This window comes from Microbacterium sp. NPDC078428, assembly GCF_044542535.1.
In the GTDB taxonomy this organism is placed as follows: Bacteria; Actinomycetota; Actinomycetes; order Actinomycetales; family Microbacteriaceae; genus Microbacterium; species Microbacterium limosum.
On sequence record NZ_JBITUP010000001.1, the window covers coordinates 345,183 to 401,511 of the forward strand.

The 56,329-nt window shown below is 69.9% G+C and carries 52 protein-coding genes and 1 tRNA gene (2 of these 53 only partly in view); 31 read left to right on the forward strand and 22 right to left on the reverse strand.

The annotated features are described in order from the left end of the window. Positions 1-848: the 3' portion of an acyl-CoA dehydrogenase family protein gene (locus tag ACIGCK_RS01630; RefSeq protein ID WP_396663282.1), read on the forward strand. It extends 361 nt beyond the left edge of the window; 848 of the gene's 1,209 nt are visible here — the last part of the coding sequence; its start codon lies beyond the left edge, outside the window; it ends in the stop codon at positions 846-848. Continuing rightward, the gene (locus ACIGCK_RS01635; protein ID WP_396663975.1) at positions 848-1,378 is read left to right on the forward strand and encodes a flavin reductase family protein; all 531 of its coding nucleotides are present in this window, start codon (positions 848-850) and stop codon (positions 1,376-1,378) included. The genes ACIGCK_RS01630 and ACIGCK_RS01635 overlap by 1 nt, the downstream gene beginning before the upstream one ends. A gap of 36 nt (positions 1,379-1,414) precedes the next feature. Here the strand turns inward: ACIGCK_RS01635 and ACIGCK_RS01640 are convergent, their stop codons facing one another. After that, entirely contained in the window at positions 1,415-2,413 is a 999-nt protein-coding gene (locus ACIGCK_RS01640; RefSeq protein WP_396663284.1) for a LacI family DNA-binding transcriptional regulator, read from the reverse strand. A 197-nt stretch (positions 2,414-2,610) separates the two neighbouring features. Here ACIGCK_RS01640 and ACIGCK_RS01645 point away from each other — a divergent pair, with 197 nt between their 5' ends. The 4 genes from ACIGCK_RS01645 (at position 2,611) to ACIGCK_RS01660 (ending at position 8,121) form a co-directional block, all read left to right on the forward strand. Then, a complete protein-coding gene (locus ACIGCK_RS01645; protein WP_396663286.1) occupies positions 2,611-3,894 on the forward strand; it encodes an ABC transporter substrate-binding protein in 1,284 nt (427 codons plus the stop codon). An 11-nt stretch (positions 3,895-3,905) separates the two neighbouring features. Beyond that, positions 3,906-4,925, forward strand: a complete 1,020-nt coding sequence (locus tag ACIGCK_RS01650) for a carbohydrate ABC transporter permease (RefSeq protein WP_396663287.1) — start codon at positions 3,906-3,908, stop codon at positions 4,923-4,925. Beyond that, a complete protein-coding gene (locus tag ACIGCK_RS01655) occupies positions 4,922-5,815 on the forward strand; it encodes a carbohydrate ABC transporter permease (RefSeq protein WP_396663289.1) in 894 nt (297 codons plus the stop codon). Before ACIGCK_RS01650 ends, ACIGCK_RS01655 begins: the two co-directional genes overlap by 4 nt. Positions 5,816-5,880: 65 nt before the next feature. Beyond that, complete coding sequence (locus tag ACIGCK_RS01660) at positions 5,881-8,121, forward strand: glycoside hydrolase family 3 N-terminal domain-containing protein (RefSeq protein ID WP_396663977.1); 2,241 nt, start codon at positions 5,881-5,883, stop codon at positions 8,119-8,121. On the opposite strand, the gene ACIGCK_RS01665 is transcribed toward ACIGCK_RS01660, so the two are convergent. Further along, positions 8,073-9,194, reverse strand: a complete 1,122-nt coding sequence (locus tag ACIGCK_RS01665; RefSeq protein WP_396663291.1) for a Gfo/Idh/MocA family protein — start codon at positions 9,192-9,194, stop codon at positions 8,073-8,075. The two genes, ACIGCK_RS01660 and ACIGCK_RS01665, sit on opposite strands and share 49 nt — an antisense overlap. Then, positions 9,167-9,922, reverse strand: a complete 756-nt coding sequence (locus ACIGCK_RS01670; protein ID WP_396663293.1) for a ThuA domain-containing protein — start codon at positions 9,920-9,922, stop codon at positions 9,167-9,169. The genes ACIGCK_RS01665 and ACIGCK_RS01670 overlap by 28 nt, the downstream gene beginning before the upstream one ends. A 71-nt stretch (positions 9,923-9,993) precedes the next feature. On the opposite strand from ACIGCK_RS01670, the gene ACIGCK_RS01675 reads away from it, so the two are divergent. The 4 genes from ACIGCK_RS01675 to ACIGCK_RS01690 all read left to right on the forward strand — a co-directional run bounded on the left by ACIGCK_RS01675 (position 9,994) and on the right by ACIGCK_RS01690 (position 14,104). Continuing rightward, the gene (locus tag ACIGCK_RS01675) at positions 9,994-11,004 is read left to right on the forward strand and encodes a LacI family DNA-binding transcriptional regulator (RefSeq protein ID WP_396663294.1); all 1,011 of its coding nucleotides are present in this window, start codon (positions 9,994-9,996) and stop codon (positions 11,002-11,004) included. A 37-nt stretch (positions 11,005-11,041) separates the two neighbouring features. Further along, positions 11,042-11,539, forward strand: coding sequence for a MarR family winged helix-turn-helix transcriptional regulator (locus ACIGCK_RS01680; RefSeq protein ID WP_396663296.1), 498 nt, complete (start codon positions 11,042-11,044; stop codon positions 11,537-11,539). Positions 11,540-11,666: 127 nt separating this feature from the next. Then, positions 11,667-11,891, forward strand: a complete 225-nt coding sequence (locus tag ACIGCK_RS01685; RefSeq protein WP_396663298.1) for a heavy-metal-associated domain-containing protein — start codon at positions 11,667-11,669, stop codon at positions 11,889-11,891. Next, positions 11,888-14,104: a heavy metal translocating P-type ATPase gene (locus ACIGCK_RS01690; protein WP_396663299.1), complete on the forward strand. Its 2,217-nt coding sequence runs from the start codon at positions 11,888-11,890 to the stop codon at positions 14,102-14,104. Before ACIGCK_RS01685 ends, ACIGCK_RS01690 begins: the two co-directional genes overlap by 4 nt. 14 nt (positions 14,105-14,118) lie before the next feature. On the opposite strand, the gene ACIGCK_RS01695 is transcribed toward ACIGCK_RS01690, so the two are convergent. Then, on the reverse strand, positions 14,119-14,880 hold the full coding sequence (locus tag ACIGCK_RS01695; RefSeq protein WP_396663301.1) for an IclR family transcriptional regulator: 762 nt from the start codon (positions 14,878-14,880) through the stop codon (positions 14,119-14,121). Between the two features lie 63 nt (positions 14,881-14,943). Between ACIGCK_RS01695 and ACIGCK_RS01700 the strand changes: the two genes are divergently transcribed. Then, positions 14,944-17,112: a malate synthase G gene (locus tag ACIGCK_RS01700; RefSeq protein WP_396663303.1), complete on the forward strand. Its 2,169-nt coding sequence runs from the start codon at positions 14,944-14,946 to the stop codon at positions 17,110-17,112. Positions 17,113-17,133: 21 nt separating this feature from the next. Here ACIGCK_RS01700 and ACIGCK_RS01705 read toward each other — a convergent pair whose 3' ends face one another. Then, a complete protein-coding gene (locus ACIGCK_RS01705; protein ID WP_396663304.1) occupies positions 17,134-17,385 on the reverse strand; it encodes a hypothetical protein in 252 nt (83 codons plus the stop codon). A gap of 97 nt (positions 17,386-17,482) precedes the next feature. Here ACIGCK_RS01705 and ACIGCK_RS01710 point away from each other — a divergent pair, with 97 nt between their 5' ends. Beyond that, positions 17,483-17,824 (forward strand): hypothetical protein, encoded by a 342-nt coding sequence (locus ACIGCK_RS01710; RefSeq protein WP_330171074.1) that lies wholly within the window; start codon positions 17,483-17,485, stop codon positions 17,822-17,824. Positions 17,825-17,850: 26 nt separating this feature from the next. Here ACIGCK_RS01710 and ACIGCK_RS01715 read toward each other — a convergent pair whose 3' ends face one another. Beyond that, a complete protein-coding gene (locus ACIGCK_RS01715; protein ID WP_396663307.1) occupies positions 17,851-18,372 on the reverse strand; it encodes a MarR family winged helix-turn-helix transcriptional regulator in 522 nt (173 codons plus the stop codon). A 53-nt stretch (positions 18,373-18,425) separates the two neighbouring features. On the opposite strand from ACIGCK_RS01715, the gene ACIGCK_RS01720 reads away from it, so the two are divergent. After that, positions 18,426-18,881: a MarR family winged helix-turn-helix transcriptional regulator gene (locus ACIGCK_RS01720; protein ID WP_396663309.1), complete on the forward strand. Its 456-nt coding sequence runs from the start codon at positions 18,426-18,428 to the stop codon at positions 18,879-18,881. Between the two features lie 227 nt (positions 18,882-19,108). Here ACIGCK_RS01720 and ACIGCK_RS01725 read toward each other — a convergent pair whose 3' ends face one another. Continuing rightward, positions 19,109-20,557, reverse strand: coding sequence for a DEAD/DEAH box helicase (locus tag ACIGCK_RS01725; protein WP_396663311.1), 1,449 nt, complete (start codon positions 20,555-20,557; stop codon positions 19,109-19,111). A gap of 367 nt (positions 20,558-20,924) precedes the next feature. On the opposite strand from ACIGCK_RS01725, the gene ACIGCK_RS01730 reads away from it, so the two are divergent. The 5 genes from ACIGCK_RS01730 (at position 20,925) to ACIGCK_RS01750 (ending at position 24,671) form a co-directional block, all read left to right on the forward strand. After that, entirely contained in the window at positions 20,925-22,004 is a 1,080-nt protein-coding gene (locus tag ACIGCK_RS01730; protein WP_396663312.1) for a fatty acid desaturase family protein, read from the forward strand. An 82-nt stretch (positions 22,005-22,086) separates the two neighbouring features. Then, positions 22,087-22,842 (forward strand): asparagine synthase, encoded by a 756-nt coding sequence (locus tag ACIGCK_RS01735; RefSeq protein ID WP_396663314.1) that lies wholly within the window; start codon positions 22,087-22,089, stop codon positions 22,840-22,842. A gap of 98 nt (positions 22,843-22,940) precedes the next feature. Beyond that, positions 22,941-23,013: transfer RNA gene (locus tag ACIGCK_RS01740), tRNA-Arg, on the forward strand. A gap of 133 nt (positions 23,014-23,146) precedes the next feature. Next, complete coding sequence (locus ACIGCK_RS01745; RefSeq protein WP_396663318.1) at positions 23,147-24,226, forward strand: DNA glycosylase AlkZ-like family protein; 1,080 nt, start codon at positions 23,147-23,149, stop codon at positions 24,224-24,226. 37 nt (positions 24,227-24,263) lie between these two features. Further along, positions 24,264-24,671 carry a DUF3054 domain-containing protein gene (locus ACIGCK_RS01750; RefSeq protein ID WP_330171081.1) on the forward strand — a complete coding sequence of 136 codons (408 nt, stop codon included), beginning with the start codon at positions 24,264-24,266 and terminating at the stop codon, positions 24,669-24,671. A 13-nt stretch (positions 24,672-24,684) separates the two neighbouring features. Here ACIGCK_RS01750 and ACIGCK_RS01755 read toward each other — a convergent pair whose 3' ends face one another. Continuing rightward, positions 24,685-25,995 (reverse strand): UDP-glucose dehydrogenase family protein, encoded by a 1,311-nt coding sequence (locus ACIGCK_RS01755; RefSeq protein ID WP_396663321.1) that lies wholly within the window; start codon positions 25,993-25,995, stop codon positions 24,685-24,687. Between the two features lie 180 nt (positions 25,996-26,175). Between ACIGCK_RS01755 and ACIGCK_RS01760 the strand changes: the two genes are divergently transcribed. Next, positions 26,176-27,114: a diacylglycerol/lipid kinase family protein gene (locus ACIGCK_RS01760; RefSeq protein WP_396663323.1), complete on the forward strand. Its 939-nt coding sequence runs from the start codon at positions 26,176-26,178 to the stop codon at positions 27,112-27,114. Between the two features lie 9 nt (positions 27,115-27,123). Here ACIGCK_RS01760 and ACIGCK_RS01765 read toward each other — a convergent pair whose 3' ends face one another. Both ACIGCK_RS01765 and ACIGCK_RS01770 read right to left on the reverse strand, forming a co-directional pair. Further along, entirely contained in the window at positions 27,124-28,857 is a 1,734-nt protein-coding gene (locus ACIGCK_RS01765) for a hypothetical protein (protein WP_396663325.1), read from the reverse strand. Positions 28,858-29,067: 210 nt separating this feature from the next. Then, positions 29,068-30,387 carry a DUF222 domain-containing protein gene (locus ACIGCK_RS01770; RefSeq protein ID WP_396663327.1) on the reverse strand — a complete coding sequence of 440 codons (1,320 nt, stop codon included), beginning with the start codon at positions 30,385-30,387 and terminating at the stop codon, positions 29,068-29,070. A gap of 268 nt (positions 30,388-30,655) precedes the next feature. On the opposite strand from ACIGCK_RS01770, the gene ACIGCK_RS01775 reads away from it, so the two are divergent. After that, a complete protein-coding gene (locus ACIGCK_RS01775; RefSeq protein WP_330171091.1) occupies positions 30,656-30,808 on the forward strand; it encodes a hypothetical protein in 153 nt (50 codons plus the stop codon). Positions 30,809-30,937: 129 nt separating this feature from the next. Beyond that, positions 30,938-31,990 (forward strand): hypothetical protein, encoded by a 1,053-nt coding sequence (locus tag ACIGCK_RS01780; protein WP_396663329.1) that lies wholly within the window; start codon positions 30,938-30,940, stop codon positions 31,988-31,990. On the opposite strand, the gene ACIGCK_RS01785 is transcribed toward ACIGCK_RS01780, so the two are convergent. After that, positions 31,894-32,904 carry an AraC family transcriptional regulator gene (locus ACIGCK_RS01785; protein ID WP_396663331.1) on the reverse strand — a complete coding sequence of 337 codons (1,011 nt, stop codon included), beginning with the start codon at positions 32,902-32,904 and terminating at the stop codon, positions 31,894-31,896. The two genes, ACIGCK_RS01780 and ACIGCK_RS01785, sit on opposite strands and share 97 nt — an antisense overlap. Before the next feature lie 164 nt (positions 32,905-33,068). Here ACIGCK_RS01785 and ACIGCK_RS01790 point away from each other — a divergent pair, with 164 nt between their 5' ends. Both ACIGCK_RS01790 and ACIGCK_RS01795 read left to right on the forward strand, forming a co-directional pair. Beyond that, the gene (locus ACIGCK_RS01790; protein WP_396663332.1) at positions 33,069-34,556 is read left to right on the forward strand and encodes an aldehyde dehydrogenase family protein; all 1,488 of its coding nucleotides are present in this window, start codon (positions 33,069-33,071) and stop codon (positions 34,554-34,556) included. Between the two features lie 132 nt (positions 34,557-34,688). Then, positions 34,689-35,423, forward strand: a complete 735-nt coding sequence (locus ACIGCK_RS01795) for a hypothetical protein (protein WP_396663334.1) — start codon at positions 34,689-34,691, stop codon at positions 35,421-35,423. Positions 35,424-35,457: 34 nt separating this feature from the next. Here the strand turns inward: ACIGCK_RS01795 and ACIGCK_RS01800 are convergent, their stop codons facing one another. Beyond that, positions 35,458-37,239, reverse strand: a complete 1,782-nt coding sequence (locus tag ACIGCK_RS01800) for a DUF4012 domain-containing protein (RefSeq protein WP_396663336.1) — start codon at positions 37,237-37,239, stop codon at positions 35,458-35,460. A 49-nt stretch (positions 37,240-37,288) separates the two neighbouring features. Between ACIGCK_RS01800 and ACIGCK_RS01805 the strand changes: the two genes are divergently transcribed. Then, positions 37,289-37,798, forward strand: coding sequence for a DUF4916 domain-containing protein (locus tag ACIGCK_RS01805; protein WP_396663338.1), 510 nt, complete (start codon positions 37,289-37,291; stop codon positions 37,796-37,798). Positions 37,799-37,807: 9 nt separating this feature from the next. Then, positions 37,808-38,188, forward strand: coding sequence for a PH domain-containing protein (locus ACIGCK_RS01810; protein ID WP_396663339.1), 381 nt, complete (start codon positions 37,808-37,810; stop codon positions 38,186-38,188). 68 nt (positions 38,189-38,256) lie between these two features. Here the strand turns inward: ACIGCK_RS01810 and ACIGCK_RS01815 are convergent, their stop codons facing one another. From ACIGCK_RS01815 to ACIGCK_RS01860, 10 genes are all read right to left on the reverse strand, one after another. Then, a complete protein-coding gene (locus ACIGCK_RS01815) occupies positions 38,257-39,570 on the reverse strand; it encodes a DUF222 domain-containing protein (RefSeq protein ID WP_396663341.1) in 1,314 nt (437 codons plus the stop codon). Between the two features lie 10 nt (positions 39,571-39,580). After that, positions 39,581-40,279 carry a TetR/AcrR family transcriptional regulator gene (locus ACIGCK_RS01820; protein WP_396663343.1) on the reverse strand — a complete coding sequence of 233 codons (699 nt, stop codon included), beginning with the start codon at positions 40,277-40,279 and terminating at the stop codon, positions 39,581-39,583. After that, the gene (locus ACIGCK_RS01825; protein WP_396663344.1) at positions 40,263-41,108 is read right to left on the reverse strand and encodes a nuclear transport factor 2 family protein; all 846 of its coding nucleotides are present in this window, start codon (positions 41,106-41,108) and stop codon (positions 40,263-40,265) included. Before ACIGCK_RS01825 ends, ACIGCK_RS01820 begins: the two co-directional genes overlap by 17 nt. Next, on the reverse strand, positions 41,105-43,720 hold the full coding sequence (locus ACIGCK_RS01830) for a dipeptide ABC transporter ATP-binding protein (RefSeq protein ID WP_396663346.1): 2,616 nt from the start codon (positions 43,718-43,720) through the stop codon (positions 41,105-41,107). Before ACIGCK_RS01830 ends, ACIGCK_RS01825 begins: the two co-directional genes overlap by 4 nt. After that, entirely contained in the window at positions 43,717-44,658 is a 942-nt protein-coding gene (locus tag ACIGCK_RS01835; RefSeq protein WP_396663347.1) for an ABC transporter permease, read from the reverse strand. Before ACIGCK_RS01835 ends, ACIGCK_RS01830 begins: the two co-directional genes overlap by 4 nt. Positions 44,659-44,686: 28 nt before the next feature. Further along, complete coding sequence (locus tag ACIGCK_RS01840; RefSeq protein WP_396663348.1) at positions 44,687-46,225, reverse strand: ABC transporter substrate-binding protein; 1,539 nt, start codon at positions 46,223-46,225, stop codon at positions 44,687-44,689. 55 nt (positions 46,226-46,280) lie between these two features. Next, complete coding sequence (locus tag ACIGCK_RS01845) at positions 46,281-47,708, reverse strand: GH1 family beta-glucosidase (protein ID WP_396663349.1); 1,428 nt, start codon at positions 47,706-47,708, stop codon at positions 46,281-46,283. Positions 47,709-47,907: 199 nt separating this feature from the next. Further along, a complete protein-coding gene (locus tag ACIGCK_RS01850; protein WP_396663979.1) occupies positions 47,908-48,888 on the reverse strand; it encodes a GDP-L-fucose synthase family protein in 981 nt (326 codons plus the stop codon). Beyond that, complete coding sequence (gmd, locus tag ACIGCK_RS01855; RefSeq protein ID WP_396663350.1) at positions 48,888-49,919, reverse strand: GDP-mannose 4,6-dehydratase; 1,032 nt, start codon at positions 49,917-49,919, stop codon at positions 48,888-48,890. Before gmd ends, ACIGCK_RS01850 begins: the two co-directional genes overlap by 1 nt. Beyond that, positions 49,916-51,217 (reverse strand): glycosyltransferase, encoded by a 1,302-nt coding sequence (locus tag ACIGCK_RS01860; RefSeq protein WP_396663352.1) that lies wholly within the window; start codon positions 51,215-51,217, stop codon positions 49,916-49,918. Before ACIGCK_RS01860 ends, gmd begins: the two co-directional genes overlap by 4 nt. A gap of 55 nt (positions 51,218-51,272) precedes the next feature. On the opposite strand from ACIGCK_RS01860, the gene ACIGCK_RS01865 reads away from it, so the two are divergent. From ACIGCK_RS01865 to ACIGCK_RS01890, 6 genes are all read left to right on the forward strand, one after another. Continuing rightward, positions 51,273-51,842 (forward strand): acetyltransferase, encoded by a 570-nt coding sequence (locus ACIGCK_RS01865; RefSeq protein ID WP_396663354.1) that lies wholly within the window; start codon positions 51,273-51,275, stop codon positions 51,840-51,842. Then, positions 51,839-52,681, forward strand: a complete 843-nt coding sequence (locus ACIGCK_RS01870) for a glycosyltransferase family 2 protein (protein ID WP_396663356.1) — start codon at positions 51,839-51,841, stop codon at positions 52,679-52,681. The genes ACIGCK_RS01865 and ACIGCK_RS01870 overlap by 4 nt, the downstream gene beginning before the upstream one ends. After that, positions 52,672-53,811 carry a glycosyltransferase gene (locus tag ACIGCK_RS01875; RefSeq protein ID WP_396663358.1) on the forward strand — a complete coding sequence of 380 codons (1,140 nt, stop codon included), beginning with the start codon at positions 52,672-52,674 and terminating at the stop codon, positions 53,809-53,811. The genes ACIGCK_RS01870 and ACIGCK_RS01875 overlap by 10 nt, the downstream gene beginning before the upstream one ends. Then, entirely contained in the window at positions 53,808-54,902 is a 1,095-nt protein-coding gene (locus tag ACIGCK_RS01880) for a glycosyltransferase (protein WP_396663360.1), read from the forward strand. The genes ACIGCK_RS01875 and ACIGCK_RS01880 overlap by 4 nt, the downstream gene beginning before the upstream one ends. Further along, positions 54,835-55,824 carry a beta-1,6-N-acetylglucosaminyltransferase gene (locus tag ACIGCK_RS01885; protein WP_396663981.1) on the forward strand — a complete coding sequence of 330 codons (990 nt, stop codon included), beginning with the start codon at positions 54,835-54,837 and terminating at the stop codon, positions 55,822-55,824. Before ACIGCK_RS01880 ends, ACIGCK_RS01885 begins: the two co-directional genes overlap by 68 nt. 476 nt (positions 55,825-56,300) lie before the next feature. Continuing rightward, positions 56,301-56,329 carry the start of a hypothetical protein gene (locus ACIGCK_RS01890; protein WP_396663362.1) on the forward strand. 751 nt of this gene lie beyond the right edge of the window, so the window shows 29 of its 780 coding nt (coding positions 1-29); it begins with the start codon at positions 56,301-56,303; its stop codon lies off the right edge, out of view.

The window sequence follows — 56,329 nt, forward strand, 5'->3', positions numbered from 1 at the left end:
TCTGGGGCGATGATCCCTACGCCACGCTTGCGGGCAACACCAACCTGAACCCGAAGGCCACCGCGCGGAAGGTCGAGGGCGGGTACCGCCTGACCGGCCAGTGGGGGTTCTGCAGCGGTTCCGACTTCTCCGAGTGGCTGATCTTCAACGCCCCCGCCGGCGAGGACGGTGAGGGTCACATGTTCCTCGTCCCTCACGGCGAGGCCGAGACCATCGACGACTGGCACCCGACGGGGATGCGCGGCACGGGGAGTCGGTCCATGGCGGTTCGAGACGTCTTCGTGCCGGAGCGTCGGGTGCAGGCGACGAAGGACACGGTCCGAAAGCTCGCAGAGCGTCGTTCGCTGCATCCGACATTCGACACGATGTGGGCGACCTGGCCCTCGAACGGTCGCTTTCCGTTCGCCTCGTGCGCCGTCGGAGCGGCATGGGGCGCGGCCGAGCACTTCGCCGACACGGTGGGATCGAGCACACGGGTCGCCAACGCACTGGGCGGCGCGGTGCGCCTCGCCGACCAGGACTACGTCGCGAGCGAATTCGCGGCGGCTCAGGGGGACATCCAGATGGCTCGTCTGCTGATCGAGAAGCGCAGCTTCGAGGCTTCCCAGCGCGCCCGCGACCGCAAGGAATCGACGGAGGCCGACATCGCGCGCGAGATGCGCGACAACTCCCTCGTCACCCGGACGGCGCTGCGATCCGTCCAGCAGATCTTCTCGCTCGTGGGAGCGCGCGCCGGCAGCGCCGAGCATCCCGTCTCTCGGGCCAAGCGCGATGTCGAGATGATCTCCCACCACGTGACCCTCAACTGGCGGCAGGCGGCGGTGCGCTATCTGGGGTCGGTGGCGTGATGATCCCCGCCGACGACTTCAAGGCGGCCTTCCGCCTGCACCCCGCGGGGGTCGCGCTCATCACGGCCGACGCCCACGGCGTGCCGATCGCGCTCACAGCCTCTTCGGTGTCCGCCGTGAGCGCGGACCCGCCGCTGCTCATGTTCTCCGTCTCGGTCCACAGCTCGAGTTCGACCGTGCTCCGACTGGCCGACACCGTCGTCGTGCACCTTCTCTCGGCGCGGAACCTCGACCTCGCGGTCCTCGGCGCCACCAGCGGGGTCGACCGGTTCGCCGACACGGCGCGGTGGCGCCGACTTCCCACGGGCGAGCCGGTCTTCGATGATGCCCATACCTGGTTGCGGACCCGCATCCTGCACCGCATCGACGCGGGTGGCTCGACGGTCTTCGTGGGAACCGCCGTCGAGTCGCGCTGCACCGCGGATGCCGCGGCCGACGAGGGGCTGGTGTATCGCAATCGCACGTGGCACCGGGTGGGCGAGGACTCGCTCACCGAGCCCGCCCGTCTCGTCGGCGCCGCGCGCCGCTAGCCACCGCTTCCCGGACGGGCGGTCCGCGGCACTCGCCTACGCCGGGGGAGCCGTCGTCCCGCGCACGACGAGCCTCGTCGGCAGCTGCACGTGCAGCGGGTCGGGGCGGTGGCCTGCCAGCTGAGCCGTGACGAACTCGGCGGCGAGGGCGCCGAGGCGACGCATCGGCTGGCGCACGGTCGTGAGCGCCGGCACGACGCGGGATGCCTCGGGGACGTCGTCGAACCCGATCACGGAGAGGTCTTCGGGCACGCGGAGCCCGAGCGCGGCGCCGGCCTCCATGACGGCGATCGCCGACAGGTCGTTGGCCGCGAAGACGGCCGTGGGTCGATCCGGCTGGGCGAGGAGGAGATGCGCCTGCTCCCGCGCCGTCTCGGGAATATAGAGGCCGACGCGCACGAGAGCGGGATCGGCCTCCAGTCCGGCATCGCGCAGGGCCTTGCGGTATCCGGCGTCGCGCGCGGCGGACGAGCGGAGGTCGGGCCGGCCCGCGAGGAAGCCGATGCGGCGATGCCCCAGCGAGAGGAGGTACTGCATCGCCTGGAGCGCGCCTCCGAAGCTGTCCGACTCGACGGTGGGCAGCTCCGCGTGCCCCGTGTGGGGGTCGATCGCCACGATCGGCACCTCGACGGGGGCGCTGACGACCGTGGGTGTGACCATGATGGCGCCGTCGATGAGGGTTCCGCTCAGGCGGCTCAGCGAGCGCCTCTCCCATCCCGTGCTGTCGGCCTGGCGCGATCCGCTGTAGGCGAGGAGGTCGTAGCGGGTCTCCCTGAGGGCGAGCGCCACGCCCTTGAGGATCTCGGTGCTGAACGGCTCGAAGTCGGCCACCAGAACGCCGATGACGCCCGTGCGGGATGAGCGCATGGAGCTGGCGACCAGGCTCGATTCGTAGCCGAGCCGTTCGACGGCGTCGAGCACGCGCTGCACGGTGCCGGGGGCGATGCCGTACCGGCCGTTGACCGCCTTCGACACCGTCGACACCGACACGCCCGCCGCCGCCGCGACGTCATGGATGGTCGCTCGTCTTCCCATGACAGGCCATCGTACGCGTGGAAAAGGATTTCGAAAACGTTTGACATCCCCACAAATGCCGGGTGACACTAACCGGACCAAGAGCGACGGCGACGCAGATGTCCCGGAGGACCCCGATGTCCGCGGGACGACGCCGTCGCATCCGGCATGGCTGTCGATGCACGACGGGCCACTCAACGAGGAGAAAGTTGGATCACATGAAAGCGAAGAAGGTCCTCGTCGCGTCTGCGACGGTGGCGGTCAGCGCTCTGGCGCTCGCGGGCTGCGCCGGCGGGTCGTCGGATGCCGACGGCGACGTCAGCATGACGCTCTGGCACAACTCGACGACGGGCCCCGGCCAGGAGTTCTGGGAGACCACGGTCGCCGATTTCGAAGAGGCGAACCCGGGCGTCACGATCGAGATCCAGGCCCTGCAGAACGAGGAGCTCGACGGCAAGCTGCAGACGGCGCTGAACTCGGGCGACGCTCCCGACCTGTTCCTGCAGCGCGGCGGCGGCAAGATGGCCGCGATGGTCGAGGCCGGCCAGCTGAAGGATCTCACGGACGTGCTGTCGGAGACGGCGACGACGGAGATCCCCGAGGCGTCGTTCGGCGCCAACACGCTCGATGGCAGCGTCTACGCGATGCCCGTCGCGGTCCTCCCCGGCGGCATCTTCTACAGCGAGGACCTCTTCGCCGACGCCGGCATCGCCGCGCCCCCGACGACGATCGACGAGCTGATCTCGGCATCCGACGCCCTGAAGGATTCCGGTGTCGAGGCGATCGCGCTCGGCGGCAAGGACGCGTGGCCCGCCGCGCACTGGTACTACTTCTTCGCCCTGCGTGCGTGCAGCCCCGACACGCTGGCGGATGCCGCGGCGGAGATGGACTTCACCGACCCGTGCTGGCTCGACGCCGCGCAGAACCTGCAGGACTTCGCCGAGACGGAGCCGTACAACAGCGGCTTCCTCACCACGTCGGCCCAGCAGGGCGCCGGATCCTCCGCCGGCCTGCTCGCCAACCACCAGGCCGGCATGGAGCTGATGGGCGCGTGGAACCCCGGCGTCATCGCCTCCCTCACGCCCGACCAGCAGCCGCTGCCCGACCTCGGCTGGTTCCCCTTCCCGGAGGTCCCGGGCGGCGAGGGCGAGCCCGGCTCGATCCTCGGTGGCGTGGACGGTTACTCCTGCTACGTGGATGCCCCGGACGCGTGCGTCGACTTCCTGAACTACCTCGCCCAGGCAGAGGTGCAGGAGGCGTACTACGCCGCGTTCAACGCCCCGCCGGTGAACACGGTGGCGCAGGAGGCCGTCACGGAGCCCTACCTGCAGCAGATCATCGAGGCCTACAACGCGGCGCCCTATGTCTCGCAGTGGCTCGACACGGTCTACGGCCTGAACGTCGGCAACGCGCTCAACGTCGCGGTCGTCGACCTGCTCGCCGGCAACAGCGGCCCCGAGCAGCTCGTCGAGGCCGTCAACACGGCCGCCGCGAAGGGATAGGGAACAAGAGGATGCATGTCCGCGAGAACTCGCTGACGGAGACCTCCTCTCCTTCCGAGCTCGCGCGGCACGGCGGGGGCGATGCCCAGGCGTCGCCCCCGCCCGTGCGGCGGCGCGCGAAGGGACTCGGATGGGCGGGCCGGCTGGAGGTCGCCATCCTGGTCGGACCGGCCCTGCTGGTCTTCCTCGGCTTCGTCATCTTCCCGGTCGCCGCCGCCGCCTACTACGGCTTCTTCAACTGGAAGGGCTTCGGCGCCCCGACCGACTTCGTCGGGTTCGACAACTACCTGCTGATCCTGCAGGACCCGTCGTTCCACGCGGCACTCAGCCACAACGCCTTCATCGTGGTGATGTCTCTCGTGCTGCAGGGGCCGGCGGCGCTCCTGCTGGCGCTGCTGCTGAACCGCCGGATGCGCGGGCAGTCGATCATCCGCGTGCTGATCTTCATCCCGTACGTCATCGCCGAGGTCGTGGTGGGCGTCGGCTGGAGTCTCATGCTCCAGCAGAACGGCGCCGCCAACGGCTTCCTCGAGAACATCGGGCTGGCGGGCCTTCAGCAGGACTGGCTGGCCAATCCGGACATCGCCATCTGGACCCTCATGGTCATCATCACCTGGAAGTACTTCGGCTTCGCGGTGATCCTGTTCCTCGCGGGTCTTCAGGGGATCCCGGAGGAGCTGTCGGAAGCCGCGGCCATCGACGGGGCGTCCTTCTGGCAGATCCAGCGCACCATCACCCTTCCCCTGCTGGGGCCGACCCTGCGCATCTGGGCGTTCCTCTCGATCATCGGCTCGCTGCAGCTGTTCGACCTCGTCTACATCATCTGGGGCCAGTACGTGGCCACCACGGCGGGCACGTCGACGATGGCGACCTACATGGTGTCCGAGGGACGCAACGCCGGCAACTACGGCTACGGGAACGCCGTCGCCGTGGTCATCTTCGTCATCTCGCTCGTCGTGGCCCTGCTCTACCAGCGGTTCGTGCTGCGGCGTGACACCGATGGCGCACTGACGGGAGACGCACGCAAATGAGCACCGCAACGGAACTGATCACGACCCGGGCGCCCCGGGGTCGGCGCGTCGGCGCGCGGCCGCATCGGGAGAGGCTGCCCTGGGGCAACCCGCTCGTCTACTTCATCGCGCTCGTGGTGATCGCGCTCATCCTGGTGCCGGTCGCCTACATCGTCCTCGGCGGATTCCGCACGAACGCGCAGATCACGACCGACCCCGCGGGCTTCCCCGCGCCGTGGAACGTCGAGAACTACCTCGTCGTCCTCGCGGGGCCCATGTTCTGGCAGCAGGTCCTCAACTCCACCATCGCCGCCCTCGCCACGACGGCGGGCGCCGTCGGCCTCGGGCTCATGGCCAGCTACGTGCTGGCGCGCTACCGGTTCAGAGGGCGCGGCGTGCTCTACGCCCTCTTCGCCGCGGGCCTGATGTTCCCCATCACCGTCGCGATCACGCCGCTCTACATCGTCGTGCGCAACCTCGGCCTGATGAACTCGCTGCCCGGTGTGATCCTGCCGCAGATCGCCTTCGCGCTCCCGGTGACGATCATCATCCTGGTGCCGTTCCTCCGGGCGATCCCCGACGAGATCGAGGAGGCCGCCTTCATCGATGGCGCCAGCCGCCTCGGCTTCTTCTGGCGCATGGTCATCCCGCTCGCGATGCCGGGAGTCATCACGACCGGCATCCTGGCCTTCATCGGCAGCTGGAACAGCTACCTGCTGCCGCTGTTCATCCTCAACAACGAGGCGAGCTTCACCCTGCCGCTGGGCGTGCAGGCGTTCTCGTCGCAATACTCCGTCGACACGGCCCGGGTGCTCGCCTTCACCTCGCTGTCGATGATCCCCGCCCTCGTCTTCTTCAGCCTGTTCGAGCGCCGCATCGTCGGCGGTCTGACGGGCGCCGTCAAGGGCTGACCCTCGCTAGGAGCACACACGTGACCATTGTTGATTCCGCACGCGTCGAGTCGCTGCTCGCGCAGATGACGCTCGAGGAGAAGCTCGCGCAGCTGGTCGGCTTCTGGGTCGACCAGGGAGACGAGGTCGTGGCCCCCATGCAGGGCGAGATGGCGACGTCGGGCCGGTACGACGAAGCGACCGCGCACGGGCTGGGGCACCTCACGCGGGTCTACGGCACCCGCCCGGTGGATCCCGTCGAGCGCGCCGCGTGGCTGTGGGCCGAGCAGCGCCGGCTCAAGAACGAGACCCGCCTGGGGATCCCCGCGATCGTGCACGAGGAGAGCCTCACGGGTCTCGCCGCGTGGAAGGCGGCGACGTTCCCGACCCCGCTCGCGTGGGGCGCGACGTTCGATCCCGACCTCGTCGAGCGGATGGGGCGTCTGATCGGCGACTCGATGCGGGCGCTCGGCATCCATCAGACGCTCGCGCCCGTCCTCGACGTCGTGCGCGATGCCCGATGGGGCCGCGTGGACGAGTGCATCGCGGAGGACCCCTACGTGGTGGGCACGATCGGCACCGCCTATGTGCGCGGCATCCAGGATGCCGGGGTGCACGCGACGCTCAAGCACTTCGTCGGCTACTCGGCGTCGCGCGCGGGCCGCAACCACGCCCCCGTGCACGCCGGTAACCGCGAGGTGCGCGACGTGCTGCTCCCCCCGTTCGAGATGGCCGTGCGCGACGGCGGCGTGCGCTCGGTCATGAACTCCTACGCGGAGATCGACGGGGTCCCGGTGGCGGCGGATCCGGCGCTGCTGACCGGTGTGCTCCGCGACGAGTGGGGTTTCGACGGCGTCGTCGTGTCGGACTACTTCTCGGTGGCGTTCCTCCACAGCATGCACGCCGTTGCGGCCGACCGCGGCGAGGCCGCCGCGCTCGCGCTGACCGCGGGCATCGACGTCGAGCTGCCCACCGGCGACGCGTACCTCGAACCGCTCGCCGAGCGCGTGAGGGACGGCCTCGTCGACGAGGCCGTCATCGACCGGGCCGTGCGCCGCGTGCTGAGCCAGAAGGAGGAGCTCGGTCTTCTCGACGAGCAGTTCGCGGCACCGCCGACGGAGATCGACCTCGACACCCCGGCACACCGGGAGGTTGCGCGTCTCATCGCGCAGGAGTCCGTCGTGCTGCTCGCCAACGACGGCACGCTGCCGCTCGACGCACCGCGGCGCCTCGCGGTGATCGGTCCGAACGCCGACTCCGTCGAGGCCCTCTTCGGGTGCTACTCCTTCGTCAACCACGTCCTCGTGCACCACCCGGGCACGCCATCGGGATTCGCGTCGCCGACGCTGCGGGAGGCGATCGCCGGAGCGTTCGGCGACGCCGAGATCGCCTACGCCCGCGGGTGCGAGATCGAGGGCGACGACACGTCCGCGATCCCTGCCGCTGTGGATGCCGCGACCGGCGCCGACGCGGCGATCGTCGTCGTGGGCGACTGGGCAGGCCTCTTCGGCCGGGGCACCGTCGGCGAGGGCAACGACGTCGAGGACCTCGAGCTGCCCGGCGTGCAGCGCCGGCTGGTCGAGGCCGTGGCGGCGACGGGGACACCCGTCGTGCTCGTGGTGCTCTCGGGGCGCCCGTACGCCATCGACTGGGCGCTCCACGGCAGTGTGTCGGCCGTCGTGCAGGCCTTCTTCCCCGGGGAGGAGGGTGCTCCCGCGATCGCCGAGATCCTCTCCGGGGCGGCGGCGCCCTCCGGCCGGCTTCCCGTGTCCCTGCCGCGATCGGCGGGAGCGCAGCCCTACTCCTACCTCCATCCGGTCCTCGGCGGACCCAGCGAGGTCACGAGCGCCGACAGCGCGCCCGCGCTGCCGTTCGGCCACGGCCTGACGTACACGAGCTTCGAGCACTCCGGGCTGTCGACGGCCGCCGAGGCCGCGACGTCCGGCGAGTTCGAGGTCGAGGTGCGCGTGCGCAACGCGGGTGCGCGCGGGGGAGTGGATGTCGTGCAGCTCTACGCGCGCGACGAGTTCGCGAGCGTGACGCGGCCGGTCGCGCAGCTGCTCGGCTACCACCGCGTGCAGCTCGCGCCCGGCGAGGAGCGCACCGTGCGCTTCCGCGTGCCGACCGCCCGTCTGGCCTTCACCGGCCGCGAGGGCGCGCGGATCGTCGAGCCCGGCCGCATCGAGCTGTGGGTCGGTCCCGACTGCGCCACGAAGGAGACCACCGCCGCGGTGACGCTGACGGGCCCGGTGCATGCGGTGACGGTGGCGGACGGCCGCTACGTGCGCGTCGAGGAGGAGAGCGCGCCCGTCGGCGAGGCCGTGTGACGCCAGCCGGCCGTCAGCGGCACGAGCGGCGGCCGTTCGGCCGTTGTGGGGACCGTGACGCGGCGGCCGTCGCGCGCGGAGACGAACAGGCTCGACATCGTGTCGAGCACGTGCAGGGCGAGCGAGCCGCCGGCGCGCCGGTGCCCGGCGAGGAAGTCCAGCACTCCGACGCCGCGGGAGCCCTCGACGTAGCCCGCGGAGGGCGGAACGAGCTCCCACTCCTGCTCGCCGCGGCGCAGGAGCCGCACGTCGCCGTCGAAGTGGTTGGGGTCGGGCACGCCGATGCTGCCGTGCTCCCCGTGCACCTCGATCGGGTTCGCGCGGGTGCCGGCGGCGTCGAAGCTCATCATGATCGTGCTGAGGGCCCCGCCCGCGTGCTCGAGGATGCCGGTGACGTGCGTGTCGATCTCGACGCCGATCATCTCTCCTGCCCGCGGCCCCGCCTCGAGGCGGCGGTGGTCCCGCGTGCGGCTCGTCGCGCCCTGCACGGCGACGACCGGCCCCAGCAGGTGCACGAGCGTCGTGAGGTAGTACGGCCCCATGTCCAGGAGCGGCCCGCCGCCGGGGCGGTAGTAGAAGTCCGGGTTCGGGTGCCACAGCTCGTGGCCGGGGGCGACCCATGTGGCGCTCGCCGAGACGGGACGACCGATCGCCCCGTCGTCGATCGCCGCTCGCGCCGTCTGCACCCCCGTGCCGAGCACCGTGTCGGGCGCGCAGCCGACGAGCCCGCCGCCCGCCTCGGCGGAGACGATGGCCGCGGCATCCGGCATCGTCGCGGCCAGCGGCTTCTCGCCGTAGACCTTCTTGCCCTGCGCGAGCGCCGCCATCGCGATCTCGGCGTGGGACTCGGGGGTCGTGAGGTTGAGCACGAGCTCGATCTCGGGGTCGGCCAGCAGGTCGGCGGTCGTGCAGGCGCGAGCGCCGGGGATGCTCGCCGCGACGTCTGCGGCACGCTCGGGCGTGCGGTCCGCGAGGGCGGCGATCCGCACGTCGGGGTGGCTCGCGAGCGTGTCGAGGTACGCGCCGGAGATCACTCCCAGGCCGATCACTCCGATGGTGTGCGGGCTGCCCATAGAAGGCCTCTCTCGATGATGGTGCGGACGGGGGCTTGCTCGAGGACCTCGGGGGTGTGCCCGGGCGTCGCCACGAAGATGCGGCCCTCGCCCCAGTGGCGCGTCCACACCGCCGGCGAGACGATCGGCCGGTGCCACGGGTGGTAGGGCTGCACGGGATGCGTCGTCGTGGCGAGCACGTCGATGAGGTCGTCGTGGAGCACCCAGTACTGCTCGGTCGTGAGCTCGAAGTCGCCCACCCCGGCGGTGATGGGGTGCTCGCGCCCGGCCTCGGAGATCTCCACGCGGTAGGGGAGGAAGTTGTCGCGCTCGTCGCCGGGGCGATCCTCCGGGGCACGCGAGGGGTGCGTGGCGAACTGGCCCCCGACGAGCTGGAGGTAGTCGGAGCTGCCGCGGTACGAGTCGGCGATCCCGCCGTGCCATCCCGCCAGGCCCGTGCCCGCCGCGACGGCGTCGCGCAGGCCGAAGACCGCCTCGCGGGAGATCTCCGACATCGTCATGCACTGCACCACGAGGTCGACGTCTCGCATGACGCCGGCGTCGGCGTAGACGTCGGGCGATTCCTCGATCCGGATCTCGAACCCGCTCTCGCGCAGCACCGGCAGGAACAGCTCGGTCGCCGCGACGGGGTGGTGGCCTTCCCACCCGCCGCGCACGATCAGGGCGAGGCGCGTCGGCGGGGACGAGGCGACGGGGGCCTGGTCGTCGGGGGCGTCGTTGCGGGGCATGGCTTCCTCTCCTCCCCCGAGAGTGTCATCCGCGGTGGCCGAGCCGGATGAATTTGCGCAAAAATATCGGGATGTCCCCGACGCGCGCGACCCTCACCGACGTCGCGCGCGCGGCGGGAGTCAGCGTCGCCACCGCGTCGCGGGCCCTGTCGGGCACGGGCCAGGTGAGCGCGGCGACCCGCATGAGGGTGCAGCGCGCCGCCCGCGATGCCGGCTACACCCGTGCGGGGGACGGACGCGGGCGCCCCCGAGCGGGGTCGGGCGGCCTGATCGATCTGGTGCTGTCGGGATTCGACGCGTCGTGGGCGGAGGAGGCGATCTCGGGCGCCGTGGCCGAGGCGGTGTCCCGCGGATACGACCTCGTGCTCACGACCGAGCGCGACGAGCCCGACGAGGACTGGCCGATGCGCATCCGCGCCCGGGGGTCGGCGGGCGTCGTGCTGGGGCTCATCGCCCCGACCCGCACCCAGGTGGCCGCGCTGCGCGATGCGGGCATCCCGATCGTGCTGCTGGACCCGAGGGGGGAATCGAGGCTGCCCGCGGCGAGCGTTCGCACGACCGATAGACAGGGGGGCGGGGATGCCGCGGCCCACCTCGTCGAGCGGGGCGCCGAGCGGTTCGTCGTCATCGGCGGGGTGCCGGCCTATCGGTTCGGCCGTGCGCGCGTGGGGGGCTTCCTCGACCGGCTCCGGCACCTGCGCCCGGATGCCCCGGTGGAGCAGGTCTCGTCGGGGTGGTCCATGGCGGCGGCGGGGGCGGGGGTGCGGGGACCGCTGCGGAGCGCGCGGGAGGCGGGCGCCCGCGTGGGCGTGTTCGCCTGCTCCGACGAGATGGCATCCGGCGTCTACGCCGCGGCGGCGGCTCTCGGCATGACGATTCCGCGCGACGTCATGGTGGTGGGGTTCGACGACGTGCGCGAGGCGCGGTGGCTCGCACCTCCCCTGACGACGGTGCGCCAGCCGATCCGCGCGATGGCGGCCGCGGCGGTGGCGCTGCTGGATTCGATCGAGGGGCGGCTGGACGCCGCGGACGACGTCGTGCTGCCCACCTCGCTCGTCGTCCGCGCGTCGACGGGCCGCTGACGCGACCCGGCGGTTCGCACGCGATACGGTCGGAGACATGGATGCCGCGGAGCGCGATGACGAGGTCGACCTCATCATCGACGCGTGGTCGCGTCACCTTCCGGATGTCGACCTCACGCCGCTGGATGTCATGTCCCGCCTGCGCCGCGCCGCCCACCGCCTCTCCCGCCTCCGGTCGAAGGCCTTCGGCTCCGCGGGGCTGGCGGTGTGGGAGTTCGACGTGCTCGCGGCGCTGCGCCGCGCGGACGCCCCGCACGAGCTGAACCCCGCGCAGCTCATCGCCGCGACCATGATCGGCAGCGCTGCGATGACGACGCGGCTCGACAAGCTGTCGGCGCGCGGACTCGTGGAGCGGCGCCCCAACCCCCGCGACGGGCGCGGGGTGCTCGTGCGGCTCGCGCTCGAGGGCATCGAGCGGGTGGATGCCGCGATGACCGAGCTGGCGCGCGTCGAGGCCGATGCGCTGAGCGGCGTGAGCCGCGAGGACCAGGCGACGCTCGCGCGCGTGCTGCGCCAACTCGGCCGGGAGGGCTGACGACTCCGGCGGCCACGCGGAGGGAATACCCCAGGGGGGTACTTGACGTTGTATCTCGTGCGTGCGAGGGTGATACCCGGCCGGGGTATCGCTTCCGCCCTCCCTCGCCCGAGATGAGAGGACCGTCATGACCACTACCGAGCTCTTCGTCTCCGGGATGACCTGCGCGCACTGCGTCGCGAGCGTCTCGGAGGAGATCGGTGAGATCCCGGGCGTCGACGCCGTCGACGTCGATCTGCGCGCGGGCGAGGCGTCGCGCGTGCGCGTGACCAGCGCCGCGCCCGTCGACGCCGCCGCGCTCCGGGAGGCCGTGGAGGAGGCCGGCTACACGCTCACCGGCGCACCCGCGTGAGCGCCGCCGACCTCGAGCTCGACATCCGGGGCATGACGTGCGCGTCGTGCGCGACACGGATCGAGCGCAAGCTCAACAAGCTGCCGGGCGTCGAGGCGAGCGTGAACTACGCCACCGAGAAGGCGCGGGTGCGTGCCGAGGGGGCGAGCGTCGACGACATCCTCGCCGCCGTGGCGGGCGCCGGGTACTCGGCGAGCGTCCCCCCTCCGCCCGACGCGGCGACGGAACGGGATGCCGCGGCATCCGCCCCCGACGAGCTCAGCGCACTGCGCACCCGCCTCGTCGTGAGCGCCGTCCTCGCGCTGCCGGTCGCGGTGCTGTCGATGGTGCCGGCGCTGCAGTTCACGAACTGGCAGTGGCTCGCCCTGGCGCTCGCGGCGCCCGTCGCGGTGTGGGGGGCCTGGCCTTTCCACCGTGCGGCGGCGGTCAACGCCCGCCACGCTGCCGTCACGATGGACACGCTCGTGAGCCTCGGTGTGCTCGCGGCCTTCGGCTGGTCGCTGTGGGCCCTGTTCTTCGGGATGGCGGGCGAGCCCGGCATGACCATGACGTTCCGCTGGATCGGCGACCCCGCGCACGCCTCGGGCGAGCTGTACCTCGAGGTCGCCGCCGCCGTCACGGTCTTCCTGCTCGCGGGCCGCTACATCGAGGCGCGCGCGAAGCGCGCATCGTCCGAGGCGCTCGACGCGCTGCTGCACCTCGCCGCCACCGAGGCGAGCGTCGTGGAGGGCGGCTCCGTGCGGCGCGTGCCCGTCGCGGCGCTCGCGGTCGGCGACGTCGTCGTGGTGCGCCCCGGGGAGAAGATCCCCTCCGACGGCCTCGTGACGGCCGGCACGTCGGCGATCGACGCGCGGATGCTGACGGGCGAGTCGGTGCCCGTCGAGGTGGGGCCCGGCGACCGCGTCGCGGGCGCGACGCTCAACGTCGGCGGGCGGCTGAGCGTCGAGATCACGCGCGTCGGCGCCGACACCGAGCTCGCGCGCATCGGTCGCCTCATGCAGGAGGCGCAGACCGGCAAGGCGCGGGTGCAGCGGCTCGCCGACCGCGTCTCGGCGGTCTTCGTCCCCGTCGTCATCGGGCTCTCGCTCGTCTCCCTCGCGGGCTGGCTCCTCTCGGGGGCGACGCCGGAGGTCGCCCTCTCCGCGGCGATCGCGACGCTCATCATCGCGTGCCCCTGCGCCCTCGGGCTCGCGACCCCCACGGCGCTCCTCGTGGGAACCGGCCGCGGGTCGCAGCTGGGCATCCTCATCCGCGGGCCCCAGGTGCTCGAGGCGACGCGCACGGTCGACACGATCGTGCTCGACAAGACCGGCACCGTCACGACGGGCCGCATGGCGGTGGCCGCCGTGCACGCGGTCGAGGGCGTCGACCCCGCCGAGCTCGTGGCGTGGGCCGCCGCGGCCGAGGCGGGGTCGGAGCACCCGATCGCGCAGGCGATCGTGGAGGCCCACGGTGCCCCCCAGGATGCCGAGGACTTCGTCGCGCACACCGGCTTCGGGGTGCAGGCCGCCGTCGGCGACCGCGCCGTCGTCGCGGGGCGCGCGGCGTGGCTCGCCGAGCAGTGGAGCGTTCCCGTGCCCCGCGAGGCGGCGGAGTGGGCCCGTGCGCAGGAGGACGCCGGGGCGACCGTCATCGCGGTCGCCGTCGACGGTCGGGCCCTCGGCGCGATCGCCGTCGCCGACACCGTCAAGCCGACGAGCGCCGCCGCGATCAGGCGCCTGCGCGCGCTCGGGCTCCGCCCCATCCTCGTCACGGGCGACAACGCCGGCGCGGCGCACGAGGTGGCCCGCGCCGTCGGCATCGACGACGTGCGTGCGGGTGTCACGCCGCAGGGCAAGCTCGACATCGTGCGGGCGCTGCAGGCCGAGGGGCGCGTCGTGGCCATGGTGGGCGACGGCGTCAACGACGCCGCGGCACTCGCGGCATCCGACCTGGGACTCGCCATGGGCGGGGGCACGGATGCCGCGATGGCCGCGAGCGACATCACGATCGTCTCCGACGACCTCGGCGCCGTCCCGGTGGCGATCCGCCTCGCGCGCCGCACGCTCGCGATCATCCGGGGCAACCTCTTCTGGGCGTTCGCCTACAACGTCGCGGCGATCCCGCTCGCGATGCTGGGTCTGCTGAACCCCCTCATCGCGGGCGCCGCGATGGCGTTCTCGTCGGTGTTCGTCGTGATGAACAGCCTGCGGCTGCGTCGCTTCCGCCCCTGAGGCCGGGCCCCCGGTCAGGGAGCGACGGCGCGGCCGATCGCCAGCGCCGCCGTGCGCAGCGCCCCCGCGTGCTCCTCGACCTGGGCCCGCGTCGTGGCTCCGGTGACGGAGATCGCGGCGATCGGCGCGCCCGCGGCATCCAGGATCGGCGAGGCGACGCAGAACAGGCCGGCCCGCGACTCCTCGAGGTCGAAGGCGACGCGCCGCGCGCGGGTGGCCGCGAGCTCCCGGCGCAGGAGGGCGGGATCGACGATCGTGTGCGGCGTGACCGGCCGAAGGGGCTGCGAGAGCACGGCATCGATCTCGCTCGCGGGAGCGAAGGCGAGCAGCGCCTTGCCGAGCCCCGTGGCGTGGGCGTCGCCGCGACCGCCGAGACGCGTGTGCGAGACGCGATGCGAGGCCTGCGTGATCTTCTCGAGGTAGACGATCTGCGAACCCTCCCGCACGGCGAGGTTGACGGTGAGCCGCGTGAACTCGGCGAGGTGGTGCGCGTACGGCAGCGCCGCCTCGCGCAGGCGTGCGTGGGTGGGCGCGAGCGTGCCGATCTCGAACAGCCGCACGCCGATCTGCACGCCGTCATCCGTGCGCTCGAGCGCACCCCACGCGACGAGCTGCCCGATCGCGCGGTGAGCGGTCGAGCGCGGGATGCCGGAGCGACGCGCCAGCTCGCGCACCCCCATGACGCGGTGGCGCTCGTCGAAGGCGCCGAGCAGCGACATCACGGTGTCCACGGTCGAGCGACCGGCTTCCGTGTCCGGCTGAGAGGGACGGTTCATGATCGCCGATGGTACGCCCCCGCAGGATCGAACGGCACCCGCTATCCGAGGAATGGAAAGACGATGAGCTCCGACCACGTCGACATCGCCGGCATCCGCGTGGCCCCCGTGCTGCGCGCCTTCGTCGAGGAGGAGGCGCTCGAGGGCTCCGGAGTCTCTGCGGACGCGCTGTGGCGGGCTCTCGCGGGCATGGCGGCGGAGTTCGGGCCGCGCACGCGGGCGCTGCTCGCCGAGCGCGACCGCCTGCAGGGGACGATCGACCAGTGGCACCGCGCAAACCCCGGCGGCCACCGCGACACGGAGCGCTACCGCGGCTTCCTGCAGGAGATCGGCTACCTCGACGCCGCCCCCGTGCCGACCATCACGACGGAGGGCGTCGACGAGGAGATCGCCTCGCTGTGCGGGCCGCAGCTGGTCGTGCCGGTCACCAATGCGCGGTACGCCCTCAACGCCGTGAACGCGCGCTGGGGGTCGCTCTACGACGCGCTGTACGGCACCGATGCCATCCCGGGCCCCACCGCCGGGGGCGGCTACGACGCCGACCGGGGCGCGCAGGTGATCGCGTGGGCCAAGGCCTTCCTCGACCGTGCCGTGCCCCTGCAGGGCGGCTCCCACGCGGATGTCGTGGCCTACGGCATCCGCGACGGCGCGCTGTCGGCGACTCTCGCCGGTGGCGCCGAGACGGGGTTGCAGGATGCCGGGGCGCTGCGCGGCTTCGCCGGCGACCCGGCCGACCCGCAGGCGGTGCTGCTGCGCCACCACGGCCTGCACGTGGAGCTGCTCATCGACCGGTCGGGGGCCGTGGGTGCGTCCGACCCCGCGGGCGTCGCGGACGTCGTGCTCGAGTCGGCGCTGACCACGATCGTCGACTTCGAGGATTCGGTGGCCACGGTCGACGCCGACGACAAGGTCGCGGCGTACCGGAACTGGCTGGGCCTGAACCGCGGGGATCTGCAGGACGCGTTCGAGAAGCGCGGGCGCACCGTGACCCGACGGCTCAACGCCGACCGGGAGTACACCTCGCCGGCGGGGGAACGCGTCGTGCTGCCCGGTCGCGCGCTCATGTTCGTGCGCAACGTGGGCCACCTCATGACGACCGACGCCGTGCTCGACGCGGACGGCAACGAGATCGGGGAGGGTCTGCTCGACGCGCTCCTGACGGCCCTGTGCGCCCTTCCGGGCCGCCGCGGCGAGCGCGCGAACGGACGCGAGGGGTCGATCTACATCGTCAAGCCGAAGATGCACGGCCCGGCCGAGGCGGCGCTCGCCCGCGACATGTTCGCGCGCGTCGAGGAGGTGCTGGGGCTGCCCGAGCGCTCGATCAAGATCGGCGTCATGGACGAGGAGCGCCGCACGAGCCTGACGCTGGAGGCGGTGCTGTCGGAGGTGGCCGACCGGGTCGTGTTCATCAACACGGGGTTCCTGGACCGGTCGGGCGACGAGATCCACACCTCGATGCACGCCGGACCCGTCGTGCCCAAGACGCAGATGAAGGCGCAGGAGTGGATCCGCGCCTACGAGGACAGAAACGTCGACGTCGGGCTCGCCGCGGGGCTGCCCGGGCGCGGCCAGATCGGCAAGGGGATGTGGGCGATGCCCGACCGCATGGCCGACATGCTGCGCGAGAAGGCGGCGCACCCGCAGGCGGGCGCGAGCACCGCCTGGGTCCCCTCGCCGACCGCCGCGACGCTGCACGCCACGCACTACCACGACGTGGATGTCGCGGCCCGCCGACGGGAGATCGCCGAGCGCCCCATCGCCGACATCGATCGTCTGCTGACGATCCCCGTGGGCGACCCGGCCGAGTGGGACGAGGCGGCCCGTGCGCGGGAGGTGGACCTGAACGTGCAGTCGCTGCTGGGATACGTCGTGCGGTGGGTCGAGCAGGGCATCGGATGCTCCAAGGTCCCCGACCTCGACGACGTGGGCCTCATGGAGGACCGCGCGACGCTGCGCATCTCGAGCCAGCTGCTCGCCAACTGGCTCTGCCACGGCGTCGTCAGCGGCGACCAGGTGCGGGAGAGCCTCGAGCGCATGGCCGCCGTCGTCGACGCGCAGAACGCGGACGACCCGTCCTACCGGCCACTCGGGCCGGACCTCGGCGAGAGCGTCGCGTTCGCCGCCGCGCTCGAGCTGGTGTTCGACGGCGCCGCGCAGCCCAGCGGCTACACGGAGCCGATCCTGCACCGGGCGCGGCGCGAGGCGAAGGCGCGGGCGCTCACCGGCGTGTGATCGGCGCGCCCGCGACGCGGGTCAGAGGCGGTCGGAGAGGATCTCGATGACCGCTCTGCGGAGCGCGGCCGGCACGGCCAGGTGGCGGCCGCCGAGGAAGGCCTCGGCCTCACGCTGAGTGATCGACTCGATGACGGACACCGACACGTCGGGATAGCGGGCGGCCAGCCACGCGACGAGGTCGGCGTAGGCCACGGCATCCTGTTCGCTGATGCGGATGACGGACGGGCCGTCGGTCGAATCGACCTGTGTGCTCGCCGGTCCATTCGTCATGTCTTCGAGTCTCGCAGCCGAGCGTCCGGATGACTAATGCTTTGGATTTAGATAGCTACCCTAGTAACTTAGTCAAGGAGCATCCGGGGAGGTAAACATGTTCGACACTGTCGCGCCGCCGACGACGACCACCGACACCGCCCCGCCGGTGACGTGGGTCACGGTCGACCGCGGGCTCGTCGTGGGCAGTCGCCCGGGCGAATACGTCGGATCCATCGAGCATGCACCCATCGGGCACGTGGCGATCGACGGAGCCGGCAACGTCGTCGGACGCTTCGACTCGCTTGCGCAAGCCAAGCGCGCTCTCGTCTCGCCCCCGCGCAGCCCGCGCAACGAACAGGAGCCCGCATGGCATCGCACCGCACAGCGGGTCGCGGCCGCGACGGGGCTGCTCAGTGCCTCGTTGGCCGTCGCCGCCGTCGTCATCACCGCCGTTTGAGCGTGCCGTCTTCCGGCACCGCCCGGTCAGGGCGTGCGCGGACGAACCTCCTCCGGCTGGACCTGGTCGACCGCATCCTGCAGCCGCGTGAGGCAATCGACCACGACGGCGCTCTCCTCGGCGCTCAGATCGATGACCGCATCGAGCATGCGGTCGTGCATCGCGCCGAGCGTCGCCCGCACCTCCGAATCGGAATCGACCGTCGCGACGACGAGCAGGCTGCGCCGGTCGCTCGGGTGGGGCATCCGCTTGATGTGGCCGGACTTCTCGAGCCGATCGAGGATCGCGGTCATCGACGCGGTCGACACCGCCAGGTACCGGGTGAGCTCGCCGGGCGAGACCGAGCGGCTCTCCCTCTGCGCCCGCAGCAGGTAGCGCAGCACCAGAAGGTCGTTCTCGCCCATGGACATCGACTCGCGCGTGCGACGGCGCATCGCGACCTCGGCGGCGCGGTACAGGCGGAACGCCTCGAGAACCGCGATGGCGCGGGCACGCTGATCGCCCGCGGTGTCTCCGTACCAGTAGTTGGTGGTCTCGCTCGACGTCACATTCGCATCCTAGGCGAACCGATCGCGGCGGGCGAAGAAGGCGGGGGCGCCTCGTGAACGACGACACGGGGCAGGTCCGGGCGGCGCTGGCCGCGTACCGTGCGGCGGCCGTGGCGGCCGATCGCGCCGTGAGCGACACCCTCGGCGTCGGCCAGAACGACCTCGCCGTCGTGCGGCTGCTGCTGGATGCCGAGGGGCGGGAGCAGACGCTGACGCCCCGTGACGTCGCGCTCGCGCTCGGCATCTCGACCGCGTCCACGACGGCGCTCATCGACCGGCTCGAGTCGGCGGGAGTCGTCGCGCGGGAGCCCAATCCCCGCGATCGGCGCAGCCTCATCCTGCGCGCGCGGGTGGATGCCGCGAGCGCCGTGCGCGCGCACGTCTTCGCCTCGGTCGATGCCGAGCGCGCCGTGGTCGACGCGCTCTCTCCCGAGCACCGCGAGGTGCTGCTGCGGGCGCTCGGCGATCTCACCGACGCCGCGGACGACGTCGTGCGTCGCCACCGCTGACGGGGGTTCGTCGCGGCCAGGTCCAGGGGCGCAAAGAAAAACCCCGGGGGACCGTGGTCGACCCCGGGGTTCCTCAGGTGACGGGCCGCGCCCCCCGGCTGCGGCCCGAGCTTTGGACTCGGGGACTCGCGCCCCCGCGTGATATCGACGGTACCCCACCCGGTCGCGGCCACCGGGGGCTTGTCGCCCCGAGGTCGCTCTGATAAGGCGGCGCCGGATGCCGCGGGTCAGCGCGGCGCGGCGGCGGAGCGGCCGCGCCCGCCGCGCGATCCCCGGCGGCGTCCGCCGGAGCGGGGAGCCTGGTCGCCGGCCCCCGAGCGGGGGCCGTGGTCCTGACCGGCACCACGGCCGGCGCCCTGCGCGGCGGCGGGACGCGCGGTGCCGCGCGCGGTCGAACCGGCACGGCCCGATCCGCCGCGGCTCGCTCCGCCACGACCGGCGCCGCCGCGGCCGTTCGAGGCCCCCGACGTGGTTGCCGTGACCGGCGCCGGAGTCACGTGCGGGGCTGGGTCGCCGACGAGGGCTGCGACCTCCGGATGCCGTGCCGTGACGGGCTCGAGTGCGGCGCGGATCTGCGCCTTGCGGAGCAGGTCGCCCACGTCGCGGCGCTGGGCCTCGAGCGTGACCGTGACGACGGTTCCCTCAGCCCCGGCGCGTGCCGTGCGGCCCGAGCGGTGCAGGTACGCCTTGTGCTCGACGGGCGGGTCGACGTGCACGACCAGCTCGACGCCGTCGACGTGCACTCCGCGCGCGGCGACGTCGGTGGCGACGAGCACGCGCACGCCCCCGGCATCCGCGTCGGCCCCGAAGGCGGCCAGGTTGCGCTCGCGCGCCCCCTGCGAGAGGTTTCCGTGCAGATCTACCGCGGGGATGCCCGAGGCGGTCAGCTGCTTGGCGAGCTTCTTGGCCTGGTGCTTCGTGCGGGTGAAGAGGATGCGGCGGCCGCGGCCCGAGGCGAGGTGACGCACGAGCTCGGCCTTCTCGCCGTCGCCGACGACGAAGACGCGGTGCGTCATCGCGGCGGGCGGGACGCTGGACTCGTCGACCTCGTGGCGCACCTCGTTCTGGAGGAAGCGACGCACGAGCACGTCGACGCCGCGGTCGAGCGTCGCGCTGAAGAGCATGCGCTGGCCGCCGGCCGGCGTCGCGCCCATGATGCGGGTGACGCCCGGGAGGAAGCCGAGGTCGGCCATGTGGTCGGCCTCGTCCAGCACCGTGATCTCGACGCGGTCGAGGCGGATGACGCCCTGCTTCATGAGGTCTTCGAGGCGGCCGGGGCACGCCACGACGATGTCGACGCCGGCGCGCAGGGCCTGCTCCTGCGGGCGCTGGCCCACGCCGCCGAAGATCGTCGTGACCTTCAGTCCGCTCGCGGCGGCCAGGGGCGCCACGGTCGCCGCGATCTGCGTCGCGAGCTCGCGGGTGGGGGCGAGAACCAGGCCGCGGGGGCGCATCGGCGTGCGGGTGGCCGCGTTCGCACCGCTCAGGCGGGCGACGAGGGGGAGGGCGAAGGCGATCGTCTTGCCGCTGCCCGTGCGGCCCCGGCCGAGCACGTCGCGGCCGGCGAGGGAGTCGGGCAGCGTGTCGCGCTGGATGGGGAAGGCCTCGGTCTTGCCGTCGGCTTCGAGGACGGAGGCCAGGCGTGCGGGCACGCCGAGGTCGAGGAAAGTAGGCATGGAGATGCTTTCGGGTGAGAGCGCGGACCGGATCCGGTCACGGGCGCGGAGTGGGCGACGGCGCGGGATCGCGCATCGGTTCGCCGTTCGAGAAGATGCACGGCCTCGGGTGGGCCGGGAAGCGTATCGACGACGCAGACGGGTGAGCCGTCGGAGCAACCTTAGCAGGGCCGAAGATGAGCGGCGGGTGACGGTCACCTGGGGATCCCCCGTGCATCGCCCTTTCGGCATACACCGCCACGTAGTGTGGGGCCCCAGCGATCGGCGCCCGCCTTTGGCTTCGCCCAGACCCGTTCGGGTCGTCCGACGAGCAGGTGCCTTCATCTCCTCCACCGTCATCCAGGCCGCTTCTCATTTCTCCTCGACCATGGGCCCGGTCCGGCAGACCTACGCGTCGTCCGAGACCTTCCCCCACCTGACCCGCGCCTACACCGAGGTGTCGCAGGTCGTGCGCGAGACGGGGCTGCTGCGCCGCACCCCGTGGTTCTACACGGTCGTCGGCTCGCTGCTCGTGCTCGCCTTCGGCGGTCTCGTGACCGGGTTCATCCTGCTCGGCGACAGCTGGTTCCAGCTGCTCATCGCCGCGGGCCTCGGCATCCTGCTCACTCAGGTCGCGTTCCTCTCCCATGAGGCGGCCCACAAGGCCATCCTCTCTTCGGGCCCGGCGAACGACCGCCTCGCGAAGTTCCTCGGCAGTGGCATCGTGGGCATGAGCTACTCGTGGTGGGGCTCCAAGCACACCCGCCACCACGCCAACCCCAACCGCGTGAGCCGCGATCCCGACATCGAGATCGACACGATCTCCTTCGTCGAGGAGGATGCCGCGAAGGCCTCCGGCCTGCTCGGTCTCATCACGCGCCGCCAGGGGTACCTCTTCTTCCCGCTCCTCACGCTCGAGGGCCTGAACCTGCACTTCCTGGGGCTCAAGCACCTCGTCACGACGCCCGGGGTCAAGGGGCGTTGGTCGGAGCTGGGCATGATCGGCCTGCGGTTCGCGGTGCTGTTCACAGCGGTGTTCTGGATGCTCCCGCTCGGCATGGCGTTCGCCTTCCTCGGCGTGCAGCTGGCGGTCTTCGGCGTCTACATGGGAGCCGCGTTCGCGCCGAACCACAAGGGCATGCCCATCATCGACCGCGACGCGAAGCTCGACTTCTTCAGCAAGCAGGTGCGCACGTCGCGCAACGTCTCCGGCGGCTGGTGGGCGACGTGGCTCATGGGGGGCCTGAACTATCAGGTCGAGCACCACCTGTTCCCCAGCATGCCGCGCCCCCACCTCGCGCAGGCGCGCGAGATCGTGCGCGAGGCGTGCGTGAGCTTCGACGTGCCCTACTCCGAGACCACCCTGTGGCGCTCGTACGGCATCGTGATCGCGTACTTGAACCGGGTCGGGCTCGCCGCGCGCGACCCGTTCGAGTGCCACATCGTCTCGAGGTTCCGCCGAGTCTGATCCTCCGGCGCGTGCTCCTCCTCCCGGCGGGAGCTCGCGCGAACGCCGGGGCGGCTACTCTCGATGGCGAGGGGGTGACGTAGTGCCGAACGCCGCCGCGGGTGCGCACGACGCGACGGAGGTCGCGGAGGAGTCGAACGCGCGCGTGAAGCGCCCCCGCGTCGCCGACGTCGTCGAGGAGGGCATCTACATCGCCGCCGCCGCGACGCGGCTGAGCGTGAAGAACCGCATCCTCATGGAGACCATCGCGGGCGGCGAGGGGTACGACGTCGACCGGTTCCTCCCCGACGCGCGCGCGGCACTGCTGGCGCTCGCCGACGAATCCGACGCCGAGGCGGAACGCGTGCGGCGGGAGAAGAAGGATGCCTGGCGTCGTTTCTCCGACCCCAACGGCACCCACGACTACGGCAGCCGCGACCTCGGCAACCTGCGTCGGCGGCAGCGCCAGGGCAGGAAGATCGCGAAGGCCCTGCGCGCGCGTGCGGAGGACGAGGCGGCCCTGCGGCAGCTCGTCGAGGCCTCGCGGGATGCCGCGTGGGCCGAGCTCGCGGCCAACATCGACCGCACCCTCCGCATGGAGGCCGCTCGCCCGGACCTCGAACCCGACTACGGCACGATGCGCGAGGCGCGCATGCAGGCCCTGCGTCTCGTCGACCTCGCGGGGCTCGCCTCCCAGCGGCGCACGCGGGCCAGGGCGCTGGCGAAGAACGACGCGGCGGCCGCGGCCGGCGACACCGCGCCGGATGCCGGGGCGAGCGCCCGGGCGGCGTCGGCGGAGGCGGGTTTCGCCGAGAGGGCGCGCGCCCGCGGCATCGACCCCGCCGAGCTCGACGACTGACGCGGCATCCACTCCGCCCTCGATTCGCGCGGCGGCACGCTGTGGGGTAATCTGATCGCTGGTGTGCGCGGCGGATCTCTGCGGCGGGAACGCACCGAGCGCCCGTAGCTCAATGGATAGAGCATCTGACTACGGATCAGAAGGTTAGGGGTTCGAGTCCCTTCGGGCGCACACTGTGTTGAGACAGTAAGCATCGAAAACCCGCGGATCTCCGCGGGTTTTCGTGTTTCTGCCGGTGGATCCGGGAGCGCGCGGCGGCCCCTCCGCCCACTGACGGTCGGGGCTCCCGGGTACGCTCGGCCGCATGCACCGGCTCACCCGCGACGAGGCCCGGCGCATCGTCGTGCGTGCGCAGCTGCTCGACGCCGATCGCCCCGGTGACGTGGTCGAGGTCATCGAGCAGCTGGGGTCCATCAAGATCGACCCGACGGCGACGATCGCCCCGGCCGAGCAGAGCATCCCGTGGACGCGCATCGGCTGGTCGTTCGAGCCGGGTCAGCTGCGCAAGGCGGTCGAGGACGACCGCACCGTCTTCGAGTTCGACGGCGCGTTCCACGCCGGCAGCCTGCTCGCGCCGATGGTCGCTCGCATGCGCAGCCGCACGCTCCGGCCGGCGATGAGGGAGTACCTCGACGCCAACGACGCCTTCCGCCGCGACATCCTCGCCCGGCTCACGGCGGAGGGGCCCCTCCGCGCCTCCGACATCCCCGACACCAGCGTCGTTCAGCGCAACGACGAGAGCGGCTGGTACGGCAGCAATCAGGTGCCGCGGATGCTGGAGCTGCTCGCCCTGCTCGGCGAGGTGGCGATCACCGCGCGGGCGGGGCGCCAGCGGGTGTGGGATATCCCCGAGCGGGTATATCCCGGCGATCTGCCGCTCCCGACGCCCGAGGAGGCGGACCGGATCATCCAGGAGCGGCAGCTGCAGGCGGCCGGTCTCGCCCGCGAGCGCTCGCCCTGGACGCCCGTCGGCACGGCGGGGGAGCCCGCGGAGGTGGAGGGCAGCGCGTGGCGCTGGCGCGTGGACCCCGGAGCCATCGCGACGCTCGACGACGACCCCGGGGGCCGCGCGGCGATCCTCAATCCGTACGACCGGATGCTCTTCGACCGCCCCCGGCTCACCGAGCTGTTCGAGTTCACGTACGTGCTCGAGCAGTTCAAGCCGAAGGCGCAGCGCGTCTACGGCTATTTCGCGCACCCCATCCTCGTGGGCGACAGGTTCCTGGGGCTGCTCGACGCCGAGCTCGACAAGAAGAAGGAGCGGCTCCTCGTCACCGCCGTGCACGAGCTCGTGCCCTTCGACGAGGACGAGCGCGAGATGGTGGATGCCGAGATCCGCGACCTCGCGGAGTGGCTGGGCGTTCCCCTCGTGCTACCCGGCTGATCCTCCCCGGCAAGAGGGAGCGCGCATAATCGAGGGGATGCCCGACACCACCCCGCGCCGCTCGGCGCGTCCCCGCACGGGGCTGCTCGCCCTCCTCGCCGACGCCGTTCTCGTCGTCGCCTTCGCCGCGATCGGCCGCGCCAGCCACGACGAGGGCCTCACTCCGCTGGGGGCGCTGGGGACGGCGTGGCCCTTCCTCGCGGGCCTCGGGGCGGGCTGGCTCGCCACCCTCGCGTGGCGGCGTCCGGTGGCTCCCGTGCGCACGGGTCTCGGGGTGTGGGCCGTGACGGTCGTGGCCGGGATGCTGCTGCGTGCGCTCAGCGGTCAGGGCACGGCGACGGCGTTCATCGTCGTCGCGACCCTGACGCTCCTGGTCTTCCTCGTGGGGTGGCGCGTCATCGCGACGGCGATCGCGCGTTCCCGCGGCTCGGCCTCTCGGCCGTGACCCGCGGACGCCGTCAGGGGCGTCCCATCCCGTGGTACTCCCAGCCGGCGTCCCGCCAGGCGGCGGCGTCGAGGCAGTTGCGGCCGTCGACGACGATGCGCCCCGCCGTCAGCGTCGCGGCGTGCTTGGGGGAGAGCTGCCGGCGGTACTCGTCCCACTCCGTGACCACGAGCACGAGGTCGGCTCCGCGGAGGGCCTCGTCGCGGTCCTTCTCGTAGGAGAGCTGCGGGTGGATGCGCTCGGCGTTCTCGAGGGCCTCGGGGTCGGTCACGGTGACCCACGCACCGAGGCCTCGCAGGCGCACGGCCACGTCGAGGGCGGGGGAGTCGCGGATGTCGTCGCTGTGGGGCTTGAACGCGGCGCCGAGCACCGTGATGTTCTTCTTGAACACCGAGCCGCCGAGCGACTCGATCACCAGCTGCACGGCGCGCTCGCGGCGGCGCAGGTTGATCGCGTCGACCTCGCGCAGGAATGCGACCGACTCGCCGCGGCCGAGCTCTTCGGCGCGGGCCGAGAAGGCGCGGATGTCCTTCGGGAGGCAGCCGCCGCCGAAGCCGATGCCGGCGCCGAGGAAGCGGCGCCCGATGCGCACGTCGTGGCCGATCGCGTCGGCGAGCTGGGTGACGTCGGCGCCCGTGGCCTCGGCGATCTCGGCCATCGCGTTGATGAACGAGATCTTCGTCGCGAGGAAGGCGTTGGCGGCGACCTTCACCAGCTCGGCCGTCGGAAGGTCGGTGACGATGAACGGCGTCTCCTTGGCCACGGCGGGGTGGTAGACCTCGCGCAGCACGTCGGCGGCACGCTCGCCCGCCTCTCCCGCGGGCACGCCCACGACCAGGCGGTCGGGGTCGACGGTGTCCTGCACGGCCCATCCCTCGCGCAGGAACTCGGGGTTCCACACGAGGGTCGCACCGGCGGCCTCGACCCGCGGCGTCAGCGTCGCGGCGGTGCCCACGGGCACCGTGGACTTGCCGGCCACGACGTCGCCCTCGCTCAGGTAGGGCACGAGCGCGTCGACGGCCGCGTTGACGTAGGTGAGGTCGGCCGCGTAGCCGTCCTTCTGCTGAGGGGTGCCGACGCCGATGAAGTGCACGGCGGCGCCGGATACCGCGGCCATGTCGGTCGTGAACGACAGCCGCCCCGACGCGATCCCCGCCTCGAGGATCTCCTGCAGGCCCGGTTCGAAGAAGGGCGCCCTGCCGGCCGAGAGCGCGTCGACCTTGCGCTGGTCGACGTCGATGCCGACGACCTCGTGGCCGATCGATGCCATGGCTGCGGCGTGGACTGCCCCCAGGTATCCACAGCCGATCACGGAGAGGCGCATGAAAGCTCCTTGGGTGAGGGATGTCCTCCGCCACGTCCCCGGTGGCGGAAGTTCCCCCCCTTCCTATCAGACCGAGGGCGCTCTCCCGGAAACGGGTGCCGCGGCACGGCGGCGTACCCGCCCCCGCGGCGGGCATGATGGAGACCTACGGGTGGGTCGTCCACCCAGGGGGGGCCGGGAATGAGCACGCACATCGCGATCGTGTGGAATCCGTCGAAGACCGAGAAGGAGACCCTCGAGAAGGGTCTGGACGGCGCCGGTCTCGTCGCCGAAGCCGAGGTGTCGTGGTTCGAGACCACGGTCGAGGATCCCGGCCAGGGCGCCACCCGCCGCGCGCTCGCCGCCGGTGCTGATCTCGTCATCGCCGCCGGGGGTGACGGGACCGTTCGCGCCGTGGCAGAGGCGCTCGCCGATGCCTCGTCGGATGTCGAGCTGGGCATCGTGCCGCTCGGCACGGGCAACCTGCTCGCCCGCAACCTCGGTCTGCCGATCAACGACGTGCCGGCGGCGGTGGCACGGGCCGTCGAGGGCACGTCGATCCCGGTCGACGTGGGCTGGGTCGACATCGAGCTGGAGAAGGGCTCCGAGCGTCACGCGTTCGTCGTGATGATCGGCTTCGGCATCGACGCGCACATGATCGCCGAGACGAACGAGGACCTGAAGGCGAAGGCCGGATGGCTGGCGTACGTCGAGTCGCTCGGTCGGGCGCTCACCGCGAGCGAGATCGTGCCGTTCCACCTCACCGCCGACGATCTGCCCGGCCGCGACGAAGAGGGCCACACCCTCCTGATTGCGAACTGCGGCACCCTGCAGGGCGGCCTCACCCTCCTGCCGGACGCCGACCCCTCCGACGGCGAGCTCGACTACCTGCTGCTCAGCGCCGACGGCGTGGGGGAGTGGCTCGGCACCCTCAAGACGATGGTGTGGGACAACGGCCTCGGGCGCCTCATCCGCGGCAAGGACGAGACCACCAGCACGGATGCCGTGACGCACGGCCGCGCGCGCAAGATCCGCGTGACCCTGCCCCAGCCCCGCGCCTTCGAGATCGACGGCGAGGAGATCGGCGAGACCCGGGAGTTCGCGGTGACGCTGCAGCCGGCCGCCATCCACGTGCGCTGACGCCCGCGGTCAGCGCGCCGGTTCGCGCTCGTCGTGCGCGCGAACCCGGTCGCCGGTGTCGCGCCGGGTCTTCGTCAGCACCGCCCAGATCGCTACTGCGACGACGGCGTACGCGGCGAAGAGCGACGTCCAGACCCAGAACGGGGCGGAGGTCTCCTCCCAGCTGCCCGGGAACGGCAGCAGGACGACCATGAACAGCGACGCCCCCGCGGCGTAGACGATGATCCACATGCCGCGGCTGGCGGAGAAGATCGCCGACCCCGCGAGTCCCCCCAGAGGCAGCAGCATGATGGGCAGCGCGGAGATCCCGAGCACGGTGATGCCCGCGAGCGCTTCGACGGCGAATCGATCGAGGATGCCGCCGGAGCGGGTGAGAGGTTCGGCGAGAACGCCGTAGAGGAACCACGCCGACATGCCCGCGCCGGCGACGTAGGCGATCTCGACGACCGCGAGGCGCAGCCCGTCCCGCGTGCTCAACGCGGCGGGCAGGGCGGCCGCGATGATGAGGCCGAAGACGACGCCCGGCGCGAAGCCGGTGAGGCGCGACAGCAGCACGGAGGCGAGGAGGATGCCGAGGGATCCCGCGACGAGCCCGACTCGAGCGGTCGGGCTGATCGCCCACCGCCGTGCGACGCCCGCCACGAGCGCGGCGCCGGCGACCGCCTCGACGCCGAACGCGACGATGTTCGAGGCGACCATCCGCACGGATCCCGCGTTCCAGCCGAACGTCGGGTCGACGAAGCCGGCGATGACCGCCGCGGCGAGCACGCCCAGGGCGAGCGGTGCCGCTCGAGGCAGTCGTGCGCTCGCCGCGCGGGTAGCCCGTGCGACGGGTTGGCCGATTCGGCGGCCGACGGCTGCGAGCGGCGCCCACAGCCGCGAGACACGGTCGTAGTTCTCGCTGATCGCCGTCTCCATCAGCCTGCCGGGGAACGCGAGGATCGCCGCGAACACGAGCGTGAGTCCCAGCGTGCATCCGAGGGTGAGGGGGTCGAGCGAGACCTGGCTCGGAGTGCGCAGTTCGCTGAGAGTCGAGGGCGCGGCCGGCCCGTCCCGGAGATCGGTGGGGGCCGCGATCGGTGTGCCCTCGTCGATCGCGACATTCTCGGTCGGTGTGTCGATCGCCGCGTTCTCGTCAGGCTCCTCCTCGTCCGGATCCGGCAGATCGAGCATGGGGAGGATGCGTGCGCGGATGACCGCGAGGGCGCTGGAGGTGAGGCCGCGGGACGCCATCATGACCCCGTCGCCCAGCAGCACCTCGCGTGCGGGAAAGGAGAGGACGACCGTGTCGTCCGGTTCTGCGATCAGCGTGTAGACGGGCCCGTCCGCCGAATCCGAGCGCGCGTAGCCGTTCGCCAGAAGCCGTTCTCGGAGCGTGTCCTGGTCGGAGACGATCGCGTACCCGACCGCCACCGCGTCGGGGTCGGTGTCGCGCAGCCACCAGCAGGTCAGCCCCCGCCCGTCGAAGATCTCCGACCACACGGTCCACGAGGTGGCGTCGTCGTGCATGGTCGGCTCGTCGCCGGTGCCGACGGTCTCGGCTTCGCGGTACCCCGACGAGGCGAGTTCTGCCCGGAGTGTCTGCTCGATCAGGTCATCGCATGTCACCGGTGCCGCTGTTGTGACCGGGATCGCCGATCCGGATGCCGCGGACTCCTCGGCGAGCCCGTGAGTCGCGCTCGTCGCGCCCGCCCACATGGCAACGGCGAGAGCCGCCGTGACGAAGACCCTGCGAATGCTCATCGGATGGGCTCGTGAAGCGCGCTGCGTGGGCGTGGTGTCACCGTCGTCTCCCCGGGGTGGCTCCTGGCGGGCGACGGCGAATGGGCGGGAGAGTCCCCCGTTCCCTCGTTCTCACGCCGCTACCCCAGCGCGCCCTGTCGGGCGCGTAGCTGTCGTGCTCGTCCTTCCTACCGCAGGCGCCGAAGCCAGGACAAGCGCCGCGCACATCGGTCAGAACGGTGGTGGTTCGCCGTCGGCGTTCGCGTATTCATCGTCGGGGGTGAATCGTACGCGTGGTGGTGTGGGTGGTTGGTCGGTGTAGGTGAGTCCCCCCGGTGAGGTCCATTGCAGGACGCCGCCGCCGTGTTGGGTGACTTTCCAGGCTGTTTCGCCTTTGAGGGTGTGGTGTCTTCGGCACAGGTGGGCGAGGTTTCCGGTGTGGGTTTTCCCGCCGTGGGCGTAGTCGATCGAATGGTCGAGGTCGCATCGGTGTGCGGGCCTGCGGCAGCCGGGGAAGCGGCAGTGCCGGTCGCGTGCGCGGAGGTATCGTTTCATTTCCGCGGAGGGGGTGTATCGGTCGACGGCGAGGATGCTTCCGGTGATGGGGTCGGTGAGGATGCGGTCCCATCCGGGTGCCTGTGCGGCTAGTTCCCGGGCGGTGTCGGCGTCGATGGGTGTTTTCCCGACGAGTTGTCCGGGTTCGGCGGTGACGCCGGCGAGGGTGAGGGCGGGGACGGTGACGTTGACGATCGCGGTGATCGCCCCCAACCCGCCGTACCCGTCGGCCAGTCCTTCCCCGGTCTCCACATTGGGGGTGGAGGTGAGGAGCATGTCGGCGGCGAGGTCCGCCCGGATCTGATCGAGGGTGCGGGTGTCGGTGGGGTCGAGGTTCTTCACCGCCCGGGCTTGTTGGGTGAGCCGGTCGTGGATCCCGTCGATGAGCACCGCCGGCTGCACGATCGTGAGCGATCCCATGCCGTCTTCGAGCATGGTCGTCCACACGCCCCGCCGTTCCCGGGCGGCCCGGTGCCGCTCTGTCAGCGACCCGGGTTGCAACTCCTCCGCCACCGGGGCCAGGGCCGCCCGTAACCGCCGGGGAGTGGTCGATTCGGCCTGTCGGACGGCTTCCGTCTCGAACGCCGCCCGCGCGACCGGGTCTGCCACCGGTGTTCCGAGTTCGGTGATCACCCTTACGTGCCGGGCCCCGATCCGTCCCTCGCCCCACGCGGTCATCGCCGCCGGGAACTCCCGCACCACCACGGCCGCTTCGCCCATCTGTCGTTGCACGGCCCCGTCGGGCTCCCGCGCCGCGACGGCCAGCTCCGCCGCTACCGCCCGCACCGGAAGTTCGGCGTCCTTCGCCGACGCTCGGGGCAGCGCCGCCACCCGCGACGCCGCCAGTTCCGCCGCTTCCGCCAGCACCCGTGCCACCGCGGCCTGAGCCATCGCTTCCGCGCGTCGGGCCGCGACGTAGCGTTCAGCGAGCTCCCGCGCCGCGACATCCACGTCGTCGCCCCACGGGGTGGACGCCGACACCGGGCTCGAATGCATGTTCGAAACTATAGAACCAGCCTCCGACATCGCCACCCGGATTCCGCCCCGAAATCGTCCTCTCGCAGAGAATGTGCATGAGATCTCTCTCATCTTTCCTCTGCCCTCTCGCCGTCTCCTGACGCTGCCCCTCTGCCGGTGGCAAGGGGCCGTTTCGGCCCGCGGCAGCCCCCGATCGCAGCGCGGCGCTCAGCGGTCCTCCTTGCGGCGCGTCGGGCCCCCGTCAACCCGTTTGCGTCAGCGGCGAGGTTCGCGTGGGCTGGGCGGCATGGATAGAGACAACCCGCCCATCGAGCCCGGTCCAGAGCCCGACACGACGGATGCCGGCGAACCGGACGACACTGACGAGCGCCACGGCACCGCGGGCCAAACGCCCGTCGTCGACTCCGAAGGCAACGTCGGGAGCGCCCCGACGGCCTGACGCGCCCACCCTCCCCACGCGCCGGCCTTCCCCACGCCCGCGCCCCGGCGCAGATGACGTGGCGAGTCCACCCGGCAACATTCCGAGAGCCGCGTGCGAGAGAATGAGCACATCCTGCTTCCTCAGGGGGTGAGCCATATGGATGGCAAGATCGAGTTCGATTTCAGGACGCACGACACCGAGGCTGCCGTGGAGCACCTCCGTCAGAGCTATGGGCGACTGAGTGTCCGCGGGGCTGTGGACTACGGCGTCTCTGTGTCCGGCGACCGCTGTTTCTCCCTCGGCACCCTCTTGCTCGGGGGCGATCTCGCGATCAACGGCATCGTCGACGGGTTCACCGTCGTCGTGGGGCCGGATCGTTATCGCTGGCAGGTCGATGAGGATCGGGGCAACCTGGGGCAGGGCCCGGTTTTGTTCCATCCGAACGTCCCGCTGGGTGTGTACGTCGACCGGGCTCAGGTGAGCGTCGTTCGCTTCGACCCCCGAGAGCTGGAGCGCCTGGCCAGGCGTGCGTTCGACAATCCCCACCTCCACCTCGGGTTCGATGGTTCTCGTCCGATCTCCCGACGGCGTGGCGAGCGGTGGTCGCCGCTTCTGCGCTCGATCGCGAGCCAGCGGGACGAGATCGTCCACAACGATCTGCTCCGCGCCTCCGCCTATCGACAGCTCGCGGTGGCGACGCTGGGGATCTTCCGGTTCGAACGCACGACGCCGCGCCGCTCCGTCACCTCGCGCGGGGCGGCGGTCGCATACCGCGCGGCGATCGCCTTCATCGAGGAGAACGCCGCGCTTCCCATCACGGTCGAAGACGTCGCCGCCGCAGCGGGAGTGTCGTCCGTAAGGCTGGGGCAGATATTCATGCAGCACGCCTCGCCGCCCGAGAGCCCGCGCGCGTGCATCCGGCGCATCCGATTGGGGGCTGCGCGACGTGACATCTCCCGGTGGGAGCCCGACGAGTTCACTCTCGGCGACGTCGCAGCCCGATGGGGATTCACGCAGCAGGGCCTTGTGCGCCAGTATCGGCGTGCCTTCGGCGTCGACCTGCGCGACTGCGGGGGCGAGGTAGCCACGGCCAAGGCGACCGGTCAGGCTCCGACGGCGATCGCGCTCGCCTCGCGCCCCCTCGCCCCTGCGGCCCGAAACAGCGTGGTCGAGGGAGACTCGCCGAACCGCTCCGCGTAGCGGGCGGCGAAGCGCCCGGGGTGGGGGAGTCCCCACCGGGCGGCGACGTCTGACACGAGCAGTTCGGCAGACTCCGGATGCCGCAGGTTGCGCCGCGCGTAAGCCAGACGGATGTCGCGGAGCATGCCCGACGGCGTGTGCGCCCAGCGGCTCTGAAAGCGCTTCTCGAGCGTTCGCAGGCCGACCCCAGCCTCCTCGGCGATGTCACCGATGGACGCGCCGGATGCCGCGCGCCGGTGCATCAGCGAGAGCACTCGGTGCACGGAGGCGTCGGGGTCGGACGCGAGCGCGTCATCCAGCTCGCTCGTGTACTCGTGCCGCCCCGCGCGGAGCAGGCCTCTCACCACCGCGTCGGTCAGGGTCGGACCGACGAGCGGATCGTCCTCCTCCCGAAAGCGGGCCCACCAGTCGAGCCGCCGCGCGAGAGCCGCCCATTCCCTGCCCGCCGCGCTCGTGACGTCCACGGCCCCGTGAAAGCCGATCGGCCGCTGGATGCCGTGGCCCAGGATCGACGCGAGCGCGTTCTCCAGATGCGCGCTCTGCACCTTCACCGCGAGAAGCCTCGCCGGCGTCCTCCAGCCGTCGACGCGCGAGGGGGCGGCCGGCCCGTGCACGACAGCCTGACGCGTCGTGGCGCGGTGCTCGCGGCCTGCGTAGCTCATCAGCACATCCCCGTAGAGGGGGAGGTTCACCTGGTACGAGTCGAGGAACTCGGCCGCGCGGATGCTCACGGGAGTGCGGTACTCGAGCGCGCCGATGACGATCGGTCCGATCGTCGAGGCGCGCAGATGCATGCCGAATCCCTCGCCGCGGTCACGCAGGCGGAGGACGTGCGGATGGTAGACCCCGGCGCCGATCGCGACGGCGTCGTCGACCGACCGGGTGTGCACACTGACCGCGCCGAACTCATTCACAGACAAACTCCATTGTTGACGTCTTCAAGTATCTCCGGATGCGGCGACCCCCACAAGGAGGCCGGAGCGGTTGGTGTCCGAAATGCGAATCGCCGCTTGCTCCCCGCGTCGCGGGGCCGCACCATCGGTCCCACACCCGACCGGACTCTCGAAGAGGAGACGACATGACAGAGACGTCGACAGCGCCCGAAACCACCGCGATCCGCACCGAGCTGCTGATCGGCGGCGAGTGGCAGCAGCCCGCGGCGGGCGAGCGGATGGACGTCACGGATCCGGCGACGGGTGAGGTCATCGGCGAGGTGGCCGGGGCGACGGTCGCCGACGTCGACGCAGCGGTCACGGCGGCCCGGCAGGCGTTCGACGACGGCGGTTGGTCGCGGATCTCGGGCCGTGAGCGCTCTCGCGTGCTCCTGCGGGTCGCGGCGCTCATCCGCGAGCGCTCCGAGGAGCTCGCGCAGGCCGAGAGCCTGGATGTCGGCAAGCCGATCATGTTCACGCGGATGATCGACGTGCCGACCGCGGCGGACCAGTTCGAGTACTTCGCGAGCCTCGCTCAGCATCTCGACGGTGCCGTGCGCGAGACACCGCTGCCCGCGTTCGCGTTCACGCGCCGTGAGCCCCGCGGTGTGGTCGCGGCGATCAGCCCCTTTAACTTCCCCCTCATCCTCTCGAGCTCGAAGCTGGCTCCCGCGCTCGCCGCGGGAAACACGGTGGTGCACAAGCCCGCACCGCAGACGCCCCTCAGCGCACTGCTGATGGCCGACATCCTTCGTGAGGCCGGCGTGCCCGCGGGCGTCTACAACCTCGTGATCGGCCCGGGGCCCGAACTCGGCGACGCCCTCGTGCGCCACCCCGACGTCGACATGGTCGCGTTCACCGGCTCGACCGCGGTCGGTCGCATCGTCGCGCGCACCGCCGGCGAGCACCTCAAGCCGGTCGCGGCCGAGCTCGGGGGCAATGCGGCGAACATCGTCTTCGCCGACGCGGATCTCGACAAGGCGATCGGGGCGGTCATCAACGCCTTCGTGTTCAACACGGGCCAGTTCTGCATGGCGGGGCCGCGGCTGCTGGTGGAGCGGCCGCTGTACGAGACGGTGGTCGGCATCCTCGGCAACGCGGTGGGCGGGGTGCCGCTCGGGCGCCCCAGCGACCCCGGCACCGTGATCGGTCCGGTGGCGAGCCGTGTGCAGCTCGAGCGGATCGAGCAGATGGTGCAGGATGCCGTGGCCGCCGGCGGCACCGTCGTCACCGGCGGTCATCGGGTCGAGCTCGACGGCGGCTTCTACTACGCGCCGACCGTCATCGCGGGGCTCGACAACGATGCCGTCGCCGTGAAGGAGGAGGTCTTCGGCCCGGTGCTGACGGTTCAGCCGTTCGACACCGAGGAGGAGGCGATCCGCCTCGCGAACAGCACCGCCTACGGCCTGGCGGCGGGCGTGCAGACGGGCAGCATCAGCCGGGCGCACCGCGTGGCCAACAGGCTCGAGGCCGGAATCATCTGGGTCAACGGGTGGGCGATGCTCGATCCGGCCGTCCCCTTCGGGGGTGTGAAGGCGTCGGGCTGGGGTCGCGAGAGCGGACCCGAGGCGCTGGAATCCTTCACCCGATCGAAGTCGGTGATCGTCACGATCGACCCGGAGGACGCAGCCTAAGCCGCGCAGCGCGGGCCGCCGTTCTTCGCGAGCGGAGGCGACCGCGAGCGTGAACGAGGCGGCGGGGCGCCGAGCTATATTCTGGCTCGGCGCCCCGAGTGCGTGCGCAGAGAATGACCCCCAGGAGCGTCCGTGACCGAACTGACCCGTCCCGCAATCTCACCCGAATCGGCGCCGGCGACGCAGCCCGCAGCGGAGGAGGCGCAGCCGCGCCGGCTGTCGTCGTTCTTCGGCGATCTCGAGCTGCTCGTCGTCGTGCTCCTCGGCATCGTGTCGGTCGCGACGGCGTACACGTCGTTCCAGGCGGCGCTGTATGACGGATTGTCGGCCTCGGCGTACTCGCAGGCGCAGAACTCGCAGACCGAGGCGGAGTCGCTCTATCTCGAAGCGAACCAGACCTACATCCGCGACACCGAGACGTGGTCGCGGCTGACCGAGCTGAGCATCGACATGGACAGCGCCGACCCCACTCTGGCGGCCTCGGCCGAGGCGAAGTTCGACATGCTGCACTTCGTCGCGGTCGACGAGGCTCTCGATGCCGCGATCATCTGGTCGGACGAGCAGAACGCCGAGGGCGGCGACTACGTGAGCCCGTTCGACTCCGAGGAGTACCTTGGTGCCCGCTTCTCGATGTGGTCGGTCGAGGACGAGCGCAGCGACGCCTTCTTCGCCGACGCCGAGCGCTACAACACGTACGGCGACCGCCTGCAGTTGAGCACCGTGCTCATGGCGGTCAGCCTCTTCCTCCTCGGTGTCGCGGCCGTGGTGAGGGGCCGGCGCACGCAGTGGATGCTCATCGGCTTCGGGGTGACGATCGCCCTGGCGGCGACGGTGCTGAACAGCTTCGTCCCCTTCGTCTGGTTCTGAGCCGGCGCACGCCCCGCTGCCGGCCCGGTCGGCTCTACGGCGCCACGCCGCAGGTCGCGGCCAGGTCGGCGTCTTCCGTGCCGAACAGCGTCGGCGTGCGCACCAGCTCGAGCAGGTCGGTGTAGGGCGTCTGCACCACGACCTCGTAGGTGGCCGACTCACCCGGCCACAGATCGCTGGTCCACGACACCACCTGGCGCCCGTCGTGCGTGCCCGGTCCGAGCGTGCCGGCGGTGGCGGCATCCCCCAGCACCGTCGAGCCCTGCGGCATGTAGATGTATGCCACCGTGCGGATAAGGCCCTCGGGTGCAAAGTTGCCGGACCCGGTGATGTATCCGGGCAAGGATGTCGCGGCATCCGCCGGCGCCTCGCTGCGGACCGTCACCGACAGCCCCGCCCGTGTGGTGCCGTCGGGCGCCGACTCGCACCAGCCGAGCGAGGTCTCCAGGCGCGCGTAGTAGTCCATCTTCGATCCGGTGCCGTCGTTGACGAACACCCCGAATCGCGTCGCATCGAGGTCGGTGACGGGCAGGGCGCCCACCAGGGTCGTGCCCTCGAGCACCGCCTGCTCCTTGTCGCGCTCGCTCCAGATGAGCAGCCGGTCTTCCGAGCCCGCCTGCACGAGGGCCTCGATCAGCGCCGTCGGTGACGCCTCGCCCGACGTGAGGGCGCCGAACACCGCCGCAGCTGCGGAGGCGAAGAACGCGTCCTGCTCGGCCGGTTCGGAGTAGCGGAAGTACACCTCGTTCAGCAGAAGCGGGACGGCGTTATCGCTCGTGAGCACGTCGCCCGACGGCAGGGTCACAGGCCCCGTCGCTCGAAGCAGGTACGACAGCGCGACGGGATCGATCGCGATCACTCCGTCGACCGCGGTGCCCGTTGCGCGCTCCCAGAATGCCCGCGAAAGCTCGCCCGACAGTGCGAAGTCGGGCACGAGCGTCGTGTTGTGCATGAAGCGCACGGGGTCGAGCCCGTAGATGCCCTGCACTTCGCTCGCGAGCGTCGCGATGGGCTCCCCGTTGCCGAAGCGCGACAGTGCGGTGGCATCGGACGAGTCAGCCAGGCTGATGCGTCCGCCGTCGGTGTTCACGAGGATGACGGCGCCCGGGATGCCGCCCAGCGAACGCCACTCGGCGTTGTTCTGGAACAGCACGAGGTAGTTGCGGGAGCCGTTCGCCCCGAGCATCGGCGGCACCAGCTGCGTCGCCCGGGCGAGGGCCTCCGTCGCCGTCGCGACCGTGCGCATGAGCTCGGATGCCTCGGCGAGCGGCTGCCGCACGGCGCCTACGAGGCCCGCGGTGTCGAGGTCGTCGAGCGAGGCCGCGGACTGTGCCGCCGCCGATGCGGCCGTCGCCGCCGGCTGCTGCATGGCGATCAGCGGCGCGAGGTCGATGGCGCCGTCGCGCGGCGCGAAGGCGCTCACGTCCAGTCCCGCGGCGACGTCGAGCAGCGGGTCCAGCCCACTGCGCACGAGCGCGTCGATGGACGCCGCGACCGTCGACACGGCGCTCAGCTGCGGGCCGATCCAGGGCACGCCCTCGACGAGCTTCCACACGGGGTCGGAGGTGAGGTCGCGCGCGGCGGCCGTCTCGTCTGCGAGCGCTGCCGCCGCCGTCGCCATGGCCGCAGGATCGGTGGTGAGCGTCGACTGCACCTCGCCCGCGATCGACTGCGCCGACGAGAGGTGTTGCTGAGCGAGAAGGGCGCGTACGCCCACCCAGGAGAGCACAGCGACCGCTGCGACGAGGACGACCCCGGTGGCGATCGCGAACGCCCGGCCCGCGGAACGTCGGCGGGCGAGCGAGGCTGAGGTCACCGTTTCACCCTAGGCGACCCCGCGTTCGCCGACCGGGCAGAATCGACCCGTGACCTTCCTCCCCGATGATCTCTACGCCCAGATCGAACGCTCGATCCCGCTCGCGTGCGTCGACTTCGTCGCCGTGCGCACCGCGCCGGATGGAGCGCAGCAGGTGGGTCTCATCCTCCGTGACTCGCCCTACGGCCGCGTGTGGTGCCACCTGGGAGGGCGGGTGCTCTACGGCGAGACGCTCGCGGCGGCCCTCCGCCGCCACTGCCTCGACACCCTCGGCGTCGAGCCGGTGCTCGACGCCGACCCGCAACCCGACTACGTGTATCAATGGTTCCCCGAGGAAGTGCGACCGGAATCCCCGGCGACAGGACTCGACGCCCGAAAGCACTCGATCGGCCTCTCCTTCACGATCGAGCTGCCGGATGCCGCGGCCATCGTCGCGCAGAATGAGGCGCTCGACTTCGCCTGGTTCACCCCGCCCGCGTGGCCCGAGCCGCTCTGGCCGGGCGGCCGGACGCTGCTCGAGCGCCTGACAGAGCACCCCTCGCGCGGGTGGCGTAGTTAGCCTGGGACCATGCCCATCGAGACATCTGCCATCCTCTCCTGGACCCTCCAGCAAGAAATCCCGGTTCCCGACGATGTTCGCAGCCTCCTCGTCGAGGGTGAGCAGCCGGTCGCGTCATTCAAGACGTTTCGGGATTCGGCTACGTTCACGACGAAGCGCCTGATCGTCCGCGACGCTCAGGGAATCACGGGCAAGAAGGTCGAGATCTACTCACTTCCCTATTCGGCGATCAACATGTGGTCGACCGAGAACGCGGGCGGGTTCCTGGATCGCGACGCGGAGGTGGAGCTGTGGACGCGCGCGGGTCACATCAAGGTGAAGATCACGAAGGGCGCCGACATCCGCCGCATCGACAGCCTGATCGCCTGGGCAGTGCTGCAGCCCCATTGACGGTCGCCGACCTCTCGGCCGGGGTTGCCCCCCCTGCGCGCCCGCATGGACGCGCGCGCTGCGTCCACTCAGAAGGGGGCGTCGTCGAGGTCGGGTACGAAGCCGACGGTGACCGGTGGTGGGGTGTCGGTGTAGCTGACTCCGCCGGGGGAGGTCCATTCGATGACCCCGCCGGGGTGATGCGTCACCTGCCAGGGTGTTTCGCCCTTGAGGGTGTGATGTCGTCGGCAGAGCGCGGCGAGATTTCGGTGGTCGGTGTGCCCGCCGAGGGCGTAGTCGTGGCCGTGGTCGATGTCGCACCGGTGGGTGGGCATGCGGCATCCGGGGAATCTGCAGTGCGGATCTCGGACCCGAAGATATCGGGTCAGGTCAGCTGTTCTGGTGTATCGGTCGACGGCGAGGACGCCTCCGGTGATGGGGTCGGCGAGAACCCGCTCCCATCCCGGGGCGGTCACGGCGAGGAGTCGGGCGGTGTCGAGGTCGATGGGTGTGCGGCCGACGAGTTCGGCGGGGTCGTCGGTGACTCCGGCCAGTGCGAGGGCGGGGACGGTGACGTTGACGGTCGCGCGGATGGATGCGAGTCCGCCGTGTCCGTCGCCGAGTCCGTCACCGGTCTCCGCGTCGATGCGGTGGGTGAGGACGATTTCGGTGAGCGCGTCGGCGCGCACCTGATCCATCGTACGGGAGTCGGCGGCATCCATGGCTTCGGCGTTCGTGTTGCCGTTGTTGAGGACCTCGCGGGCGATCTGGCTGATCATGGCGTGGATGCCGTGCACTGGTACGGCCGGGCCGCGCAGCAACAGCTCGGTCATCCCGTCGGCGACGTCGCGCACCCACACGCCCCGACCCTCCCGTGCGGCTTGGTGCCGTTGCGCAAAGGTGGTGGGTTGCACCTGCTCGACCAGTCGCGCGAGCTGCGGGCCGAGTCGTCCGGGCGTGGTCGACGCCGCCCGCTCGAGCGCTTCGCCCTCGAACGCGGCCCGGATCTCGGGGTCGGTGAGCTTCACCCCGTGCTCCACGATCGCCCTCACATGGCCGACCGATACCCGCCCTGCGGCCAATGCCTCCCACGTGGCCGCGAACCGGGTGATAACCGTGTGGGCGTCATCCATCCGCCGCTGCACCGAGCGGTCGGGCTGTCGGGCATGCGCCCCGAGCTCGGCGGCGAGTGCCCGCAGCGGCAGGTCGACCTCCCGGCCCGCGGTGCGGGGGATCTCCGCCATCCGCTCCAGCCCCACCGTCTGCGCACGTGCCAGCACCGCCATCGCTCGAGCTTCTGCCGCCGCGATGGCTGCCACCGCCGCCGCGTACTCCGCCGCGAGCTCGGCTGCGACGGCGTCGACCTCGTCGTCGCGCCTGCCACCGCCAAGCTTCGAATTCATGTTCGAAACTCTACGCGGGGCCTCCGACATCGCCCTGCGACGATTGCGCCTCGGTGGACGGATCCGTCACCATGGCCTCTCCCAGCAGGGTCGTCACGGCGCGAAAGCTTCCCGCCATGTCGACGCTCTCGTCGATGAGCCACTGGTACTGCAGCCCATCCATGAGTGCGAGGAGGGCGGTCGCCAGCCCCCGCGTGTCGACCGACGGCTTGATGACGCCTCGCCGCTGTGCGGCCTCGAGATGGTCGTGCAGCAACTCGCGCGCGTGCCGGAAGCGTTGAGAGAAGTACTCGTGACTCGGGTGGTCCTCCGCGACGCTTTCCGCCAGCAGCACCGAGAAGAGACGGACGTCGTCGCGCTGCCCCTCGTTCTCCTCGACGAGGTCGCCCAGACGCGTGAGCAGCTCGGTGCCGCGCTCGCTGGAGTCGACCAGCAGAATCTCGTCATCGCGCCCGAAGCGGCTCTCGAGCAGCGCCATCAGGAGACCGGCTTTGGACCGGAAGTGGTGCAAGAGGCCGGGATCGGTGACTCCGGCCTCCGCGGCGATCGCGGCGGTCGATACTCCGCGGAAGCCGCCGCGGCCGAAGTGAACCTTCGCGACGTCGAGGATCTGATCCCGGGTGACCTGGCCGCGCGAGTTGGTGACGGGGCGGCGGATGGTGTCCGCCGCCCCGTTCGCCGGTTGTGCCCGATCACCAGGCTTCGTCATAGACCCGCGCTTCCTTGATCAGGCCGTCGGCGCCGAGCTCGTAGGCGGCCACGCCCGCGGAGGTGCGGTTGACGGGGTGGTTGGCGTGAATGATGTTGAACTCCAGGATCGTCGTCGTGCCGTCGGTGAACGCGTTCAGCTTCTCGATGATCGCACCCGCGTGCTGGTCATCGTCGCTTTCGAAGCCCGCCTCTTCGTCGCCAACCTCGAACATCTGCTTGAGCACGGCCCGGATGTTCTCGCGTCCTACGTACACGCCCATGCCGAGCCCGTCGCGCAGGTCCTGCGACTCGCCGTGGCCGTTGAAGATGCCGTCGGGGCTGAACGTGTCGGCCTGCCCGTCGGGGTCGCCGGCTCGCAGCTGCTTCTGGTACTCGGCGAGCACGGGGTTGAACGGCTCGAGGTTGATCGGCTCCTCACCGAGGATGCGGGTGCGCACGTGCTGTTCGCCGGTGACCCGCGCGAGCCGGTAGTAGAGGCGGTTGCGCACGAGGCCGCCGCGCTCGTTGAACTCGCTGATCACGACGATGTCGAGAGGCTTCTCTGCACCGTCCTTGTTCAGGACGAGTGAGATCTCAGTGCCGTTGAAGCGCCCGTTCGCGCCGGTGGTGGAGTGCGTCACCTTCCATGACGTCACGCCGGTGATCGTCGCGGGCGCCCACTCGCGGACAAGCTTCTCGAACCCACCGTCGATCTGCCGCCCGGCCGCGGGGTCGTCGATATCCGCGGGGCCGTCGAACAGCGAGCGGACGGCATCCACATCGCGGGAGATCAGGCCCTCCACGAGCGCTGCGGCGACGGTCTGCGGGTCTGTGATGGAGATGGTCATGCTGAGCCTTTCGGTTCGGTGTTGGTGGTTCGAGAAGCGAGCCAGAGCGCGCGGCGCTCGCTCTGGCTCACGGGGTCGGCGACGGGAGCGGCCAGCAGAAGGCGCTGGGTGTAGGGATGCTGCGGCGAGGTGCCGATGGACTCGGGGTCGCCCGCTTCCATGACCTCCCCGCGATAGAGCACCACGACGCGATCGCTGATGTTGCGCACGACCGCGAGGTCATGCCCGATGAAGAGGTACGCGACGCCGGTGTCGCGTTGGATCTCGCGCAGCAGCTCCACCACGCGGGCCTGCGTCGAGAGATCCAGGGCGGAGAGGGCTTCGTCGCACACGATGAGCCGCGGCGACATCGCCAGGGCGCGGGCGATGGCGATCCGCTGGCGCTGCCCGCCGCTGAACTCCGAGGGCCGGCGATCGATCGCATCGGAGGGGAGCTTCACGCGGTCGAGCAGTTCGGCGATGCGCGTGCGCGCGGCCGCGCCGCGGTACACACCGTGCGCCTGCAGCGGCTCCTGAAGGATCTGCCCGATCGTCAGGCGGGGGTCGAGCGAACTGTAGGGGTCTTGGAAGACCACCTGGATGTCGGTGCTCAACTCCCGGCGGCGACGAGCCGTGGCATGGGTGATGTCCTCGCCGTCGAACACGACCCGACCGCCCGAGACCGGCGCGAGGCCGAGGATGCTGCGACCGATTGTCGTCTTGCCCGAGCCGGACTCACCGACAAGGCCCACGGTCTCTCCTGCCCGCACGTCGAGCGAGACGCCCCGGAGCGCTTCGAATGGCTTTCGGAACGCGCCCTGGCGGAACGAGACACGTAGGCCCTCGATCGTCAGCAGCGGCGGCCCGGCCGGACGTGTGCGCGCGGGGGGATCGGGCCAGGCATCCGGCACCGCCGCAAGGAGCGTGCGGGTGTAATCGTCCTGCGGGTCGGCGAACAGATCGCGGACGCCGCCCTGTTCGACGACGCGACCCGAGCGCATCACCGCGACGGAGTCGCAGAGGTCGGCGACAACGCCGAAGTTGTGCGTCACGAGGAGCACGGCCATGCCGAGTTCGGTCGTGAGGCCGCGCAGCAGCTCCAGGATCTCCGCCTGCACAGTCACATCGAGGGCTGTTGTCGGCTCGTCGGCGATGAGCACCCGGGGCCGGCCGGTGAGGGCGATCGCGATCGCGACGCGCTGCGCCATGCCCCCGGAGAGCTGGAACGGGTAGCGCCGAAGGACGGGCTTGGGGTCGGGGATGCCGACCTGCGACAGCAACTCGGCCGCGATGCGCCGTGCTTCCGCCCGTCCGACTCGTCGATGACGGCGGAGGGGTTCGACCAGGAGCGCTTCAATCGTGCTTGAGGGGTCGAGCGCGACCATGGGTTCCTGCGACACGTAGGCGATGGTCGTGCCGCGCAGCGCCGCGCGGCCCGCGGCGGAGGCCGCGCGCACGTCGTGTCCGCCCACGCGGATTGTGCCGCCGGTGACCCGCACGCCGTCGGGGAGCAGTCCGAGGACGGCGAGCGCGGTGAGGGTCTTGCCCGATCCGGATTCGCCCACGAGCCCCAGGGTCTGGCCGTCGTCGACGCGGAAGGACACCCCATGCACGAGAGGTTGTCCCTCGTCGGTGGCGATCGTCAGATCCGCCACGGCGACGGCAGCGCCGTCGACCGGATCCCGATCGGCCGGACTCGCAGGCCCGGCGGGCACGTCCCGACGGTGCGAGGTGCGGCGGCGGGGTCGGATCGAGGTGGTGTCGACGAGTGCATCGCCGATGGCGTTGAACGCGAGAGCGGTGAGAATGATCGCGAGGCCCGTGGGAACCATGAGCCACGGGAAGCGGTAGATGGCCTCGGAGGCCTCACGCACCATCGAGCCCCACTGCGGCGCCGGCGGCGGCGGGCCCTGCCCGAGGAAGCTCAGACCCGCCTGCAGCAGAAGGGCGAGGGTCGCCGTGAGCGATGCCTGCACGATCGTCGGGCGGAGCACATTCGGCAGCACGTGCCGGGCGATGATCGGCAGATCGCGGATACCCGAGACGCGGGCGGCGTCGACGTGCAGCTGCGTCGACACGATCGCTGTGCTCGAGCGCACGATGCGGAAGACGCCCGCGCTCAGCAGGATGCCGAGGGTCGCCATGCCGACCGCGAGGTCGGTGCCGAAGATTGCTACCGCGAGCAGCATGACGATGATGCCGGGCAGGGTCTGCAGAACCTCGCTGACGGTGGATGCGACCGCGTCCACCGCGCCGCCGTAATACCCGGCCGCCAGGCCGAGGCTGAGTCCGATGACGGTGGCGATGGCGACGCAGAGCAGCACACCGGTGATTGCGCCGCTTGCAGCGAATATCAGGCGGGAGAGCACGTCGCGGCCGAGGGTGTCGGTGCCGAGCCAGTGGGATGCCGAGGGCAGGGCGCCGGCGTCGGCAAGATCCTGTGACAGTGGGTTGGGGATCCAGCCCCACTCGACGAGGGGGAGTGAGATGGCGGCGAGGCTCGTGAGCGTGACGAGCAGCAGCCACCCCAGGGCGATCAGGGCGGACGGCGTCCGGAGGAACTCGCGCAGCGCGGAGCGGCGGCGGATAGGGCGCAGATCGACGGTCTGTCCGTCGGCGAGATGTGTGCTCATGAGAGGCGTACCCGAGGGTTCAGGGCGGCGACGGCGATGTCGACGAGGACGTTGACGATGAGAACCACGATCGCGCTGACGACGACTGCGCCGAGCAGGACCGGGAGGTCTCGGGCCGAGGCGGACTGCACGATCGCGCGGCCCAGGCCCGGGAGGGCGAAGACTTGCTCGATGACGATCGCGCCGCCGAGCACTCCGACGAACTGCAGCCCTGCGGTGTTGAGCACGGGCGCCGCCGCGTTTCGCAGCGTGTGTCGCCACACGATGCTCATGGGAGTGGTGCCCACGCCCCGGAGGGTGCGCACGTAGTCGCTGCTGAGCTGTTCGAGCATGCTCGTGCGTGTCTGCCTCGCGAACGAGGCGATCATCGCGACCGCGAGGGTCGCGACGGGCAGGATCAGATGGTTCGCCCACTGCGCCGGGTCTGCGGCGAACGGCACATATCCGGTCGCCGGCACGAGTCCGAGGGTCAGGCTGAAGAACAGCACGAGGATGGATGCGAGCCAGAAGTTCGGCAGCGCCAGACCCACGCCGGAGCCCGCGGTCAGCACACGGTCCACAACACCACCCCGCACCGCCGCCGCGGTGCCGATGGCGATGCCGAGAAGCATCGCAACGAGGGTTGAGAGGACCGCGAGCGTGACGGTGACGGGCAGCCGGGAGGCGAGGATATCGCCGACCGGCTCGCGCGTCAGCCACGACTGCCCGAGATCGAGGGTCAGCAGCTGGCCCATGTACTCGGCGTACTGCATGAGCACGGGTCGGTCGAGCCCGAGCCCCTCCTCGAACCGGGCGATCGCCTCGGGGGTGGCCTGGGTCCCCAGCACCGCGGCGGCGGGGGACCCAGGCGTGAGCTGCACGAGGAAGAAGGCAACGGTGGCGACGACGAGTACGAGCGGTATGCCCATCAGTGCCCGTCGAAGTATCAGCGTGATCATCGTCGTCCGTTCCTCATGCGTCGCGGATTTACTCCGCGGGGGCCCACTTGTAGTACATCGGCGGGCGGAACGTGGTCCACTCCACCCCGGTGACGTCCTCCGACAGGCCGTATCCGTAGGCGTCGTTGAACATCGGCAGGAACCAGGCCAGCTCGACCACGCGGGCGTTGAGCTGTTCGAGGATCACGGCGCGCTCCTCATCGTTGGTCGCGGCCCCCGCCTCGGCGTACAGCGCGTTGATCTCCTCGTCGCTCGAACCGAGCGGGTTGAACCCACCCGTCGGTGTGACGAGCTGCCCGAAGTCGAAGTACGCGTCGACCATGCCGTAGGGCAGGAAGACCGTCGGGTACTCGCCGCTCAGGATGCTGGGGATGTACTGGTCCGGCGGAACGTTCACGACGTTGAGCGTGACGCCCACCTCGGCGAGGTAACCCACGAGGGCCTGCACCTGGGTGTCGGCGAGCGAGATGCTGACCGCGTCGATCGTGAAGCCGTCGGCGTACCCTGCCTCGGCGAGCAGTTCGCGTGCCACGTCGGGGTCGTAGGGGTAGAGGTCATTAAGGCTCTCGTCGAAGCCGGCCATGCCCGGCTTGACCAGCTGCGTCGTCGGCGAGCCCAGGCCCTGGTTGACCGACTCCACGATCGCCGCTCGGTCGATGGCGTGGTTGAGCGCCTGCCGCACGCGCACGTCGGCCAGCGCCGGCACGAGGGCGCCGTCACGGTCGACCAGGTGCAGCGTCCACACATTGTTCGACGCGCCGGTGAAGGCCAGCCCGGCCTCTTCGACGCGCACGATGTCGCCCGCCGTGCCGAGCTCGACCATGTCGACCTGGCCCGACTGCAACGCGTTCACCGCGGCCGCGGCATCCGGGATCACCTTGACGACGATCCGGTCGTACGGGTAGTCGTCGGCGGCCCAGTAATCGTCCTTCTTCTCGTACACGTACGTGTCGTTGCTGATCGACTCGTCGGCCACGTAGTCGTAGGGGCCCGACCCGTCGGGCTGGGTCGCGAGGTCGCCCGCCTCGAGTGCTGAGGGGTTGGCGATCATTCCCGACACTCCCGAGAGCGTGAGGGGCAACGAGGGGTTCGGCGCGCTGAGGGTGATGTTCACCCGCGTGTCGCCCTCGGCCTCGATGCTCTCGATCGTCGCGAAGTCGGACGCGAGCGGACCCGTGCCGTTCTTGACGTTCTCGAGGTTGGCGACCACCGCGTCGGCGTCGAGCGCCGAGCCGTCGGCGAACTCCACGTCGTCGCGGAGCGTCAGCGAGAACTCTGTGGGGCTGGCGTAGCTCCACTCGGTCGCAAGGTTCGGCTCGAAGCTGCCATCGCTCAATCGCCGAAGCAGCGTGTCGTAGACCGGTGCCAGGTAGGTGGTGACCGTGATCGAGCCCACGCCCGGATCGAAGTTGATCTGGGTGTTGCCGTCGTGGGCCATCGTCAGTGTGCTGTCGGAGTCGCCACCGGAATCGGTGTTGCCTCCCGTGCCGCAGCCGCTGACGGCGAGGGTGAGGACGACGAGTCCTCCCAGGCCGGCTACGACGGAACGGCTGAATCGTCCGCGCATTACATTCTCCTTTGGATGCAAAGCCCTTATGGGCGGGGTGGTGCCTTGCGTGTGTTCAGTTGTCTCCTCTGCCTACGGCTTTGGATGCGATGACGCCGCGGTACCAATCGAAGCTGGACTTCGGCGTGCGGAGGCCTGTGGGGTAGTCGACGTAGACGATGCCGAACCGGGGCAGGTAGCCCTCGGCCCATTCGAAGTTGTCGAGGAAGCTCCAGAGGAAGTAGCCGCGCAAGTCGACGCCATCCGCGATCGCCTGCCCCGCCGCGGCGATGTGCCCGCGCAGGTACTCGATGCGCTCGGGGTCTTTCGCGGCGCCGCTCTGGTCGAGGAAGTCGGCTCCGGCGTACCCGTTCTCGCTGATGTAGAGCGGCAGATCCGGATGCTGTCGTGAGATGCGCACGAGGATGTCGCGCAACCCATGCGGTTCGATGATCCACCCCATGACTGTCTTCGGGGCGGACCCTCGAGTCACGTCGATGAACGGCTGGCCGATAGTGAACGGGGTGCCGGGTTCGCCGACCCACCCTTCGAGTCGTGCCGTGGAGAGGTCCTCGGGGGCGACGACGTATCGCGGGTGGTACTCGTTGATCGAAAGCCAGTCTGGTCGCTCGGCCGCAATGGCGGCGAGGTCGCCGGGGGCGACGATGCCGGCTCCCTCCGCCCATAGCGCGCTGTAGCCCATGAGGTTGGTGGGGTAGGCGCCCCCGGTCAGCGGCGAAAGGTACGAGGTGACGAGCTGGTCGAACGCGATACCGGCGGCCTCCGTGGAGGCCGGGGTGTCCAACGCCGGGTAGATCTCGCTCATGTTCAGGGCGATGCCGATCGACGCGTCCGTCACCGTGGCGCGCAGTGCGGCGGCGCCCGCGGCGTGGGCGAGCAGGATGTTGTGGTGCACGCGCGCCGCGGCTGTGGTGTCACTCTTGCCAGGTGCGTGCGCGCCGATCGCGTAGCCCAGGTACGTCAGCACCCAGGGTTCGTTGATGGTCGTCCACATCGACACGCGGTCGCCGTAGCGGGCGCCCATGAGCGTCGCGTATTCGGCGAAGGCGTCCACGGTCGACCGGCTCTCCCACCCGCCCTCCTCCTCGAGCGCCTGGGGCAGGTCCCAGTGGTAGAGCGTGGGGATCGGGCGGATGCCGCGCGTGAGCAGCCCGTCGATCAGGCGGTCATAGAACTCGAGACCCTTCTCGTTGACGTCACCGCGGCCGGTCGGCAGCACGCGCGACCATGAGAAGGAGAAGCGGTACACCTGCGCACCGAGGTCGGCGAGCAGGTCGAGGTCCTCGTCGAGCCGGTGGTAGTGGTCGGTCGCGACGTCACCCGTGTCGCCGTGGCGTACGCGGCCCGGCGTGTGACTGAACGTGTCCCAGATGCTCGGCCCGCGGCCATCTTCGGCGGCTGCGCCCTCGATCTGATATGCCGCTGTGGAGACGCCCCACGCAAAGTCGGCGGGAAAGGGCAGAGGGGTAGGGGGCTGCTCCACGAGGACTCCATCGTCATACTTACTTAGCTAGTGCTAGGTAAGTAAAGCGGGAGATCGTTTACCTGTCAACTGAATCCGCCGGCGTGGTCGCGGACGACGCGGGTGCTCGACAAACACCCGCGTCCGGCCCGGCCTACGCCTGCCAGTGATCGCCCCGAACCGGGGCGCCCCGCCCCCGCCGACCGGTCGGCCGGGAATGCTAACCGCGCAGTTCCCCCACGTGCTCGCGGTACCACTCCACGGTGCGCCGCAGCCCCTCCTCGAGGGAGATCGAGGATCGCCACCCGGCCTCGGTCAGCTTCGACACGTCGAGCAGCTTCTGGGGTGTCCCGTCGGGCTTCGAGGTATCCCACTCGGTCGCACCATCAAAACCGACCACCGACGCGACAACAGAGGCGATCTCCGCGATCGTCACGTCCGAACCGGTGCCCACGTTCACCTGCTCCGGCCCGTCGTAGTGCTCCAGCAGGTGCAGGCAGGCGTCGGCCATGTCGTCGGCGTGCAAGAACTCGCGCCGCGGCGTTCCCGTGCCCCAGTTCGTGACGACCGGAGCCCCAGAGCGAGCCGCTTCGTCGTACCGGCGGATCAGCGCCGGCAGCACGTGCGACCCCTGCGGGGAGAAGTTGTCGTTCGGTCCGTAGAGGTTGGTCGGCATCGCCGAGATCCACGGCAGCCCGTACTGACGCCGCACGGCCTGCACGTGCAGGATGCCGGCGATCTTCGCGATCGCGTACGCGTCGTTCGTCGGCTCCAGGTGCCCGGTCAGCAGCGAGTCCTCGCGGATGGGCTGCTCGGCGAACTTCGGGTAGATGCACGACGAGCCGAGGAAGAGCACGCGCTCGACGTCGACCGACCGTGCGGCATCCAGCACGTTGACCTGGATGCGCATGTTGTCGCTGAGGAAGTCGACGGGAAAGGTGGAGTTGGCCAGGATGCCGCCCACCTTCGCCGCCGCCAGCACGACGTACCGGGGGCGTTCGGCCGCGAAGAACTCGAACACGGCGTCGCGGTCTTTCAGGTCGAGCTGCGACGACGTGCGCCCGATGAGGCGGGAGAAGCCCGCGGCCTCGAGGCGGCGCCAGATCGCCGAACCGACCAGCCCGCGGTGCCCCGCGACGTAGAAGACCGCGTCGCGGTCGAGTTCGCTGGGAGTGAACTGCAGGCCGTCGGAGGCGACCATCAGAGCGTTCCCCACGACGCGAGCTTCACCTTGTCGTACCAGGGCTTGCCTTCGTGCTCCAGCGCCTCCACGTCGGCGTCGACCATGAGGCGGGCCAGCTGCGCGCCGTCGATCGTCGGCGTCCAGCCGAGCTTCTCCTGCGCGCGGGTGGAGTCGCCGATCAGCGCGTCGACCTCGGTGGGCCGCAGGTAACGCTCGTCGAACTTCACGAACTCCTGCCAATCCAGTCCCACATGACCGAAGGATGCCTCGAGGAAGTCCTTGATCGTGTAGCCGACGCCCGTGGCGAGCACGTAGTCGTCGGGGGTGTCGACCTGCAGCATGCGCCACATGCCCTCGACGTACTCGGCGGCGTAGCCCCAGTCGCGGATCGACTCGAGGTTGCCGAGGTAGATGTCCTTCTGCACGCCGGCCTTGATGCGGGCCACGGCGCGGGTGATCTTGCGGGTCACGAACGTCTCGCCGCGGCGGGGCGACTCGTGATTGAAGAGGATGCCGTTGACGGCGAACATGTCGTACGCCTCGCGGTAGTTCTTGGTGATCCAGTAGCTGTAGAGCTTTGCGGCCGCGTAGGGCGAGCGGGGGTAGAACGGGGTGTCCTCGTTCTGGGGCGGGGGAGTGGCCCCATACAGCTCCGACGACGACGCCTGGTAGAACTTCGTCTTGATGCCCGAGAGGCGCACGGCCTCGAGCAGGCGGATGGTGCCGGTGCCGGTGGTGTCGGCGGTGTGCTCGGGCTCGTCGAACGAGACCCGCACGTGCGACTGCGCGGCCAGGTTGTAGACCTCGTCGGGGTTGATCTCGGCCATCAGCGTGACTAGGCGGGCTCCGTCGGAGAGGTCGCCGTAGTGCAGGAAGAGCTTCGCGGAGGGGTCGTGGGGGTCGACATAGAGGTGGTCGATGCGCGAGGTGTTGAAGGTGGAGGCGCGGCGGATCATGCCGTGCACCTCGTAGCCCTTGGCGAGCAGCAGCTCGGTGAGGTACGAGCCGTCCTGGCCCGTGATTCCGGTGATCAGTGCGCGCTTCGTCAAACGGTGCTCCGTGCTTCGTGCGAGGTGGGGACTTCGGTGGGGTCGTGCGGCGACTCGTCAACGCTCTCATGCCCGCACAGGCGCATGATCATGGCGCTGAACTGGTCGATCGCGGCCTCTTCGTCGAGCACCGTCTCTCGGTAGCGGCGACCGTTGGCGCCGAGCTGGGCGCAGAGGTCGGGGTCGGCGCCGAGCGCGAGCGCGGCGTCGAGAAGCTTCGCGGGGTGGCCGGCCGCAACGACGACCCCGGCATCCGCGGCCCGCACTTCGTCGGCCGTGATGCCGGTGGGGTCGGTGGCGGCGAGCACGGGGCGCCCGGTCGAGAAGTACGACGTGAGCTTGCTGGGCACGGCCATCTCCGACACTCCGGCCTTCTCGTTGACGAGCAGCACGTCGGCCGAACCGAGAGCGGCGGCGAAGCCGGCGTCGTCGAGGGCGTCGAGAAACTGCAGCGTGGGGATGCCGCGACCCAGCCGCTCGAGACGCTCGCGATCCGAACCGCCGCCCAACAGCACGAACCGGACCTTGTCCCCTCGGGACGCGGCGAGTTCGGCCGCCGACACGACGTTGTCGAGCCCCTGCTTCACGCCCATGTTTCCGGCATGGAGGACGACCGTCTCGTCGCCCCAGCCGAGCTCGCGACGAGCGGCCGCCACGTCGATCGCGGGCGCGGTTGGCAGGTGCGTCCAGTTGCGCACCACCTCGATGCGCTCGCGGGGCACGCCGAAGTCTTCGTGAACGCGCGTGGCGAAGCGGTCGTGGATGACGACGACCCGGTCGGCTTTGCGCAGCAACCATCCCTCCAGCGTTCGCATGACGCGCAGCACGGCCCCGCCACCCTGGCCGGTCTCGGAGAGGCCGAGGCTGTAGAGGTCTTGCACCCATACCACGAGCGGTGTGCTGCGGTTGAGTGTCTTGGCGCGCACGGCGGCAAGGGTCGATGAGATGAGGGCGGGAGAGACCGCAACGATGGCATCGGGCGAGTGCCAGCGAGTCGTCTGCAGGCGCGCGCCGTATGAGACCTCAGACAGCAGGCGCCGCATGCCCACGGGGCGGTCGGGCACGTAGTGCTTCACGCGGTGCACGTGCACTCCGTCGAGATGTTCCCTGCGTGACCACTGTCCGTAACCTGGCGTGACCCGCCAGTTCGGATAATGGGGGTGCGTCGTGACGACGCGCGTCGGGTGGCCACGACGAACCAGCCCGCGAGCCATGGCACCGGTGTAGGGGGATATCCCGGTGTGCTCCGGAGGGTAGTTGAGTCCGAGGACCGTGACGCGTGGGGAAGGTCGCGGCATATCAGTGACACTATCGTGGTAGTGGTTTCGGGCGCGTAAACGGGGGAGGCAGCGTGTGGCGGACATCCCAGTGATCGATCTATCGAAGGCGCCTGGGGAGCGCGCAGCGTGGGACAGGCCGGCGTGGGTCGTCTATCTGTGGGGTATCTGCGAACTGCTGTTCGTCACGAATCCGTGGCAGATCAGCTCGGGCATCCGCGTGCGTGTGCTGCGCGCGTTCGGCGCGAAAATTGGCCAGGGCGTCGTCTTCCGGCCGCGCACCCGAGTGAAGTTCCCCTGGAAGCTGCACATCGGCGACCGCTCGTGGATCGGCGAGGGCGTGTGGTTCCACAACCAGGACCACATCTACGTGGGGCATGACGTCGTGATCTCTCAGGAGACCTTCTTGACGACGGGGAGCCACCGGCACCGGGTGGATATGGCGCTGATCACCCGACCGATTCACATAGAGCGTGGGGCGTGGATAACGTCACGGTGCGTTGTTCTGGGGGGCACTCGCGTCGGAGCGTCAGCCGTGATCCAACCCCTGTCGCTGCTCGCGGGCGATGCCGTTCCTGGCGCGGAGGTATGGGGTGGGAACCCAGTGCGCTTCGCTGGTGAACGGTTCAGGAGGGAATTGCGATGATCAACAAGCTACCGATCTCGGTCTTGGTGCAGACCAAAAACGAAGAAGATGCCATCGAGGGGTGCTTGCAGTCGTTGCGAGACTTTGACGAGGTCATCGTCGTCGATTCGAATAGCACTGATCGGACCGCTGAAATTGCGAAGTCATGCGGGGCGAGAGTGGTTACATTCAGTTGGAATGGCAGCTATCCAAAGAAGAAGCAATGGGCAATAGAAAGCGTTTCTACTGCCCATTCGTGGCTTTTCTTCTTGGACGCCGACGAGAGTCCGACCCCGCAACTCGTCGCTGATTTGAAGAAGGTATTCGCGACTCCATTAGATGGGATTGCAGCCTTTGACATTGAACTCGACTACGTGTTCTCGGGCCGGCGGCTTCGCTTCGGCCATCGCGTGACCAAACGATGCCTAGTGCGACGGGAATCGGTGACTTTCCCAGTGGTAGACGATCTGGCCGCCCCGGGTATGGGCGAGCTCGAGGGTCACTACCAGCCACAAGCTCGCGGGGATTCCGCCACCCTGCGTGGACGACTATTGCACAACGACCCAGATCCGGTGTCGAGCTGGTTCGCGCGCCACAACCGATATTCCGATTGGGAAGCCTACCTTCGTGATCGACCATCCACGCGTGCATCGGTGCGCGGCCTCAAGAGTCGTCAAGGCAAACTGTTCGATCGAGTGCCCTTCAAGCCTGTTGTTTTCTTTCTGTACACCTACGTTGCCCGCTTAGGTCTTCTGGACGGCCGGGCGGGTCTCGATTACGCCATTGCGCTTTCCTTCTACTATTGGCAGATCCAGCTAAAGGTGCGGGAACTACGAAGAGAAAAGTTGAGGTGCAATTGAAGGTTCTTCACGTTAGTCCCAGTATCGCGCGCGCCGATGGCGGGCCGTCGGAATTGATCCGGGGGTTGATGCCGAGTCTCCGTGAGATGGATGTGGACGTTTCCCTGTTGTCGACCGATAAGGGGATGCAGCGTCACGACCATGATTTGTCGCGCGAATCCTGGGTGATCGTCGAGCCAGCTCGCGGCCATCCTAGTTTCACCTTTTCCCCCTCGCTTCCAAAGCGGCTGCGGGAGATGGTCCCGGGTTCTGACGTTGTTCACGTCCACGGGCTACAGAGCTTTCCGGGAAGTGCAGCGATGCGGATATGTCGCCATTATGGAGTGCCCTACGTGTTGCAGCCGCACGGCGCGCTTGATGCCTATTCATGGCGCCGCCATCGATTCCGAAAGTCCGCCTACGCTCTCGCTGATCGTAAGAACTGGCGTTCTGTCGGCGGCGTGATTTATGCCTCCGCGAAGGAAGCTGCGGACGGAGCTTCAGTCTTCTCTGGTCGCGTCGCGGCGACAATTCCGCCAGGAGTAGAGGATAATCTTCTCCATGTCGAGCGGGCATCATCGGTTCTGGGCGAGCGGACCGCGGTGCTGTTCTTGGGGAGGTTGTCTAAGGTAAAACGGCTTGATCTCGTACTAGCGGCTATGGCGGTAGAGCCGTTGAGTCAGACCACGATCGAACTGATCGTGGCCGGGAGTCCGGATGGATCTATGTCTCCAGATCCGGTTGAGTTTGCTCGACGAAGTGGTATCGCGGATCGAGTGAAATTCCTCGGCACTGTTGACAAGGAGACTCGGCGCCAGCTGTTTACGCGTGTTTCGGCCCTCGTCCTTCCCAGCGATGACGAAAGCTTTGGAATGGCCGCGGCTGAGGCCATGGCAGCTGGCGTTCCCACGATCGTCAGCCCCCATGTAGGAATTGCTTCCCTGCCCGGCGCAGCTAGCGCGCTTCGTCTTGTACCCCAGGACCCCGTGGCTATTTCGCAGGCGATCGTCGACGTCATCCACGACGCCGAACTCGCACAATCTGGCCGCGAATACGCTCAGCAGCATTTCTCGTGGAGGGCGGCCGCCGCTTCAACGCTCTCATTTTACCAAAGAGTTGTCGACCTACACCAAACCGGGAAGAGACAATGAGCGCTCGGCCTTTGGTGCTGCTGACACAGCCCTATGTGGCCGCGTATCGCGTACCGCTTTTCGAGGAACTACGCGAGCGGCTTGCGACTAATGGTGTGGATTTCGTGGTGGCTGCAGGTGTTCCCGACGGCGACCAGGCGCTACGTGACGACGCGAGAGTTCTGCCGTGGCAGGCCGATCTTTCGGTCAAGTCAATTCGTATAGGCAACCGTCGCATATCAGTCCGCAAGGTGCATGTAGCGAGGCGTCCTCAGGTAGTTGTCACTGAACTTGAAGCGTTGAATCTCTACGGATGGCTGGCCACCACGACAGCCTCGAGGGTGATTCTCTGGGGCCACGGCAAATCGTATGTTAACGACCCCTCTCCGGTCGGTGAACGACTTGAGTGGGCGCTCGCGAGGCGAGCGCAACATGTGATGACCTATGCTCCCGGCGGAAGAAATTACTTGATCGAGCGGGCTGCTCTTGACCCGTCGAGGGTTACGGCTGTGGGAAACAGTACCGACAGCGAGGCTCTTCGACGCGCGTTCGTGTCGGTGCCGTTGCATCGTGTCGATTCACTCCGAAACAGTATTGCGGCCGATCGAGTGGCGCTGTACGTAGGCGGCCTGGATGAGTCGAAACGAATCCGCTTCTTGATCGAGGCGGCAGAGCGAGCGCACGAAGCAGATCCAGGTTTTCGGCTGATCGTCGTCGGCAAAGGCGTGCTCGCAGATGAGGTGGTCGCTGCCAGCAAGCGAACTCGAGCCATCGTTCATATCCCGGAGGCGCGCGGCGATGACCTCGCAGAGCTCGCGCGTCTCGCTCTAGCGATGTGGATACCTGGGCGCGTCGGCCTGGTCGCCATCGACAGTCTCGCCGTGGGGCTGCCCATTTTCACAACCGACTTCGCATACCATGCGCCCGAGGTGGAGTTTCTGCAAACGCACGAGCTGCGGTATCTGCCCAATGACCCGCGCTTGTTCGCCGCCGAGGCCTTGCAGGCTCTGCGTACTGTTGGCGCGGGGCAACGTCATCTGCGTGATGACATCCCGACCATCTCCTCGGTCGCGGGCGCGATGGCGGGAATCGTTGAGAAGGTCTTGGGTTGAGCGAGTGACTGTATTCGGTTTGCTCGCGCATGGCGATCCCACGACGTTTAACTTCACAACGGGACTACTTGGTGATTCGAAGATCGTTGTGCATGTTGATTCTCGTAGCTCTCTGACGGGGTACCGCGCGCAATCGCCGCGCATGCGGTATGTCCAGGACCGGGTCGCGGTTCGTTGGGCAGGGTTTTCTCAGGTCGAAGCTACTCTCCGCGTATATGAGCAGGCGCTGACCATGATTGACGACCCAGCGGAGCACGTCGTGCTCTTATCTGGGCAATGCGTTCTTCTAAGACCGCCGAGCGAACTCGAGCATCACCTCCGGACGAGTCCGTGGGGTCAGCACTGCCGAGCAGGAAGACTGTTCGATGGGCTAGCTCGGAATGAGCAGCGAGTGCTGAGGAAGTGGGCCTTTGATCAGTTCGACGCCCGCTTGAGGCCCCCGATGCGGCACATTAACGCCGCCGCGCGGCGTTTGGTTCAGGTGGTCGGTGGTGAGCGGCGTACCGAGGAGTTCGACGACCTTACTGTAGTGGCCGGCAGTAATTGGACAGCGCTAACCGCTGCCTGTATTGAGGACATCCTGAGTCGCGAATTGCTGGTGTCCCGAGCTCGCGATGTGCTGAAGTACGCGATGGGGCCTGACGAGATCTTCTTCCACACGCTCCTTCACAGCACCGAGTGGGGCGAAGACACCGCTACACCTAGACCTGAGGCGAAGGGCGATCGACGCACCGCGGACTTTTCGAACTTGCACTTCATCCACCCGTCTCTGACTAAGTTCATCGAATTGTCGGATATCGCTGGTTTGCGCGCGTCGGGACGCTTTTTCGGGAGGAAAGCCGATCTCGCGGCCACGCCGATCCTCATGCCGCCCTTAGCGCAGATGGCGCGAGGACAGACCGGGGAAGGCCCGCCACCGTGAAGCTGCCCCGGATGCCAATAGCGAAAGCGTCTGGCTACCTGCTGCCGATCGCGGTCACTGCTGCGGTGGGGCTTGTAAGTCTTCCGGTTGTCATCGCCTTCGCTGGCGCGGAGGCGTGGGCGAGCTTGGCGGTCGCGCAAGCGGTGGGTGCCGTCGCGGGAACTGCAGTGTCTTATGGATGGCCGGTTGTCGGTGCCGCACGAGTGGCGGCTCTCAAGGCCGATGACCGGGGACGATTGATAGCGCTGTCCCTATGGTCGCGCTTGGCGCTATTCATCCCCGCCCTAGCACTTGCGATCGCAGTTGTCGCAGTCATCGCACCGCGCGGAACGACGTTGACAACGCTGGCCATTGCATGCTCGGTTCCGATTGTGCAGGGGCTCTCCGCAGCCTGGATTTTTGTCGGTGAAGGACGGCCCGCGGACCTTAACCGACTTGACCTATGCCCTCGCATACTGGGCACCGTTGGTGGGGTCTTGACCCTGGTTCTCTCCTCAAACTTGTT

Bases quoted from the DNA above. Each gene is read 5' to 3' on its own strand.
- ACIGCK_RS01745 (WP_396663318.1), top strand. From the start codon at position 23,147: ATGCACCGGCTCACCCGCGACGAGGCCCGGCGCATCGTCGTGCGTGCG.
- ACIGCK_RS01725 (WP_396663311.1), bottom strand. From the start codon at position 20,557: ATGCCTACTTTCCTCGACCTCGGCGTGCCCGCACGCCTGGCCTCCGTC.
- ACIGCK_RS01730 (WP_396663312.1), top strand. From the start codon at position 20,925: ATGGGCCCGGTCCGGCAGACCTACGCGTCGTCCGAGACCTTCCCCCAC.
- ACIGCK_RS01695 (WP_396663301.1), bottom strand. From the start codon at position 14,880: ATGAACCGTCCCTCTCAGCCGGACACGGAAGCCGGTCGCTCGACCGTG.
- ACIGCK_RS01850 (WP_396663979.1), bottom strand. From the start codon at position 48,888: ATGGTCGCCTCCGACGGCCTGCAGTTCACTCCCAGCGAACTCGACCGC.
- ACIGCK_RS01670 (WP_396663293.1), bottom strand. From the start codon at position 9,922: ATGCCCCGCAACGACGCCCCCGACGACCAGGCCCCCGTCGCCTCGTCC.
- ACIGCK_RS01645 (WP_396663286.1), top strand. From the start codon at position 2,611: ATGAAAGCGAAGAAGGTCCTCGTCGCGTCTGCGACGGTGGCGGTCAGC.
- ACIGCK_RS01650 (WP_396663287.1), top strand. From the start codon at position 3,906: ATGCATGTCCGCGAGAACTCGCTGACGGAGACCTCCTCTCCTTCCGAG.
- ACIGCK_RS01840 (WP_396663348.1), bottom strand. From the start codon at position 46,225: ATGCGCGGACGATTCAGCCGTTCCGTCGTAGCCGGCCTGGGAGGACTC.
- ACIGCK_RS01870 (WP_396663356.1), top strand. From the start codon at position 51,839: ATGATCAACAAGCTACCGATCTCGGTCTTGGTGCAGACCAAAAACGAA.
- ACIGCK_RS01830 (WP_396663346.1), bottom strand. From the start codon at position 43,720: ATGAGCACACATCTCGCCGACGGACAGACCGTCGATCTGCGCCCTATC.
- ACIGCK_RS01775 (WP_330171091.1), top strand. From the start codon at position 30,656: ATGGATAGAGACAACCCGCCCATCGAGCCCGGTCCAGAGCCCGACACG.
- ACIGCK_RS01640 (WP_396663284.1), bottom strand. From the start codon at position 2,413: ATGGGAAGACGAGCGACCATCCATGACGTCGCGGCGGCGGCGGGCGTG.
- ACIGCK_RS01815 (WP_396663341.1), bottom strand. From the start codon at position 39,570: ATGAATTCGAAGCTTGGCGGTGGCAGGCGCGACGACGAGGTCGACGCC.
- ACIGCK_RS01680 (WP_396663296.1), top strand. From the start codon at position 11,042: ATGGATGCCGCGGAGCGCGATGACGAGGTCGACCTCATCATCGACGCG.
- ACIGCK_RS01675 (WP_396663294.1), top strand. From the start codon at position 9,994: ATGTCCCCGACGCGCGCGACCCTCACCGACGTCGCGCGCGCGGCGGGA.
- ACIGCK_RS01770 (WP_396663327.1), bottom strand. From the start codon at position 30,387: ATGCATTCGAGCCCGGTGTCGGCGTCCACCCCGTGGGGCGACGACGTG.
- ACIGCK_RS01790 (WP_396663332.1), top strand. From the start codon at position 33,069: ATGACAGAGACGTCGACAGCGCCCGAAACCACCGCGATCCGCACCGAG.
- ACIGCK_RS01885 (WP_396663981.1), top strand. From the start codon at position 54,835: ATGACATCCCGACCATCTCCTCGGTCGCGGGCGCGATGGCGGGAATCG.
- ACIGCK_RS01755 (WP_396663321.1), bottom strand. From the start codon at position 25,995: ATGCGCCTCTCCGTGATCGGCTGTGGATACCTGGGGGCAGTCCACGCC.
- ACIGCK_RS01810 (WP_396663339.1), top strand. From the start codon at position 37,808: ATGCCCATCGAGACATCTGCCATCCTCTCCTGGACCCTCCAGCAAGAA.
- ACIGCK_RS01835 (WP_396663347.1), bottom strand. From the start codon at position 44,658: ATGATCACGCTGATACTTCGACGGGCACTGATGGGCATACCGCTCGTA.
- ACIGCK_RS01655 (WP_396663289.1), top strand. From the start codon at position 4,922: ATGAGCACCGCAACGGAACTGATCACGACCCGGGCGCCCCGGGGTCGG.
- ACIGCK_RS01860 (WP_396663352.1), bottom strand. From the start codon at position 51,217: ATGCCGCGACCTTCCCCACGCGTCACGGTCCTCGGACTCAACTACCCT.
- ACIGCK_RS01705 (WP_396663304.1), bottom strand. From the start codon at position 17,385: ATGACGAATGGACCGGCGAGCACACAGGTCGATTCGACCGACGGCCCG.
- ACIGCK_RS01710 (WP_330171074.1), top strand. From the start codon at position 17,483: ATGTTCGACACTGTCGCGCCGCCGACGACGACCACCGACACCGCCCCG.
- ACIGCK_RS01685 (WP_396663298.1), top strand. From the start codon at position 11,667: ATGACCACTACCGAGCTCTTCGTCTCCGGGATGACCTGCGCGCACTGC.
- ACIGCK_RS01750 (WP_330171081.1), top strand. From the start codon at position 24,264: ATGCCCGACACCACCCCGCGCCGCTCGGCGCGTCCCCGCACGGGGCTG.
- ACIGCK_RS01765 (WP_396663325.1), bottom strand. From the start codon at position 28,857: ATGAGCATTCGCAGGGTCTTCGTCACGGCGGCTCTCGCCGTTGCCATG.
- ACIGCK_RS01635 (WP_396663975.1), top strand. From the start codon at position 848: ATGATCCCCGCCGACGACTTCAAGGCGGCCTTCCGCCTGCACCCCGCG.
- ACIGCK_RS01880 (WP_396663360.1), top strand. From the start codon at position 53,808: ATGAGCGCTCGGCCTTTGGTGCTGCTGACACAGCCCTATGTGGCCGCG.
- ACIGCK_RS01665 (WP_396663291.1), bottom strand. From the start codon at position 9,194: ATGGGCAGCCCGCACACCATCGGAGTGATCGGCCTGGGAGTGATCTCC.
- ACIGCK_RS01760 (WP_396663323.1), top strand. From the start codon at position 26,176: ATGAGCACGCACATCGCGATCGTGTGGAATCCGTCGAAGACCGAGAAG.
- ACIGCK_RS01700 (WP_396663303.1), top strand. From the start codon at position 14,944: ATGAGCTCCGACCACGTCGACATCGCCGGCATCCGCGTGGCCCCCGTG.
- ACIGCK_RS01825 (WP_396663344.1), bottom strand. From the start codon at position 41,108: ATGACCATCTCCATCACAGACCCGCAGACCGTCGCCGCAGCGCTCGTG.
- ACIGCK_RS01820 (WP_396663343.1), bottom strand. From the start codon at position 40,279: ATGACGAAGCCTGGTGATCGGGCACAACCGGCGAACGGGGCGGCGGAC.
- ACIGCK_RS01660 (WP_396663977.1), top strand. From the start codon at position 5,881: ATGACGCTCGAGGAGAAGCTCGCGCAGCTGGTCGGCTTCTGGGTCGAC.